Annotated in this window: 71 protein-coding genes (1 of these 71 only partly in view); 41 read left to right on the top strand and 30 right to left on the bottom strand. The window is 44.3% G+C overall.

Annotated elements, in window-relative coordinates; all coding sequences use genetic code 11:
* Positions 1 to 166: 166 nt before the first annotated feature.
* Positions 167 to 574, bottom strand: a complete 408-nt coding sequence (locus A6E01_RS20115; RefSeq protein ID WP_065211280.1) for a hypothetical protein — start codon at positions 572 to 574, stop codon at positions 167 to 169.
* 730 nt (positions 575 to 1,304) lie between these two features.
* On the opposite strand from A6E01_RS20115, the gene A6E01_RS20120 reads away from it, so the two are divergent.
* Positions 1,305 to 1,523 carry a hypothetical protein gene (locus A6E01_RS20120; protein ID WP_102484687.1) on the top strand — a complete coding sequence of 73 codons (219 nt, stop codon included), beginning with the start codon at positions 1,305 to 1,307 and terminating at the stop codon, positions 1,521 to 1,523.
* 47 nt (positions 1,524 to 1,570) lie between these two features.
* Positions 1,571 to 1,969 carry a hypothetical protein gene (locus A6E01_RS20125; protein ID WP_065211282.1) on the top strand — a complete coding sequence of 133 codons (399 nt, stop codon included), beginning with the start codon at positions 1,571 to 1,573 and terminating at the stop codon, positions 1,967 to 1,969.
* A 76-nt stretch (positions 1,970 to 2,045) separates the two neighbouring features.
* Here A6E01_RS20125 and A6E01_RS20130 read toward each other — a convergent pair whose 3' ends face one another.
* Together A6E01_RS20130 and A6E01_RS21200 are read right to left on the bottom strand one after the other, a co-directional pair.
* Positions 2,046 to 2,429: a hypothetical protein gene (locus A6E01_RS20130; protein ID WP_065211283.1), complete on the bottom strand. Its 384-nt coding sequence runs from the start codon at positions 2,427 to 2,429 to the stop codon at positions 2,046 to 2,048.
* A 121-nt stretch (positions 2,430 to 2,550) separates the two neighbouring features.
* The gene (locus tag A6E01_RS21200; protein WP_082961443.1) at positions 2,551 to 3,363 is read right to left on the bottom strand and encodes a superinfection immunity protein; all 813 of its coding nucleotides are present in this window, start codon (positions 3,361 to 3,363) and stop codon (positions 2,551 to 2,553) included.
* Between the two features lie 226 nt (positions 3,364 to 3,589).
* Here A6E01_RS21200 and A6E01_RS20140 point away from each other — a divergent pair, with 226 nt between their 5' ends.
* The 7 genes from A6E01_RS20140 (at position 3,590) to A6E01_RS20170 (ending at position 6,685) form a co-directional block, all read left to right on the top strand.
* On the top strand, positions 3,590 to 3,976 hold the full coding sequence (locus tag A6E01_RS20140; RefSeq protein ID WP_065211284.1) for a hypothetical protein: 387 nt from the start codon (positions 3,590 to 3,592) through the stop codon (positions 3,974 to 3,976).
* A 10-nt stretch (positions 3,977 to 3,986) separates the two neighbouring features.
* Positions 3,987 to 4,382, top strand: coding sequence for a hypothetical protein (locus tag A6E01_RS20145; protein WP_065211285.1), 396 nt, complete (start codon positions 3,987 to 3,989; stop codon positions 4,380 to 4,382).
* Between the two features lie 15 nt (positions 4,383 to 4,397).
* On the top strand, positions 4,398 to 4,967 hold the full coding sequence (locus tag A6E01_RS20150; protein WP_156744661.1) for a hypothetical protein: 570 nt from the start codon (positions 4,398 to 4,400) through the stop codon (positions 4,965 to 4,967).
* Positions 4,968 to 5,100: 133 nt separating this feature from the next.
* Positions 5,101 to 5,481, top strand: coding sequence for a hypothetical protein (locus A6E01_RS20155; protein WP_065211287.1), 381 nt, complete (start codon positions 5,101 to 5,103; stop codon positions 5,479 to 5,481).
* Between the two features lie 11 nt (positions 5,482 to 5,492).
* Complete coding sequence (locus tag A6E01_RS20160) at positions 5,493 to 5,873, top strand: hypothetical protein (protein WP_065211288.1); 381 nt, start codon at positions 5,493 to 5,495, stop codon at positions 5,871 to 5,873.
* Between the two features lie 21 nt (positions 5,874 to 5,894).
* Positions 5,895 to 6,458, top strand: coding sequence for a hypothetical protein (locus A6E01_RS20165; RefSeq protein WP_156744662.1), 564 nt, complete (start codon positions 5,895 to 5,897; stop codon positions 6,456 to 6,458).
* Positions 6,455 to 6,685: a hypothetical protein gene (locus A6E01_RS20170; protein WP_065211290.1), complete on the top strand. Its 231-nt coding sequence runs from the start codon at positions 6,455 to 6,457 to the stop codon at positions 6,683 to 6,685. Before A6E01_RS20165 ends, A6E01_RS20170 begins: the two co-directional genes overlap by 4 nt.
* Positions 6,686 to 6,737: 52 nt before the next feature.
* Here the strand turns inward: A6E01_RS20170 and A6E01_RS20175 are convergent, their stop codons facing one another.
* The 4 genes from A6E01_RS20175 to aguA form a co-directional block, all read right to left on the bottom strand.
* On the bottom strand, positions 6,738 to 7,091 hold the full coding sequence (locus A6E01_RS20175) for a hypothetical protein (protein WP_065211291.1): 354 nt from the start codon (positions 7,089 to 7,091) through the stop codon (positions 6,738 to 6,740).
* A gap of 45 nt (positions 7,092 to 7,136) precedes the next feature.
* Positions 7,137 to 8,039, bottom strand: coding sequence for a hypothetical protein (locus A6E01_RS20180; protein WP_065211292.1), 903 nt, complete (start codon positions 8,037 to 8,039; stop codon positions 7,137 to 7,139).
* 133 nt (positions 8,040 to 8,172) lie between these two features.
* On the bottom strand, positions 8,173 to 9,558 hold the full coding sequence (locus A6E01_RS20185) for an APC family permease (RefSeq protein WP_065211293.1): 1,386 nt from the start codon (positions 9,556 to 9,558) through the stop codon (positions 8,173 to 8,175).
* A gap of 1 nt (position 9,559) precedes the next feature.
* Positions 9,560 to 10,651 (bottom strand): agmatine deiminase, encoded by a 1,092-nt coding sequence (aguA, locus tag A6E01_RS20190; RefSeq protein WP_065211294.1) that lies wholly within the window; start codon positions 10,649 to 10,651, stop codon positions 9,560 to 9,562.
* A 206-nt stretch (positions 10,652 to 10,857) separates the two neighbouring features.
* On the opposite strand from aguA, the gene A6E01_RS20195 reads away from it, so the two are divergent.
* Entirely contained in the window at positions 10,858 to 11,508 is a 651-nt protein-coding gene (locus A6E01_RS20195) for a TetR/AcrR family transcriptional regulator (RefSeq protein WP_156744663.1), read from the top strand.
* Here A6E01_RS20195 and A6E01_RS20200 read toward each other — a convergent pair.
* On the bottom strand, positions 11,505 to 12,338 hold the full coding sequence (locus A6E01_RS20200) for a hypothetical protein (protein WP_065211295.1): 834 nt from the start codon (positions 12,336 to 12,338) through the stop codon (positions 11,505 to 11,507). The genes A6E01_RS20195 and A6E01_RS20200 overlap by 4 nt on opposite strands.
* A 36-nt stretch (positions 12,339 to 12,374) precedes the next feature.
* Entirely contained in the window at positions 12,375 to 13,250 is an 876-nt protein-coding gene (locus A6E01_RS20205) for a hypothetical protein (protein ID WP_065211296.1), read from the bottom strand.
* Between the two features lie 440 nt (positions 13,251 to 13,690).
* Between A6E01_RS20205 and A6E01_RS20210 the strand changes: the two genes are divergently transcribed.
* The 3 genes from A6E01_RS20210 (at position 13,691) to A6E01_RS20220 (ending at position 17,890) form a co-directional block, all read left to right on the top strand.
* Positions 13,691 to 15,253, top strand: coding sequence for a polysaccharide lyase 6 family protein (locus A6E01_RS20210; RefSeq protein WP_065211297.1), 1,563 nt, complete (start codon positions 13,691 to 13,693; stop codon positions 15,251 to 15,253).
* A 54-nt stretch (positions 15,254 to 15,307) separates the two neighbouring features.
* Positions 15,308 to 16,996, top strand: a complete 1,689-nt coding sequence (locus A6E01_RS20215) for a chondroitinase-B domain-containing protein (RefSeq protein WP_065211298.1) — start codon at positions 15,308 to 15,310, stop codon at positions 16,994 to 16,996.
* Positions 16,997 to 17,077: 81 nt separating this feature from the next.
* On the top strand, positions 17,078 to 17,890 hold the full coding sequence (locus tag A6E01_RS20220; RefSeq protein ID WP_065211299.1) for an oligogalacturonate-specific porin KdgM family protein: 813 nt from the start codon (positions 17,078 to 17,080) through the stop codon (positions 17,888 to 17,890).
* A gap of 400 nt (positions 17,891 to 18,290) precedes the next feature.
* On the opposite strand, the gene A6E01_RS20225 is transcribed toward A6E01_RS20220, so the two are convergent.
* Positions 18,291 to 18,608, bottom strand: coding sequence for a hypothetical protein (locus tag A6E01_RS20225; RefSeq protein WP_065211300.1), 318 nt, complete (start codon positions 18,606 to 18,608; stop codon positions 18,291 to 18,293).
* Positions 18,609 to 19,270: 662 nt separating this feature from the next.
* A complete protein-coding gene (locus A6E01_RS20230) occupies positions 19,271 to 19,960 on the bottom strand; it encodes a hypothetical protein (protein WP_065211301.1) in 690 nt (229 codons plus the stop codon).
* A gap of 147 nt (positions 19,961 to 20,107) precedes the next feature.
* Here A6E01_RS20230 and A6E01_RS20235 point away from each other — a divergent pair, with 147 nt between their 5' ends.
* From A6E01_RS20235 to A6E01_RS20255, 5 genes are all read left to right on the top strand, one after another.
* The gene (locus A6E01_RS20235) at positions 20,108 to 20,323 is read left to right on the top strand and encodes a hypothetical protein (protein WP_065211302.1); all 216 of its coding nucleotides are present in this window, start codon (positions 20,108 to 20,110) and stop codon (positions 20,321 to 20,323) included.
* Positions 20,324 to 20,333: 10 nt separating this feature from the next.
* A complete protein-coding gene (locus tag A6E01_RS20240; RefSeq protein ID WP_156744664.1) occupies positions 20,334 to 20,528 on the top strand; it encodes a hypothetical protein in 195 nt (64 codons plus the stop codon).
* A gap of 142 nt (positions 20,529 to 20,670) precedes the next feature.
* Entirely contained in the window at positions 20,671 to 21,351 is a 681-nt protein-coding gene (locus A6E01_RS20245; protein WP_065211304.1) for a hypothetical protein, read from the top strand.
* A gap of 114 nt (positions 21,352 to 21,465) precedes the next feature.
* Complete coding sequence (locus A6E01_RS20250) at positions 21,466 to 21,663, top strand: hypothetical protein (protein WP_065211305.1); 198 nt, start codon at positions 21,466 to 21,468, stop codon at positions 21,661 to 21,663.
* A gap of 162 nt (positions 21,664 to 21,825) precedes the next feature.
* On the top strand, positions 21,826 to 22,710 hold the full coding sequence (locus A6E01_RS20255) for a DNA adenine methylase (protein WP_065211306.1): 885 nt from the start codon (positions 21,826 to 21,828) through the stop codon (positions 22,708 to 22,710).
* 30 nt (positions 22,711 to 22,740) lie between these two features.
* On the opposite strand, the gene A6E01_RS20260 is transcribed toward A6E01_RS20255, so the two are convergent.
* Positions 22,741 to 23,184 carry an NfeD family protein gene (locus A6E01_RS20260; protein WP_065211307.1) on the bottom strand — a complete coding sequence of 148 codons (444 nt, stop codon included), beginning with the start codon at positions 23,182 to 23,184 and terminating at the stop codon, positions 22,741 to 22,743.
* A gap of 1 nt (position 23,185) precedes the next feature.
* The gene (locus tag A6E01_RS20265) at positions 23,186 to 24,097 is read right to left on the bottom strand and encodes an SPFH domain-containing protein (protein ID WP_065211308.1); all 912 of its coding nucleotides are present in this window, start codon (positions 24,095 to 24,097) and stop codon (positions 23,186 to 23,188) included.
* A 217-nt stretch (positions 24,098 to 24,314) separates the two neighbouring features.
* Here A6E01_RS20265 and A6E01_RS20270 point away from each other — a divergent pair, with 217 nt between their 5' ends.
* Positions 24,315 to 24,506 (top strand): hypothetical protein, encoded by a 192-nt coding sequence (locus tag A6E01_RS20270; RefSeq protein ID WP_065211309.1) that lies wholly within the window; start codon positions 24,315 to 24,317, stop codon positions 24,504 to 24,506.
* A 1-nt stretch (position 24,507) separates the two neighbouring features.
* Entirely contained in the window at positions 24,508 to 24,762 is a 255-nt protein-coding gene (locus A6E01_RS20275) for a hypothetical protein (RefSeq protein ID WP_065211310.1), read from the top strand.
* An 84-nt stretch (positions 24,763 to 24,846) separates the two neighbouring features.
* On the opposite strand, the gene A6E01_RS20280 is transcribed toward A6E01_RS20275, so the two are convergent.
* Entirely contained in the window at positions 24,847 to 25,041 is a 195-nt protein-coding gene (locus A6E01_RS20280) for a hypothetical protein (protein ID WP_065211311.1), read from the bottom strand.
* Between the two features lie 187 nt (positions 25,042 to 25,228).
* On the opposite strand from A6E01_RS20280, the gene A6E01_RS20285 reads away from it, so the two are divergent.
* The 5 genes from A6E01_RS20285 to A6E01_RS20310 all read left to right on the top strand — a co-directional run bounded on the left by A6E01_RS20285 (position 25,229) and on the right by A6E01_RS20310 (position 31,814).
* On the top strand, positions 25,229 to 27,589 hold the full coding sequence (locus A6E01_RS20285; protein ID WP_065211312.1) for a DEAD/DEAH box helicase family protein: 2,361 nt from the start codon (positions 25,229 to 25,231) through the stop codon (positions 27,587 to 27,589).
* Between the two features lie 130 nt (positions 27,590 to 27,719).
* The gene (locus A6E01_RS20290) at positions 27,720 to 28,223 is read left to right on the top strand and encodes a ProQ/FINO family protein (RefSeq protein ID WP_065211313.1); all 504 of its coding nucleotides are present in this window, start codon (positions 27,720 to 27,722) and stop codon (positions 28,221 to 28,223) included.
* 166 nt (positions 28,224 to 28,389) lie between these two features.
* Positions 28,390 to 30,306, top strand: a complete 1,917-nt coding sequence (locus A6E01_RS20295) for a DUF6884 domain-containing protein (protein ID WP_065211314.1) — start codon at positions 28,390 to 28,392, stop codon at positions 30,304 to 30,306.
* Between the two features lie 568 nt (positions 30,307 to 30,874).
* On the top strand, positions 30,875 to 31,222 hold the full coding sequence (locus A6E01_RS20305; RefSeq protein WP_065211316.1) for a hypothetical protein: 348 nt from the start codon (positions 30,875 to 30,877) through the stop codon (positions 31,220 to 31,222).
* Between the two features lie 4 nt (positions 31,223 to 31,226).
* A complete protein-coding gene (locus A6E01_RS20310; protein ID WP_133152941.1) occupies positions 31,227 to 31,814 on the top strand; it encodes a hypothetical protein in 588 nt (195 codons plus the stop codon).
* A gap of 27 nt (positions 31,815 to 31,841) precedes the next feature.
* Here the strand turns inward: A6E01_RS20310 and A6E01_RS20315 are convergent, their stop codons facing one another.
* On the bottom strand, positions 31,842 to 32,546 hold the full coding sequence (locus A6E01_RS20315; protein WP_065211318.1) for a hypothetical protein: 705 nt from the start codon (positions 32,544 to 32,546) through the stop codon (positions 31,842 to 31,844).
* Between the two features lie 201 nt (positions 32,547 to 32,747).
* On the opposite strand from A6E01_RS20315, the gene A6E01_RS20320 reads away from it, so the two are divergent.
* The 3 genes from A6E01_RS20320 (at position 32,748) to A6E01_RS20330 (ending at position 34,679) form a co-directional block, all read left to right on the top strand.
* Complete coding sequence (locus tag A6E01_RS20320; protein WP_133152942.1) at positions 32,748 to 33,014, top strand: hypothetical protein; 267 nt, start codon at positions 32,748 to 32,750, stop codon at positions 33,012 to 33,014.
* Between the two features lie 179 nt (positions 33,015 to 33,193).
* Positions 33,194 to 34,228: a P-loop NTPase family protein gene (locus A6E01_RS20325; RefSeq protein WP_065211320.1), complete on the top strand. Its 1,035-nt coding sequence runs from the start codon at positions 33,194 to 33,196 to the stop codon at positions 34,226 to 34,228.
* A gap of 10 nt (positions 34,229 to 34,238) precedes the next feature.
* The gene (locus A6E01_RS20330; RefSeq protein WP_065211321.1) at positions 34,239 to 34,679 is read left to right on the top strand and encodes a hypothetical protein; all 441 of its coding nucleotides are present in this window, start codon (positions 34,239 to 34,241) and stop codon (positions 34,677 to 34,679) included.
* Here A6E01_RS20330 and A6E01_RS20335 read toward each other — a convergent pair.
* Complete coding sequence (locus A6E01_RS20335; protein WP_065211322.1) at positions 34,665 to 35,150, bottom strand: hypothetical protein; 486 nt, start codon at positions 35,148 to 35,150, stop codon at positions 34,665 to 34,667. The two genes, A6E01_RS20330 and A6E01_RS20335, sit on opposite strands and share 15 nt — an antisense overlap.
* A gap of 461 nt (positions 35,151 to 35,611) precedes the next feature.
* Here A6E01_RS20335 and A6E01_RS20340 point away from each other — a divergent pair, with 461 nt between their 5' ends.
* Positions 35,612 to 36,199 (top strand): hypothetical protein, encoded by a 588-nt coding sequence (locus A6E01_RS20340; RefSeq protein ID WP_065211323.1) that lies wholly within the window; start codon positions 35,612 to 35,614, stop codon positions 36,197 to 36,199.
* Positions 36,200 to 36,302: 103 nt separating this feature from the next.
* Here A6E01_RS20340 and A6E01_RS20345 read toward each other — a convergent pair whose 3' ends face one another.
* Positions 36,303 to 36,644 carry a hypothetical protein gene (locus A6E01_RS20345; protein ID WP_065211324.1) on the bottom strand — a complete coding sequence of 114 codons (342 nt, stop codon included), beginning with the start codon at positions 36,642 to 36,644 and terminating at the stop codon, positions 36,303 to 36,305.
* Between the two features lie 178 nt (positions 36,645 to 36,822).
* Here A6E01_RS20345 and A6E01_RS20350 point away from each other — a divergent pair, with 178 nt between their 5' ends.
* A complete protein-coding gene (locus A6E01_RS20350; RefSeq protein ID WP_065211325.1) occupies positions 36,823 to 37,203 on the top strand; it encodes a YfiM family lipoprotein in 381 nt (126 codons plus the stop codon).
* Position 37,204: 1 nt separating this feature from the next.
* Here A6E01_RS20350 and A6E01_RS20355 read toward each other — a convergent pair whose 3' ends face one another.
* Together A6E01_RS20355 and A6E01_RS20360 are read right to left on the bottom strand one after the other, a co-directional pair.
* Positions 37,205 to 37,756, bottom strand: a complete 552-nt coding sequence (locus A6E01_RS20355) for a hypothetical protein (protein WP_065211326.1) — start codon at positions 37,754 to 37,756, stop codon at positions 37,205 to 37,207.
* Positions 37,757 to 37,762: 6 nt separating this feature from the next.
* Positions 37,763 to 38,191: a hypothetical protein gene (locus A6E01_RS20360; protein ID WP_065211327.1), complete on the bottom strand. Its 429-nt coding sequence runs from the start codon at positions 38,189 to 38,191 to the stop codon at positions 37,763 to 37,765.
* 70 nt (positions 38,192 to 38,261) lie between these two features.
* Here A6E01_RS20360 and A6E01_RS21375 point away from each other — a divergent pair, with 70 nt between their 5' ends.
* The gene (locus A6E01_RS21375; RefSeq protein ID WP_156744665.1) at positions 38,262 to 38,420 is read left to right on the top strand and encodes a hypothetical protein; all 159 of its coding nucleotides are present in this window, start codon (positions 38,262 to 38,264) and stop codon (positions 38,418 to 38,420) included.
* Here the strand turns inward: A6E01_RS21375 and A6E01_RS20365 are convergent.
* Entirely contained in the window at positions 38,417 to 39,673 is a 1,257-nt protein-coding gene (locus A6E01_RS20365; RefSeq protein WP_065211328.1) for a tyrosine-type recombinase/integrase, read from the bottom strand. The two genes, A6E01_RS21375 and A6E01_RS20365, sit on opposite strands and share 4 nt — an antisense overlap.
* 122 nt (positions 39,674 to 39,795) lie before the next feature.
* Between A6E01_RS20365 and A6E01_RS20370 the strand changes: the two genes are divergently transcribed.
* Positions 39,796 to 40,053 (top strand): hypothetical protein, encoded by a 258-nt coding sequence (locus A6E01_RS20370; RefSeq protein WP_156744666.1) that lies wholly within the window; start codon positions 39,796 to 39,798, stop codon positions 40,051 to 40,053.
* 141 nt (positions 40,054 to 40,194) lie between these two features.
* Here A6E01_RS20370 and A6E01_RS20375 read toward each other — a convergent pair whose 3' ends face one another.
* Positions 40,195 to 40,491 (bottom strand): hypothetical protein, encoded by a 297-nt coding sequence (locus A6E01_RS20375; RefSeq protein WP_065211330.1) that lies wholly within the window; start codon positions 40,489 to 40,491, stop codon positions 40,195 to 40,197.
* A gap of 239 nt (positions 40,492 to 40,730) precedes the next feature.
* Between A6E01_RS20375 and A6E01_RS20380 the strand changes: the two genes are divergently transcribed.
* Complete coding sequence (locus tag A6E01_RS20380; RefSeq protein WP_065211331.1) at positions 40,731 to 41,723, top strand: nucleoid-associated protein; 993 nt, start codon at positions 40,731 to 40,733, stop codon at positions 41,721 to 41,723.
* 4 nt (positions 41,724 to 41,727) lie between these two features.
* Here A6E01_RS20380 and A6E01_RS20385 read toward each other — a convergent pair whose 3' ends face one another.
* The 4 genes from A6E01_RS20385 to A6E01_RS20400 all read right to left on the bottom strand — a co-directional run bounded on the left by A6E01_RS20385 (position 41,728) and on the right by A6E01_RS20400 (position 44,342).
* Positions 41,728 to 41,940 carry a hypothetical protein gene (locus A6E01_RS20385; protein WP_133152943.1) on the bottom strand — a complete coding sequence of 71 codons (213 nt, stop codon included), beginning with the start codon at positions 41,938 to 41,940 and terminating at the stop codon, positions 41,728 to 41,730.
* A gap of 147 nt (positions 41,941 to 42,087) precedes the next feature.
* Positions 42,088 to 42,396, bottom strand: a complete 309-nt coding sequence (locus A6E01_RS20390) for a hypothetical protein (protein WP_065211333.1) — start codon at positions 42,394 to 42,396, stop codon at positions 42,088 to 42,090.
* Positions 42,397 to 42,549: 153 nt separating this feature from the next.
* Positions 42,550 to 43,311 carry a hypothetical protein gene (locus tag A6E01_RS20395; RefSeq protein WP_065211334.1) on the bottom strand — a complete coding sequence of 254 codons (762 nt, stop codon included), beginning with the start codon at positions 43,309 to 43,311 and terminating at the stop codon, positions 42,550 to 42,552.
* A gap of 65 nt (positions 43,312 to 43,376) precedes the next feature.
* Complete coding sequence (locus A6E01_RS20400; protein WP_065211335.1) at positions 43,377 to 44,342, bottom strand: hypothetical protein; 966 nt, start codon at positions 44,340 to 44,342, stop codon at positions 43,377 to 43,379.
* 167 nt (positions 44,343 to 44,509) lie between these two features.
* On the opposite strand from A6E01_RS20400, the gene A6E01_RS21205 reads away from it, so the two are divergent.
* Positions 44,510 to 44,800 (top strand): hypothetical protein, encoded by a 291-nt coding sequence (locus A6E01_RS21205; RefSeq protein ID WP_082961436.1) that lies wholly within the window; start codon positions 44,510 to 44,512, stop codon positions 44,798 to 44,800.
* Positions 44,801 to 44,871: 71 nt separating this feature from the next.
* Here A6E01_RS21205 and A6E01_RS20405 read toward each other — a convergent pair whose 3' ends face one another.
* From A6E01_RS20405 to A6E01_RS20410, 3 genes are all read right to left on the bottom strand, one after another.
* The gene (locus tag A6E01_RS20405; protein ID WP_065211336.1) at positions 44,872 to 45,450 is read right to left on the bottom strand and encodes a hypothetical protein; all 579 of its coding nucleotides are present in this window, start codon (positions 45,448 to 45,450) and stop codon (positions 44,872 to 44,874) included.
* 122 nt (positions 45,451 to 45,572) lie between these two features.
* On the bottom strand, positions 45,573 to 45,731 hold the full coding sequence (locus tag A6E01_RS21380; protein WP_156744667.1) for a hypothetical protein: 159 nt from the start codon (positions 45,729 to 45,731) through the stop codon (positions 45,573 to 45,575).
* Positions 45,724 to 45,978, bottom strand: a complete 255-nt coding sequence (locus A6E01_RS20410) for a hypothetical protein (protein ID WP_065211337.1) — start codon at positions 45,976 to 45,978, stop codon at positions 45,724 to 45,726. Before A6E01_RS20410 ends, A6E01_RS21380 begins: the two co-directional genes overlap by 8 nt.
* A gap of 867 nt (positions 45,979 to 46,845) precedes the next feature.
* Between A6E01_RS20410 and A6E01_RS20420 the strand changes: the two genes are divergently transcribed.
* The 3 genes from A6E01_RS20420 (at position 46,846) to A6E01_RS20430 (ending at position 49,097) form a co-directional block, all read left to right on the top strand.
* The gene (locus tag A6E01_RS20420) at positions 46,846 to 48,072 is read left to right on the top strand and encodes a peptidoglycan DD-metalloendopeptidase family protein (protein WP_065211339.1); all 1,227 of its coding nucleotides are present in this window, start codon (positions 46,846 to 46,848) and stop codon (positions 48,070 to 48,072) included.
* Positions 48,073 to 48,159: 87 nt separating this feature from the next.
* On the top strand, positions 48,160 to 48,567 hold the full coding sequence (locus A6E01_RS20425; protein WP_065211340.1) for a hypothetical protein: 408 nt from the start codon (positions 48,160 to 48,162) through the stop codon (positions 48,565 to 48,567).
* A gap of 110 nt (positions 48,568 to 48,677) precedes the next feature.
* Positions 48,678 to 49,097, top strand: coding sequence for a hypothetical protein (locus A6E01_RS20430; protein WP_065211341.1), 420 nt, complete (start codon positions 48,678 to 48,680; stop codon positions 49,095 to 49,097).
* Between the two features lie 179 nt (positions 49,098 to 49,276).
* Here A6E01_RS20430 and A6E01_RS20435 read toward each other — a convergent pair whose 3' ends face one another.
* Complete coding sequence (locus tag A6E01_RS20435) at positions 49,277 to 49,885, bottom strand: hypothetical protein (protein WP_065211342.1); 609 nt, start codon at positions 49,883 to 49,885, stop codon at positions 49,277 to 49,279.
* A 202-nt stretch (positions 49,886 to 50,087) separates the two neighbouring features.
* Between A6E01_RS20435 and A6E01_RS20440 the strand changes: the two genes are divergently transcribed.
* The 4 genes from A6E01_RS20440 (at position 50,088) to A6E01_RS20455 (ending at position 52,111) form a co-directional block, all read left to right on the top strand.
* Entirely contained in the window at positions 50,088 to 50,360 is a 273-nt protein-coding gene (locus A6E01_RS20440) for a hypothetical protein (RefSeq protein ID WP_065211343.1), read from the top strand.
* Positions 50,361 to 50,491: 131 nt separating this feature from the next.
* Positions 50,492 to 50,800 carry a hypothetical protein gene (locus A6E01_RS20445; protein WP_065211344.1) on the top strand — a complete coding sequence of 103 codons (309 nt, stop codon included), beginning with the start codon at positions 50,492 to 50,494 and terminating at the stop codon, positions 50,798 to 50,800.
* Between the two features lie 100 nt (positions 50,801 to 50,900).
* On the top strand, positions 50,901 to 51,881 hold the full coding sequence (locus A6E01_RS20450) for a hypothetical protein (RefSeq protein WP_065211345.1): 981 nt from the start codon (positions 50,901 to 50,903) through the stop codon (positions 51,879 to 51,881).
* A complete protein-coding gene (locus A6E01_RS20455) occupies positions 51,878 to 52,111 on the top strand; it encodes a hypothetical protein (RefSeq protein WP_065211346.1) in 234 nt (77 codons plus the stop codon). Before A6E01_RS20450 ends, A6E01_RS20455 begins: the two co-directional genes overlap by 4 nt.
* Before the next feature lie 24 nt (positions 52,112 to 52,135).
* Here A6E01_RS20455 and A6E01_RS20460 read toward each other — a convergent pair whose 3' ends face one another.
* Positions 52,136 to 52,273, bottom strand: the final stretch of a protein-coding gene (locus A6E01_RS20460) for a hypothetical protein (RefSeq protein WP_065211347.1). 417 nt of this gene lie beyond the right edge of the window; only the last 138 of its 555 coding nucleotides appear in the window; its start codon lies off the right edge, out of view — the gene reads right to left on this strand; the stop codon is at positions 52,136 to 52,138.

The raw sequence follows: 52,273 nt of genomic DNA on the forward strand, positions 1-52,273 counted from the left end.
ATTGGACAATCAGTAGGAGTACGTCCGATTGCAGTGATTTGAGCTTGTAGTTGGGATTTTCTTTCGGCTGTGGTTGGACTTTGGGGTAACTCTTTTTAAAGCCATTGGGGGTGGCAATAAAAAAACCCGCTTTTGAAAGCGGGTTTTGTGCCAGTTACACATTAACTTAACTGGTGATGGTGCTCATTGCGGCCTGTGCAACGCACAATTGGAAGTGGTCGTATGCCACTAGCTGTGCATAACGAGAGGCGTTAACCTCTTCTGCACTGCTCATGAAAATGTTCATTTCCGATAAGAGTGTGTCCTCTAGAAGATCTCGAGCTTCGTAATACTCCATCTCTTCGACACGTTTCGTTTGAACTGCTTCGCGGCCATCAAAGTACGAATCGTTGATGTTCACTAAGGCACGCCCACTATCGTCCATTAGCAATGGAAGGTGTTGCGAGCGGCATATGCTATCGAGCACAAATGCCTTGGTTAGCTTGTGAATGTCTGGAGTTGGAAGTGGTTTGTTACGCAAGATTAACTTAGCGAACACTTCAGGCTGAGAGCCAATGATTAAGTTTTGCTGCATAGGGATATTCCTCGGTTTTCGTTTAAGAAAAAATAATGAAGACCTTTTGAGTCATTCGTCGGTAGGTAGTCCTATTTCACGCTGTTTTAGATTTGTGTTGGTACTCATGAGTGGAGCGTCACCGGTGAATGGTTGATCAGCAGTTCTTTGTCGCAGTTGCGTTCCGTGACGCTGTATTGCAGTGGCGGTTCCATTGATATGCATAGCGGTTCACTGGGGGCGAAATCGATGAGTCTCATTTTTAGTTAAGCACTTAACGCTTAACTATTAAATTGCTTATGACACATATTGGTAATTATCGGTCATAGTAAATATTCAATCATGATCACATTATTAGCTGCTTCAGTGGTCTCTGTTCTTGACGTACCCCCAAAACACCCACTCCGTAACGTGACCCTGTAACACGACAAAAACAGAACACAACACCACACCCAGTCGCCACCATAAAACACCACTCACAACTTAACCACCTAACTGAAAGAAAGAGCAGCATATAATCACAAGCGCCCATTATTACTAGGCATGTAGTTAAATCAGTTAAGCATTAAGCGTTAAGCACCTAAATATTGTGTTTTTACTTTTTAAAAAATGGCGATTGATAGGCCTTGTAGGGGTGTCGCGAGCCATGTTTGTTCGTGGATGTGTTGATGTGTTCTTTGTTTGGCGTAGTAAATGCGAAGCCAAATGGCTCCACGAACTTAACTTAATGGTTGTATTTGGAGGTTTAACAATGAAAAACAGTACGTACGGGCGAGTGGGTTGCAAGCCTTTGCCGGAGACCTTTGATGTTGATTTTATAAATTATATTAACAACGTGTATTTAGATCCTGCGATATGGGATCGAGATAAGCAGGATTGGCCGGCGATAGAGAAGGAAGTTCATGCTGATTTTGATGAGAGCATGGGTTCTGTTCGTGTCTCCCGACACCTCGAGGCAGCCAGAGGATAGCTAGCGAAGATTACTGATACTTAACGGTGAATGAAGGAACTTGAAACATGAAAAATAGAGCAGAAGTCTTAGCTGAGTATTTCTCAGATGGTTTGGAAGTTGGGCAGTTTGAGGCGGAGTTGCTGGATACTCAGGGCGTTGGCCATAGAGTCACTATCAATGTTAATCCCCTATCAATTGCGCAAGAGATAGATGCTGAACAGGCTGATATTTATGGTTGCTCGGTTGAGCCAATGATCGAAGCAATGATGGCCGGTGTTCCTATTGAGGTGGATTATCGCAATTCTCGGATCGCGGTTTATCCCCAGATGATGAATGCTGGACCTCTGTATTTAACGCCTGAGCTTATTCGGCAGTTTGAAGCAGAGTTGGAGTTGAGTAAATTCGACGATGATCTGGTTGAATGGTCCTGGGATGAGGTTGAACCTATTATCACGTGCTTGTAGTGATATGAGAAAAGGGCTACCACTATTATTGTGGTAGTCCTTTTGTTTCCTGCGTACCTGTTAACCGACTAAATGCTTAGTAGGATTTACAAGCGTTTCCTTTCCATCGCCAGTTGACGAGTGTGCCGGATTCGTCGACCTCAAAGAAAGTAGTGCAGTTGTGTTGCACTGTGTAACCTCCAACAGAGTTAGTTGTAGAGTTCCCATAAAGGGTGCCCCCAACGGCGTTATAAGTTGTCGTAGTGTAGTTTGTCTGAGGAACATATGTGCTGGCTTGATACCCATAAACATAAACTTTGTTGCCATTTGGCGCGACAAATGAGTTGTCTGGATATCCCCAACTATTGACTAGCTCTTCAATATCGTGCCCCATCCAAGTGTCTAATATTGCGTTGTATCTCTCGGTTGTTGCGCAGCCTGAAAGAATAGTTATCACTACAATCAGTAGAAGCTTTTTCATACCTAATCCATTAAAAAGGTGTTGTTCGATAGGGAGGCAAGACTACATTGGTGGAGCACTTTGTTAATAGATTTAGGTCAAAGAAATTGTGCAGATCACGCAATATTTGGTCTGGGCGCCATCAATAGTTCAGTAAAAAGGTTTTGCGCTTCTGAAACTCTGCTTCGGTTATGGCGCCGGACTTTCGCAATGCATCCAGTTTTTCAATCTCATCCGCAATCTCGCCTCTGTTCATCCCAATATCGCTCGAGTTTCCAAAGAGAGACCATATTAATGCAATAAGCCAGCCAACTCCCCATACCAATGTTCCAAAAACATTTATTAATAAGATGGCCGTTTTGTTGGGGTGGTTCTTCTTTCTGGCAATGATAGTCGGGAGAAAAAACAGATAGATCGCCAGTGCTCCTAATGCGATGGCTGACGTGATCCAAACTAGCTGTGAAAATAGCCCTCCGCTGAGTTCTTCTGGTGCAGTTAAGTAGTCGGTCGTTACTTCTGTATATACAACGGTGGTGTCTATTTGTTGGGTTTTGTTGTGTCTTTGGGTGCAGTTAGGCCAGCTTTGTGGTCCTAGTACTGTTGGGCAGTTTGTGGTCGCGTTTGGTTGGGTATCAAGGTTGGTTATTGCTTTGATATTTCTGTTAACGCAATTACTCCATGATCGAGGGCCAAGTAGTTTGGGGCAGGTTTCCTTGATCCAATCGGATTGCCATTTCTTGAGAGTGTTGAGTTTATCTAACGGAAAATCCTTGGCTTTTAGAGCGGATATATTGCGTTCTGCGCAGTTGCTCCATGATTGCGGGCCCAACAGCTTGGGGCAGCTTTCTTCTATCCATATTTTGTCTTTTAGGGGTAGATTCTCAAGATCTCGAAGAGGATTAGCGTGAGAATTTATCGATGCTAAAGCCAAAAAGGCTAGAAATAATGTGCGCATGGGAACTCCTTGGTGTTTCTGGTTAGTCTACCTCTAACACCTTGTTGCAAAAGTCTTGTATTTCTTCAGCTTGGTTTGTTTTCGAGCTAACTCACACTATAGAAAGCAGTATTAGTCAACTGTGTTCCTATTCTTGTTGCGGCGTTGTTAATGAAGCGCGACAGCCTGTGTTTATTGCCTGGTTTTACCTACTAGAAAGAAACCAAAAAAGTTCTGGAGGTGGGATATGACTTTTATGGCTGAAGGCTTGGTTCTGTTGTTTGTATCGTTTGGTGTCATGGCTGAGAACGAGGACGCAGAAGCTGAGTATGTAATGGTAATTCAGGATGTTGGGGCGCGTTCAAGCTATGAGTTGTTAGAGTCGTCTGATTTGAGTGCTGGTGGGGGTTTAAGCCCTAATTCGGGCAGTGCAGATTCGGCAACTAGTGCACAAACAGCTGCTATTGCGATGAAGGTGGCAACTGCAGAGCGAAATTCAATTATAAGTGCAGCTCGTTCAGGGAAAGTTTCGAGAGCGAGTTACTCAACAAATGCAGGCACTGCAACGCGAGCATCAAATACAGAGCGAAGTTGGATTATTCGTACTGCTCGTAGTGGTTTTATCGTCAGGTAGGGGTGCAAATATGAAGAGTATTTACGGTGTGGCGTTGGTGTCACTTTTGGTGTCACCTTTGGTGATGGCGGTCGATTACGACCTTGAGTATAGCGATGTGATTGCACAGGTTGAGTCGTCAAAAAACTACGACATTGTGCCTGAGGATGAATGGTCGCAGGGTGAGGGTGAGAACTATTACGTAGATGATGTTGATCATGCATCTAGCGTTACCACCGCAGCTCAGGCCTTGAAGGTTAACTCCGCAGAGCGAAATGCCATTATCTCGGATGCGAGGGCAGGGACAGTGAGTTCAGCGTCGTATTCAACAAGTTCGGGTAATGCGACAAGATTATCGACAAGTGAACGTAACTATCTGATTAACCAGGCAGTGATTGAGATCTGTAAAGATTTCTCACATTGCTAGATGAGAGGTGAGACTATGAAAGCAATATTGGGTTTTTTATTGGTATTGTTACTGCCTTTGTGTGTGCATGCACAAGAGGAGTTGAGCTATCAAGACTATATCGATGATGTAAAAGCTGCGGGTCTTTATGATAGTGAGAAACCGCAAGATTTGAGTGCTGGTAGTGGCTTGAATGCAAACTCTGACTCAGCAGATAACGTGTCTACAGCTGACGCTGCTCAAACGGCAAGTAAGGTCGCAACAAGCGAGCGTAATTCTATTATCTCTGATGCGAGATCGGGAACGATAAGTAAAGCGAACTACGCAGATAGTACAGGCACTGCTACTCGTGTCTCTACAACAGAGCGCAATTACATTATGAGTGAAGCGCGAAAGCGTGTTTGTCAAAGTATGCCTACGAGACGCTGGACTACTTCTTCCAATACTTCTTGGGGGTGCCAGATCATGAATAGAACCCAGTACTGGGAGTCAAAATACACATGGTCTGGGGGTGTTTGCAGTCAAAGTCAGTATGAATATCGTACGGCCACAGGATCGCTTGCTGGGGAGAAGTGTGGTAGTGGTGGCGGGGGTGGACGACGTTAATGTTAGGTGGACAAGGGGAGCTTCGGCTCCCTTTTTTTGTTGGGATTTATAAATGATTTTACTCGTTTATTTCTCATTCGCAATTGGTATATGTATGACAAATGGGAATTAAAAATTAGTAAAGGATGCGGTAATGAAAAGACTGAATCTTGTAATGTTGGTAGCGGTAATGAGTGGGTCTAGTGTGGTTTACGCTGGCTCTGAATATTACTCTGGCATTATGCAAAGTGTATCAAGTGGTTCCAACTTCGGTAGTGTGACTCATGATGGTCTTAATACGAGTGGGGGTAACAACCCCACCTTGCCGCCCGTTGAGGCTGCCAAGTCTGCGGGCACTGCGGGGGTAGCGCTGACGGTGGCAACCACTGAACGTAATAGGATTATATCAGAGGCCTTGACTGGTACTCACTCGCGGGTAGGGACGGCTACAACTGCGACTCAGGCAAACGCGGCGTCTACGACAGAGCGTAACTGGATAAATGCTACGGCGCGTAGTCGATTTCGTGTCGAGTAGGGGTGGATGAAATGAAAAATGTTTTGATTGTAGTGGCTAGTGCTTTCTTTTGTGTTTCAGCGATGGCTCATGACTACAACAGTGTTATTGATGGAGTGGCCAGTGGTCACAGGTATGTTGGTGTGGATCAAGGCAGTTGGTCTCAAGGTGGTGGGCTGAACTATAAAACCTTTTCCGATCATGTACCTCGGGTTGATACTGCCAATGTGGCGACTCGAGTCGATACGACTGAGAGGAATGCCATTATTAACTCAATTAGGAATGGCACGATTAGAAATGCAACTTATGCGGTAAATGCTAATACAGCCACACGTTTGTCGAACGCGGCGAGAGAGGCGTATATCGAAGCTGCGCGTAAAGAAATTTGCAAAGGCTACTCGCATTGCAGTTAGGTATTTGGGGTGAAAGAAAAGATGAAAAAAACAATGTTAGTGCTATTTGGATCAGCGGTATTTTCTGCGGGTGCTGTGGCGTTCGATTACGGTTCTGTTATCGATTCGATCTATATAAACGACCGTCATGGTGAGATTCACCAAGATGCGCTCGCTGGTGGTGCGGGTAAAAATGCGCAAGTAGAAGCACCAGAGCATGTAAGCTCAGCTGATGTTGCGGGAACAGCTACAACAGTAGCGACTGCTGAAAGGAGTTCGATCAAATCTACTGCTTTGAATACCTATCAGTTAGCAGGGGCAACGAATGCAGCGACAGCTGGTACCGCGACGCGCGTTTCCGATGCAGAGCGTAACTTGATTATTGCTGAGGCAAGTAGACGTGTGTGTGTTGCAATGCCTAATAGTGGGGCATGGACCACTGTGACTGATGTTTGCGTAGCTGGTGGTAATCGAAATATCACTACGAAAACCTGGCAAAAGCAATATGCTTGGACAGGTTCGGTCTGCAAGGGTACGGACGTGCTTATTCGTTCTCATCTTCAGGTAATCGGTAGAGACTGTACTGGTTCGGGTGGTAATAAGTGAGGTCGCTTGTTAACCTGAGGTCTGCTCTTGTAGCAAAAGGCTTTAGTGAAATTTACGGCATTGGCCTGTACGGCAGAGAGTCTGACGATGTGTTTGTGGATGTTAATACAGGTTTCGCTTATGTTTATCCTTATGTAGATGCTCCGCGAGATATGTTAATAGGGGTTGCTGAGATTGGGGCAGAACTAGAGCCTTTGATTGAAAAGGCGCTGACCACCTATGCGTAGTGCTTTTGAAAAACGTGTGAGCCGGTAGTTATTGTAACTTCCGGCTCTTTTTTTACGGTGTGGCTGTCAGGTTAACTCCCAGCTTCCCTTTAAGTTGTTCGAAGACATCAAGTTTTGATTGGCCCTGAAGTTTCTTTACTGAGTTGTCTTGCTCGTACGAAAGTGAGCTGGATTTTCGTGGTGGTGGCAGTTCTATTGGTTGTCTAGTTTCAGTCTGTTCTATTCGTTTCTGTTGCTTGAGCAGTGAGGTTAAAACTCCTGTCAGGTAGTCCATCGCATCAATGTATTGCTGTGGATTTGGAGCAGTTTTCGTTTTTGGTTTCAGTTTAGCAACCACATTTTTGATTTGGTTAATGGATGGTTGTTCGTTTCTCACCCATTCCTTTGCGCCCGTGAGCTTACACATACATTACCTCATGAGTTTTTGGGCAGGGGAGCCTGCCCGTTGTTTTTATTGAAATTGCGCTACAAGTTTGTCGATTCGGCTTTGAGTATCCTCATGCGACACATCAATAAACTCATAGTCTATGTCACTAAATACAAGATGCTCATTGGTGTGTAGGTTCATACTCTTCGAATAAACGAGCACGCGTTCAGCGGGTTTACTTTCATCTTTTCTGGCTATGATGAGTGATAAGGGCCATCCAGGGAATGTATCTAGAAAAGCCTTGCAGTCTTCATTATCTGAAAACCCTTCACCACTGGTACTGCCTAGCAAGACATCTTTCCTTTGTGACACTGCATCAATAATGTGTTCTCCAAAGTTGCGGCTAATCGACTCCAAATCAAATAGGTTGATGTTGCTCATACTGTCGGCATATGAGGCATCTTTGTGGATGAGTGGCTGAAGCAATACCGTCGAGTCATTGTTCTTCTGTGTTGCTGATTGGCAATCGAAGTGCGCGTTTTCAATAAAGCTCAGTGGGGTCGGGTAAGTGCCAATTGTAGGTCCATTTTCGTGGTGGAATTGTTCGCTATCGTAAAGTGATATGTTTCCTTCGTGCTCACAAACCACAAATGCGCTAGGTTCGCTTCCGGATGCTTGGATTACGATTTCGAAGCGTGTATCGATATCTTGTTCAAGAACGAACAGGAACTCACTTTTGGTACTGAAAACGCCTTCGTGGAATGGTGCTAACGACCATGTCGATGTTGAGTAAATAATCTCAGCCAGGTGTCGCAATGTATCTATCGAAGGTGGATAAAACTCAAGGTTGGATTGGCTTATTCCCGTCGCGGCTTTTCGGATCGCATCAAGATTGGGGGATGGTTTTGTGTTGGCTGTGTTGTGGGGTAATCCCCACTTATCAAGAGAGATTCCTATTGCTGTTAGTTCTGTTGTCAGTTTATTCATGCGCTTCTCCTTTGCTGGTGGAGCCAGAGTAGCACTAAGATAAATTCGCTAAAGTTAAGAGAAAAGCCCGCAACGAATCACCTTTCGGTGACAGTTGCGGGCTTTGTTTTTTCATTTCTGGTGAGTGGTGCTGTTACTCGGCAGTGCTAGCTTTAAGTGCTTTTGCACGGCGCATCATTGCAACTTCACCTACAACAAGAGCAATCAGAACGCCTGAACCCACTTGGATAAGGAATTCGGTGTCTAGGCCTGCAGCTGGCGTCCAGAAGAACGTGATGATACCAAGGATCAGGCATACCATTGGGCTGTAACAAGCTAAACGTAAAATAGTCAAGTTGCCTTTAACTTTGTAAGGGCGCTCTTTGTTGTCTGTCTTGCGCAGTTTAAGGAAAGCGGGGAACATAACGATGTAGCTCATTAGTAGTGTAATGGCACCAAGCGAGAATACATTCCAGAACAGGTCTTCATTGCCACCGGTGGTCGCAATGATAGCGTAAGCAATCATGACGATAGTCGCTACGACACCGTTCATTAGTGCCGCACCTTTCGCTACGCCGTCTTTGGTTTCAGTTTTAAAGATTTTTGGCATGTCGTTATTCAGTGCTGCGTATTTTGCAACATAGTTAACGCCAACTGACCACGAAACGATGTTTGAGATGAGAGTAAATAGGAACATTACTGCAAGAACGTTGACTAGCACGCCCATGGCGCCAGTTAGTCCGAATAGCGCTTCTAGGGATTCGTAAAGACCAGCCGCAGGGTCGATAGCGTCTACTGGGATAACGGTCAGAATGCCGAAGCTACTAAATAAGTAGAAAAACGCAATCAGAATACCGCCAAGGATTGTTGCGCGAGGGATATCTTTTGCAGGGTCTTTAAGTGCGCCAGCTGCACCTCCAACTACCTCAAAACCTACCAGACCAAATAGAGCGATAGGAATTAGCTCTAGGCCAGTATTTAGATCGGGAGTGAAGTCAGCAAGAGACATGCCGTTCGCTGTCGGGTTGCCAAGGGCAATGTGAGAGATACCGGCGATACCGATAGCGCCCATCACGACAACTTTGCAAAGCGCACCAAGGTTAGTAACCCATGCTGCATCAGCAATTGGTTTTAGAGACAAGAACACTGCAACCCAACTCATGGCTATGGAAATGAGCGCTATTTGAATTGCGGAGAATTCGACGTTAATAATTTGACCTAGAACGACAGCGAAAAGGAAATAGACTGCTGGGATCCAGAGTGCGAAGTTAATCCAGTAAATCCAGGCCGTTCTTGCGCCCCATGTTTTACCAAAGGCTTTTGCAACCCAATCATAAATACCGCCATCATCAGGGTATGTTGTTGATAGTTCTGCTGTAATCAATCCGTATGGCAGGAAGAAGCAAGCTAGAAGGAGTAGCCACCAAAAGAAGCCACCAATACCTGCTGATGCAGATGCAGCAACAGTGTCAATTACCAATACTGTACATACTCCAAAGAGTACGGTTTGGGCGAGGCCCATTTTCTTATTCGAATCCATTTTAAACCGCCGGGATTTGCTGTGTGATGCAGTGGATGTTGCCACCACCAAGTAGAATTTCGCGCGCCTCAACACCTGTAATTAGGTGGTCTGGGTACATGCGTTTGAACATCGCTTCCATATCTCCGTCAGTTTTTGGATCAAGGAGTGGGAAGATGATGTGTTTATTTGAAATTAGGTAGTTTGCATAAGATGCGGCAAGGCGCTCACCAGCCTCACGTTCCATCCCGTCCGCAGCATCGATGCCAGAGGCTTCCTCTGCTGTCATGTAGAGTGGACCAGGCATTGGGATCTTAATAACCTCAATAGAGCGGCCTTTTGCGTCAGTTTGAGCTTCAAGAGCGGCTAATGATTCGCGAGACAGTGTGTATTGAGGGTCTGTTTCATCGTCGCACCAAGTAAGGGCGATAGTTGCAGGGCGCACTACGTGAATAAGGTTATCAACGTGACCGTTCGTTTCGTCATTGAAAAGACCGTTAGGGATCCAGATAACTTTTTCTGCACCTAAGTAGTCGCAAAGTAGTTTCTCGATTTCATCTTTTGTTAAGTCTGGATTACGGCTTGGATGAAGTAGGCATTCTTCTGTCGTATAGACAGTGCCTTCGCCATCAATGTGGATAGAGCCACCTTCAAGAATGAGTGGCGCTCGGTAGCTATCGTCGCCTAGGATTTCACAAACTTTTTGAGCGATCTGATCGTCTTTGTCCCAAGGGAAATAGAGTCCATCGACTAAGCCGCCCCAGGCATTAAAGCCCCAATCAACACCGCGTCGATTGCCGTTATCGTCAACAACATAGCTTGGGCCTGTATCACGCATCCATGAGTCATTGGAGCTCATCTCGATAACTTGAATATCGCTAGGAAGTTGTGTGCGAGCGTTATCAAACTGGCTTGCACTGACGACCATTGTTACTGGTGTGCGTTTAGAGATGGCTTTTGCCACTTCAACGAATGTGCGTTGTGCAGGTTTTGCGCCTAAACGCCAGTTGTCACATCGCTCTGGCCACACCATGAAAACGCGCTCATGAGGTTCGTGTTCACCTGGCATGCGATATCCGTCATTTGACGGTTTAGATTGTAATCTTTCGCTCATTTTTATTTACTGCTCTTAGTAAGTTGTATGTCAACACTAACGAGTAGAGAGATTTGGAATTGCTAATAGTGTCATTTATCGAAAGGTAAGGTGGTTGAGGGGCAATTATTCCGAGGTGGTACGCAAATAATCTGAGAAATGCCTGTGATTTGTCGATACTTGGTTCTAATAAGTCTCTATTTTGTGTTGATTAAAGGTATCGGTAGTTGAGTTTAAGTAGGAGTGAGGTTACGCAAGCGCGGTTGGTTCATATCAAAGAAACTGCTCTGGATATGATTGACGCTCGCAGCGTAGATGCCATTACCATGTATGAAGTGGCTAAGGAAGCTCAGGTATCTCCATCAACGATCTATTATCACTACCCGAATATTGAGGCGCTGTTCTGTGATTTGCAGAGGGATATTTTCACTCAATTTAGTAGGGTAATAGACTCTGCTTTATTGGGAATAGACGTCAGGAGTTGGGTGGATCTTAATCGTGCTATTGAGTGTGGTTTTGTAGATTTCTACACTCAGAATAGAGCAGCTTCAAAGCTACTTTTGGGTGTGCATGGGCACAGTCGGTTGGTTCAAGAGAATCTGAGTAATGATGATGGGTTAGGCGAGATGATCCAGCGCTATTACGAGCGCTACTTTCATCTCCCGTTGTTACCTGAGCAATTCAATATCTTTACAGTGTCGGTGCAAATTGCAGATAGGCTTTATTCATTAGCTGTTGAGCGTGAGGGGTCTATTGGTTCGTTGATGGCTAATGAGGCTTTAGTGGCTACAGAAGGTTACTTGTCAGCTTATTTACCTAGGGTGCTCAAGGGAAAGCCGAAAGCTACGTTCGGCGTGTTTCCCAAGATGTTGTCTTAGTGGATGGTGGTATCTTCAGGGGTTTGCTCGTTAGTGATGCTACTATCGGTGATAAATACAGTGTTGGAATGCAGTTTGGTTTTGGTTGCTTCAGGTAAAGCTCCAGAGTTGCAGAGACCAAGGCCTATGGCTTGGATGAGACCGCGTTGTATGTGTTGAATACCAGAATCAAGAGTGTTCTTGTGGTAAGCGAACTGTGCCAGTTGTAGTTCTGCCTTGATGTTATCTTCGATCCGTTGTTTTCTCATAATGTCTTTGAGTTTCGTTTCACTATCGATGAGGTTTTCAATGCTTGTGTTGATTTGCAATTCTATAAAGTGCGGAGCGAATTTTGGGAATGCTGCCTTTATTTTCAGGTTGTCAGACGCTGAGGCGAGATCGTCGATTGCGCTAGCTAAACAGCGAACAGAAATTCTAACCAGTGTTTCCATGCTTGGAAACTCGGCAACGATATTCCTAGGTAGCTTTTCAGCGCTGGTGGTCTTAAGAACGCATGCGACGGATGTACTACCGTCTTTAGAATCATCGATGTTATCACCCGAAATGGCGTCCGTGTAAATGGTAATTTCCCCATTATTAATCTTCGGTAGCTTTCCAGTGTAGGCGATGGCGCAGCCCCCGGCGCAGAAAGGAAATGTATCGAAACCTTCAATGTCTTGGATTGCTTTCTCAATCAATTCGATTGGGTGGGTCTCTTGGTAGGTATGAGATGCCACAAGATAGCCCTCGATAAAGCGTTGCGTGATGACTTTTGGGTCGGTGGTGTTGATGGATGTAACCAGCGTCCCCCACTTTCCGCTGACGGTAATAGTTGTGCTTTCTGTGGTCATGTATTTGTCCTGTGCCGACTGTAAGGCCGATAATGATTAGTGGATAGTGCTGTTGTGTTGGGTAGGTTTAGCTTCTTTCTTGATGCCTAGTAAGTCGTCTTCAATGAGGAGTACCGGTCTACCTTTATTGATGTGCAGGAATGCTGGTGGCTCGCCTGTGTTATAGATGTGCATTCCAACGATTTGTAGCACTGCTGTGTGGGTGAGTTCGAGGGTAAGGTCGAGTTGTTTTCTATCGAGGGCAAGTGAGTGCATTTCACTCGGGGTCAGTATGGTGTCGTTTCTAGCGTGTTTTTCGCAGGTTTGGTCAATTTTCTCTTCGAAGGTTTGGCTTAGAGTTGTTGAGCTATCGATACTGCGTTCAATCCAGATAGGTGCGCAATCGAAGAACTCTTCGGTGACTTTGTTGCCTGCCAGTGCCGCCACGATGTGCATGTCGTTACAAATCTGAGCGAGTGAATGTATCGATGCCGCAATTAGGCTGTTTAATGATTTAGCCTCTGTGCCTATTGATAGTTTAAGTCTCTGTGTATGAGAACTGCGAAGGACTACCAGATGTGGAGGTTGGTTAGGTTCGTTAGTCTCGATGTAATCAGGTTCCGAAATTGCGTCCGTATGAATTACGATTTCTCCGTTCTCAGGTGTGGGCAGGTTTCCTGTATGCGCAATAAAGCATCCTCCCGCCGTTATCAAGAATCGATTAAGGGAAGCGTCGCTACTTCCGTTCGCTTTCATATCGCTGATAGCTCTATCAAAGATCTTACAAGCGTTCATGTTCTTGTATTTAGCCGATGCTGAAAGATACCCTTCGATAAAAAGCTGGCGGATGAACTTGATGTCATCAGTGTGGACTTTCTGAGACGCCTCGCCCCAGCGTCCTGTGATTGTTACTAGTGTTGTTTGTGTTGTCATTATTGCGAAGTCAATTGAGTCATCCTGTGGCAGTAGAGTGTATTTGCGCTTATGTGATAGTGACAGCTACTCTAAAACATTTGCGAGACAACTCGCAAATAACACGGAACGATGAAAGCATCTCGTTATATTAACTCTACATGCATGGTCTACAAGCCAATTTAGACAGTAAAACTAACATTCCAGTAAAATTACAAATACTCAATCAAAAAACCTCCAAAAACCGCATTTAAATAAGACGCATTGGCTTATTTTACTCGTTTTAACTGCTTATATATGAAATAAAGCACCTATAAATAAAAGGCCTTGAAGTCCTTTGTTTGCGTGCCTTGATCAAACTTCCGTCTGTCCGTGCGAGATAGGTCGAAGAATATAATAGCGCCTTATTTTTCTGTTGCTTTGTGTGGAAACATGTATGCATACAAATCGGAGAAATGAAGATGTATAAGAAACTATTAGCAGTCGCAATTGCGGGTTCAGTAATGGCAGGTTGTGCAGCAACAACCAATTCAGTTGATGTTGGTTCGACAGCAGATCTAATTAATACTGAAACGATGTTAAAGGAATATGATAAGCCAGTAATTGCTGCTTCCTCTATTCCTGTTGGTGATGCAGTGGCGCTTAAGGCGCAGCTTCTAAACCTTAAAGACGGTCAAACTCTTGTTCTTCCAGCGGGGAAGTATGCGGATTTGGGTCGCTTCGATCTTAAAACTAATAACATCACCATTAAAGCTGAAAAGGCGGGTACTGCTTGGTTTACTGGTTCAATTCAAATGAACCTAACTGGCGACAATATTACTCTTGATGGTGTTGTGTTCTCTGAGGGTGGTCCGGCAGAGCGAATGGGTGGCATTACCTTTCGCGGTAGTAACAACGTTCTGACTAACTCTACATTCTTCTATTTCAATGATAGCTACGAATACCAACCTGATCAGCGTCGCTCTGAATATCCAAAAACACTTTGGATTTCGATGTATGGCAAGAACAACCAGTTAATCAGTAATACGTTTGAAGGTAAGCACAAGCGCGGTACGTTGATTGGTATTCAGAAGGCGAAAGGCGATACGACTACCGACCGTCACGTTATTCAAGGAAACCTTTTCTACAACCAGAAGCACAACCAATACAACGAGTTCGATATTGCTAATGCGCGTCGTTATAACTCAAACAGTTGGGAAGCGATTCGTGTAGGTGACTCTAAGAGTTCTATCTATCCATCAGAAACAACGATTGAAGGAAACTTGTTCCTTCAGTGTGATGGTGAAACTGAGTTGGTATCTCTGAAGTCTGCTGGCAATACAATCAAAGGCAATACCATTGTAGACAGTGCTTCAATGATTTCAGTTCGTCACGGCATTGATAACACCGTTGAAGACAACGTAATCCTTGGTAACGGCAAGCGCTTTAGTGGCGGTATTCGTCTTTACGATGCGGGCCATGTAATTCGTAATAACTATGTTGAACGTGTAATGGGTACCGGCAATGTTCGTGGTGGTATCGCAATTAATACCGGTATCACTGACGTTGCAAATGGTGAAACGCTTTCTCAAGATACGTACGGTAAAGAGCTCAATAAGCAAGCAACTCCATACAAAGTAACTGTGGAGAACAATACGGTTATCAACTCCCGTCAAAACATCCTGTATTCAGATAAGCGTCACCGCGTGAGTCTGTATGACAACTCTCAGGTAACAACGGTTTTCGCAGGAACTGATATGACGTTCCGCAACAATATCTCCTACGCCAAGATGGCCCGAACTCTTGCTCTTAAAGGCAGTGATTCTACAGCACCACTAGTAAACCCAACTTACGACAACGAGTTATTCGTTGGTCAGGTAGCGGGTTTGGATCTTCCGTGGGAAGGCATTGTTTACCGTGACCCTCGCTTTGAACGTGCCGATAACGGCTTGCTTGAAGCAACCAATTTTAATGGCGGTGCACGCGGTCTGAAAGTTCTGTCTATGAACGAAACGGGCGCTAGCTACCAGATCACAAAAGACTAATCCGATTCCTAATCGGGACTCAGGGCGAGTCCCATTCTAATGAGAAGCAGTAATATGAAACTAAACAAACTATCTGCATTGATGGCAATGGCATTGTCTACGTCTGTACTTGTCGGTTGTAATTTCCATGACAAGCCAGATCTACCTTTTCTTCCAGAAATTCCAGAAGTACCTGAAGTACCTGAAATTGGTGAGTTAGAACCTGATGTGGTTGTGACTGATATTGCCTCTCTACAATCGGCGTTGACTATTGCCGTTGATGAGAATGGCGATGGCAAGGTTGTTGTCGGTCTTGACCCAAAAACTGGTCCGTACACGAATCTGGGTGATCTTGGTATTCCAGCGGGTGTTTACCTGATTGGTGATGATGGTACAAGCACGCTGAATAACATGATTGAGCCTGCAGTTATTGCTGGTGGTGATGCGTGTATTCTTATCACTAACAACAACGTTACCGTTTCTAACATTACGTTTGAAGGTGTTAACGGTGCTTGTGTAGATGATGGCGACAAGGCTGTTGGCTCTCGTGATACTGCTCTATTTATTCTAGGTGCAGGCAGTAAAACAGAGTTCGCTAGTGGTGTTCGCCCTGGTGATACTAAACCTTCTGGTATCACGCTTAGTGATATTACGATCGATGGTGCTGGTCGCGCCGCCTCAACAGAAGCAGCTGCACATGACATTATTGTGCGTGGCCAAGCAAACATTCTGAACAACGCATTTGTGAACAAGCCAGTTGAGGTAGGTACGTTCATTAATGTTCGTAATGATTCAAATGCACACGTCGACACTGTTATCTCTGGTAACTACTTCTACAACTTGAATGATGGCGCTGCGTTTGTTCAAGATGAGATTGACGGTACTACGGATGCGGGTTCTAACTTCAATTCTGTTGATATCTATGCAATCCAAGTTGGTACCAGTTCTTCAAAGCAGAACAACGTTACTAACACTCAAATTACCGACAATCTATTTGAAGCTACTGCAGGCCCTCGTCGCCTACTGCGCGTTCGTGCAAGTGGTAACACTATCTCAGGTAATACGTTCCTAAACACTTATGGTTGGGTTTCAATCGAAGGTGGTGAGAGCAACGTGTTTGATAGCAACGCTGTTCTAACTCGTGGTGTTGCTTCTGCTTATCAAGGTAAGTACGAGACACAGCTTCGCTTCATCGGTAAGGGCGATCAGGTTACAAACAACTACTTCTACCGCACGGTTGCAAACGCAACGGGTAATGAAGCTGGCGCTATCTCTATTTGGGAAGCTCAACTAGAAGAAGCAGGTGATACAACATTGCGTGCTCCAGCAACGGTTGCGAACAATACCGTTGTTAACTCTAAACAAGCGTTCCTGATCGGTAAGGGCGATGCGTCTTGTCAGACAGACATCGATCTTGCTCAGTCAGTAATTCACTTCAAAGACAACCTTGTCGCTAATGGCGTTAAAGGTTCGACTTCTGGCAATAATGCTTACCGTGACGACTGTTTCCTAAACGCAGCTTCTACTTGGGAAGGTGATGTGTATGCAGTAGCGGGTCTTTCTGCAAATGGTCGTATCGATGCAGCTGGCGCAACAGATGCACAGATTATTGCTGATGCAGATGTTGAGAAGGCGTCTGCTGACTACGAATACTTCGAAGCAATGGCTGGTGGCAATGTTGAAGGTAAGGGCGCTATGGGCCTAACCATTCTGACAAGTGCTGATGTTGGTCCTCAGTCTGGCTCAACAGATACTGCGGAATAACTCCTGCTCTGAATAAGCAGGCGCACAGTAAGTGTGTGTCTGCTGTTCCAACTTCATACAAAATATAGAGATTCAAAGAAGATGAAAAAAACACTATTAGCTGCAGCGATCATGACGCTGGCAAGTGGTTCTGCGTTCGCCGCAACAATGACAGTGAAATACGAGCACAAGCTGCTTGATGGCCGTACAGACCGTCCAAAGCTAGAGCTTTCTCACCGCATGGACAATGGTTTGCAATTGGGTTTTGAAAACGCATGGCAGATCGAACGTAGCGAAACTGAACGTGAGCGTAAAGCAGGTTATCAGCCTGATCAGTATGAAATGACATTCAAGACCGATTATCAACACCGTTGGGGTGACCGTCGTGAGTGGCAACTTGGTACTGTTCTTGATTTTCAGTTAAAAGAAGAAGCTAAAAACCTACGCTACGGCGTGTACGCCGGTTACCGTTATACGCGTGACCTACAATCTAAAGTTCGCGTTCGTGTAAGTGAAAACATCGCTCGCATGAAGGACAATAGCTCTTGTAGTGAAGTAAGTGGTGATGGTGTTCGTGGTGGTTGTGACTCGGATACCTACAACAAGGAACTTCGTGTTGACCACTGGTTGACGTATCAATGGTCTGATTTCACGTTTGTTTGGGATTTCATCTACTTAAATAAGTTAGTTGATGAAGATGTATCAGTGTTTGATAACAACAAATCAAGCGCAATCGAGAATGAATTCAGCGCTGAGTACCGTCTGCCAAATGCACGAGCGCACTCGTTCTACGGTAAGTACAAAATTAAGCAAGAGCTTAAGAAGAGCAGCCATAAATCAGAGAATAACGGCGGTTATGACTGGTTTGGTAAGCGCGATAACGCAATCGAAGTTGGTTACAAATACCGCTTCTAGTTAAAATTTCACGTAGCTCAAGGTCGATACTTCTGTATCGGCCTTTTTTGATTCTACTTAGCAGTGGTGGTTTGTTTGTCTGAAGGTTGTGATCGACTTGTGGTAGTGGGTGGTGGTCCAGGTTTGTCCCTTGCAAAAGAAGTAGGCATGAAACGGCGTTCAGTTAATGTTGGTACGGTCGGCCATGTGGACTATGGAAAAGTTTGTGGGGTGATACAAAGCGTTGATCGAGGGAAAAGCCGGAAATCAGATAGGAAGCGAAACAGAAAGAATCGATGGTCCTAGGTTGGAAGAAAGAACAACCTAGGAGTTCTGGCTAGTGGGTTAGTGGATGCGCGCCCCACCAGTATCAGGGCTTATGGGTAGGTTGAGAGTCTCCTAGGAGACTCTCAAGGTGCTATCAGTCTTCGGTGAGTGTGTAACGGAGCCCACCAAAGCCATAATAGTAGAAATCGTCTGATACTTCGGGGGTTTTCATGTAAGTAATATATAATAACTTGCGTCTTGGGGTGGCGGTGTTGAAGAACGTATACTCAAACTTCGTAACACGAGTGTCCCCGTAAATTGGTTTTGGATCTTTGACGACTTTATATGCATTTATTATTTGCCCGTCATGGTGAGAGTATACATCACTAATGTTCCCTTTTATTAGTGTTGCTTTACCATCGGCTGTGGTTTTGATCTGGAAAGTACCAGCTTCAACAGCAGGTTTGTTCATGTATTTACGTTAAACTCGTTTGAAAAAACGCCATCGACGTAGCCGTCCCCTTCGCCACACCCAGAAAGGAGTGTGGTTGCTAGCAGGGATGTTGCAATAAGTGATTTTTTCATTGTGTACTCCGTTACTAATAGACATTCTATTTAAATTACAAAGACCAAGTTTGTGACGTAAGAATATAACTTCTCAATAGAGAACTGGTCTTATTCTGGCCTCTGCCACTATATCCGTAAGGTTCTACAGTAGGATATTCGTTTATAATTTGGAATTAAAAACATGAATTCTTACCTAGAGTTCATTGTTATATCACAGAGTTATACTGGGTGAAAGATTCAGATTAACCACACAAAACCAGCGTTTTATATCAATCTGCTTTGATTGTACTTCTATATTGATGGGAAGTGATTCGTCGACACTAATATTGCGATGTGACCCACGACTCTCAATCCTATATATATATTCCCTTCACCCCGATTGGTTCTCGATGTAATAAGTGAACTGCTCCTTATTGCGGATGTATTAATGCTACCACTAGACAATAGTCGCTAAAGTCTAGTTATCGCAGCAAAGCGTTTATGGATAAGGGGGGTGGGAAATCGGATAGGAAGAATCGATGGTCCTAGGCTGGAGCAAAAAACAACCTAGGACTTCTGGCTAATGTGTTAGTGGATACATGCCCCGCCAGTATCAACGCTTATGAGCAGGTTGGCTTTATCCAAAAACTCATGGAGTTCAATTCTGTTCGACTCTTTATCAATGCACTTCGTCTTTAAGGCTACCCAATAGATAAAAGATGCTAGGTATGTATCGTCAATATTAACTATCTCCATCGGATCGACATCGATAAGTAATGACAGGAGTTTGTTTCTGACGTCTCTTATGATGCAGTGTAAACAATCACCTTCATTTATGGCTTCTTGGAGGGGGTCCCAGTGGTCAATGTGATCGAGTGGACCTGTTTGTAGGTGAATTTGAGTGCTGAAACCAGGCATCGTTATGATAAGTGACTTAGTGGGTTTAGGTTCGGCGTGGAATAGCTTTTTGTTCGCATGGACAAAATCAGGAAAAGCGTATACTCGACCGTCTGCTAACTTCGCATCTGACTCAAGCAGCCATCCAGCGAGTATAGATAGGTTGACCATGACGTCTCCGGGATCTGGTAGATCTCCTGACTGGATTCGACTATCGAATTCCTCGCTTAGTTTCATTAGCGCGGCTGTAGCATAGGCGGGGCAAGGATGGTCAAGGTCGTTATAAAAAATGTGATATGAGTCTTTGCAACCATCTATGATATTTTTGTTTTCTGTATTGAGGGAGAATTCAACTCCGAATGCCTGGATGATTATTTCCATGAAGTACCTTTGAGAGACTGGTGGTTCATGTAAGTCTAGCGGTATCTGCAATTCGCTGAAACTTTGTTGTTTGCAAATTTTGACGGAGTTGCGTTAAAAAATCATCAACACACTTTGAGTTACTGAGGGCTTTGCATAAGGAAAGCGATGGCCAAATGGTTGGCTTTTGATGTTACCTATAGCGAGGTTTTAGGAATGGCAAAGTGTGCAGAATGTGGTCAAGAGATTGATCTTGAGGATTTAGACCGAAATATTAGTGAGCCGTTACATCTATGGTGCACTGAATGGTGGCGTTTAAGTCAGGGCGAGTGGGTCGCTAAAGACCATGGTGCAGGTAATTTTGCGCCGACTGATGCATTTTAGGAGTGATGATTTGAATAAAATTGATACATATTTGACCCGAGTTGATAAGACTGAGTGCCTCTTATATGAGGAATTGGCGTCACAGTTAAGGGTCATTCTAGAAGCGCAAGATAAGCAAGCGCTGCTTCAGATGATTGGGCAGGTATCAGGTAGAAATCTGAGTTTTGAAAAGGTGCTGGTTCAGGTTCGAAACCAAATGCCTTAATGAATTCATCATCTTAGCTATTAAGCGACATATCCATTGGGTATGTCGCTTTTTTTATACCTCTTTCTTGGTGCAACTGCATCTTTACTTGCTGTGTATTTGTCCTAGTAAGGGCAACAGTAGAGCTAAACGGGAAAGGCTAATGAAAAATGCAGTTGTAATTGGGGTCTGTGCTCTGGTTTCATTGGGTGCTTACGCATCGCCAGACTACCTAAATGTTATTGGTGGAGTGAAGGATAATGTCGGGTTCGTACCAGTATCGCCGGAAGATTTAAATACGGATGGTGGGCAAAATTCGACATCCTCGACTCCACAGGAGGAAGGTGGGCGGTTTGAGATTGAGGTGGACTGGAGTCGGTATTCAAATACATGGTTGCGGGTTAGGTATAATGCGGATGAAAAGCCGTCGTGGGTATCGTACGGCCCTTATTATGGTGTGACTAGTATATGGAATCTCAAAGTCAACAACAGTAATGCAACTGTTACTCCCTATATAAATTCTATGTTGAATTCTGTCAATTCATCGACTCCTAATTCTATCGCTCTTAGATATCGATTCAGCCACAATTGGCCGCAATACTACTCAGGGTGTTCTAGTGAGTATCTGAGTGATGAGTATGAGGTTGTTGTATCAAACATGGTTTGGGATTACCAATATGTCACTGAGGAAGGTCCGACAATGGATGTTATGCCTGCCGGATCTGATTTTTTTATTCGGCCTGTAGGTTCTCTATTTGGCAATGAGGATCATCGCTATTTTACTTATAAGTATGTTATTGAGTGGGATAGCTTCGTTCCATCCGAAGAAGATCCGTGTGGTTGATTAACATTCAAATCCAAGTAGCAGATTGGTCAGTATAATAACGCAACATCAGAGATGTTGATTGCACAACTTCAATAACACTGGTGTTTATATTAGATACTGGGGTTTTGAAAAATGAAATTTGTGAATGGTTTGGTGTTGGCGACGGTGTTGGCATCCACAGGTGTTATGGCTGGTGGTTTAGGTAAAACAGGTCAAGATGATCGACAACATATCCGAAGTGAGCGTGTTACGTTAGACGTAGCTGTAACTGCTGATGGTGAAGCGCATAAAATTGGCGATTGGCATAAGACAAACAATCGTAAGCGTTAAGTAGAATTGGAGATGGGTCGCAGAGTTCTTGCTTTGCGACCCATCTCTGTTTTTTCGAGGCTAATAAGACTAGGTCTAAGAGATTGAAGTTAGTCTAGTTTTTGCGGTCGATTGGCGCCCGTATAATGGTTATATATTACTTGGGTTGTGGATTTTAGTATCGTGAAGATAAGGCCGTTTTTGAAATACGTGGGGGGAAAGAGGTGGCTTGCTGATGCTGTGGCTGATGTCTATCGTCATTTACAGTGTGGTCATCTGATAGAGCCGTTTTGTGGTGCTGGTTCTGTCTTCATGGCTGTTCAGCCAGAGCGCGCAACCCTTAACGATAGTAATGTTCATCTGATAAATCTGTATCGACAAATAGGGTTTGCTGACTTCAACCTCGGGCGAATTAATGCCGAGAATTCTGCTCAAGTGTTTCTGTTCAATAGGGCACGATTTAATGAGTTAATCGATAGTGGGGAGTTCGAGTCCCTTGAATCGGCACAATTACTCTACTATCTGAATCGCCATTGCTTTAATGGGCTAATGCGGTTCAATCAGAAGCGAGGCCATTTCAATGTGCCATATGGGAAGTATAAAAAGCCATTTGTACTTTCTGATTTCTCAGCCTATCAAGACCTGTTTAAAAGGTGTGATTTTATTAGTGGTGATTTTCATCATGTCTTTGAGTCGGTGTCGTCTGACTCGCTACTCTTTGTTGATCCGCCATACTACAAGACGTTCACTACATACTCTGGTGTGCCGTTCACGTTTGAAGATCAGTTGCGGCTTCTTTCTATTCTTGAGTCTGTGTCGGTACCCGTTATCGCGACAAACTCCTTTGAAAAAGACTTGGTTGAAGCGTACCAAGGTGCAGGCTTTATCGTATTCAAAATTATGGTATCGAGAATGATCTCGAGTGATGGTAATCGGGATGATGCAGCGGAGATGATAGCTATAAAAGGTATCAGTCCTACAGTGTTTAGGCGGATACTAAAGGCTAGGGGGTTGTCTTTGAGGCAAGCAAGGCCGGTAAAGGAAGCAAAACTCACGCTCGAGGTGTAAGAGGCGAGTTCTGCTTAAATAATTCAAATGCTACTTTGGTTGAACGGTCACGATGATGCCGTCAACGCTAATAACTTCAACAGCTGTACCGGCTTTAATGTCTTGGTGCGTTACTGCGCCATAGCAGCTGTGCCCTAAAGACAGTCTGAACTTTCCAGCCTTGGTGTCAGACTCAACGGTAGCAACCTTACCAATTAGATTGTCGCTTGGGTTGTTGAGATTGTTACCTGCTTCTTCGTTGGTGCCCGCTTGGTTTAGCCAAACACCAACAGCTGAAAGTACGGATAGGCACCCGAAGATAACCCAATGCGCTTGCCAAGGCAGTCCGCCAACAGCAGTTATCCCCGCGACCAAAAGAGCGGAAATACCAAGCCAGAGTAGGTAGCCAAGTGGGGCGATGCACTCTCCAATTAGCATAATTAAGCCAAAAGCGAACCAAAACCAGAGAGACAGTTCTGATAGATACTCAATCATGTTATTGCCCTGATTTTTGACTAAACATTTCTGCGACGCCCGCAATAGAACCCATTAGGCCTGACGCTTCTAGAGGTAGCATGATCATTTTGCTGTTCTCTGCAGTGCCAATTGACTTCAGTGCTTCTGTGTAGCCTTGCGCGATGAAGTAATTCACAGCTTGCATGTCGCCCGCCGAGATGGCGTCTGAGACCATTTGTGTCGCTTTTGCTTCGGCTTCTGCTTGGCGTTCGCGAGCTTCAGATTGCAAAATGGCCGATTGTTTTTCACCTTCTGCTTTTAAGATCTCAGATTGCTTTTGACCTTCTGCGCGAAGGATTTTAGCTTGTCTTACGCCTTCAGCTTCTAAGATTTCACTACGTTTCTGACGCTCAGCTTTCATCTGTGCGTTCATAGCGTCTGTGAGGTCCTTAGGTGGTTGAACATCCTTGATCTCAACGCGACAAATCTTTACGCCCCACTGATTTGTTGCTTCGTCAATTGTGGCCAGTAATTTGGTGTTGATTGTATCCCTTTGCGAGAGCATCGCATCTAACTCCATAGAGCCAAGTACGGTTCTGATCGAAGTCAGGGTTAGGTTTCGTATTGCCTGCTCTAAATCAGTAATCTCATACGCTGCTTTTGCAGCGTCAAATACCTGCACGAAGCACACAGCGTCTATTGAAACGTTAGCGTTGTCTTTTGAGATAACTTCTTGTGCAGGAATATCTAAAACGCGTTCCATGATGTTGATTTTGTTGCCGATTTGATCAATGAAAGGTGTGATGAAATTGAGCCCAGGTCTTAGTGTGTGGGTGTAACGACCGAAGCGCTCGACGGTCCAGTTGCTCCCTTGTGGAACTGTTTTGATGCAAGAAAGAATGATGCAGATACAGAGAAATACAAATATCGCAATGGCGGTTAGCTGTAGCATGTAGGGTTCCAATAGTTAATTAAATGCCACCTCAAATTACATTGTCTCGCCCTTTGTTAGTGTAAAAACGAGGTGCTTTGCGTGATGTCTCTCAAATGAGTGAGATGCGATTCTATGTTGCTGTAACACAGACTGATAATTTGCCTTGTTTGCTTACTAAAGCCGAAGCCAATAATGGTTGGATATACCGACTTTGGTCGGGTTAGGAGGCGTAATTGTGAATAATGTAAGTGGTGTTGTAATGGGCTCTATTGCGATAGCAATTTCGTTGTTGATATTAGGGGTTGGTGTGGAAATTTTGGGATACCAGAGTTTCTTTATTAGCTATGCAGCTGTTGGGGTCGCTATGGGTGGAATAATTGTCCATATAGCAACATCAGTAGAAATGATCTTGAGTGAGGATAAGTAAGTTGAAGGTTAATATTCAGAGATTAAACGATACATTGGTAGTGGTTCTGGGTTATGCCTTTCTGCTTCTGGCTCTATTGCATGCTGGCGTGGCTATCCATCTTGGTGGCTTAGACGGTGTTGGCATGGCAAATCAGCATTCAGCCTACGCAAAACAAATGGTTGTCTGTGCGTTATTGGTAGCAATGGTGGGGGTTTATCGGGAATGTAGACAGGCCCGATTAAATCAAACTCAGAAGTGCTTGCGTATCGACTAGCAAAAAAGCCCTAATGAAATCATAGTGATTAATTGGGGCTTTCTATTTTCTTTTGAAGGTTGCATGAGGTCTCGATGACATTGATTAGTTCTTGTCGCCGAGGTAGTCGACAGTGATTGCGCATGCCATGCTAATGGGAATCCCAATGATTGCTATCCAACCAAGAATATCTGCAACTCTTTCGTTGTAATTTGTAATGTGAATAAAGTATCCAGTAACCGCACATCCAACCATTAGGCTAATTAAGATGGCGAAAAACGTATCTAGTTTTCTGTTCATTTGGAGCTCCAAGTTTTCTAGGTGAAAGGATTACGTCAGGATTACCATCTGTGAGGTTATGTTGCTCTAGCGTAATGTCGGTACATTGAAATGGAATGAGGTGTCGAAGCAAAAAAGAAGCGAAACATAAAAACACAAAAAGTGTCATTTCTATATCACTGCTGGTTCTCCAGTAGAAATACAGAAAATGGATAGTAATTTTTTACATAATCTCACCCTAGAAAATAATCAAAACCCTGAAGTGATTAAGGGTTGCCTTTCCTCTTTGCCTGTTAATCAGAAAGGGGGTGCATTTGAGCATTTTGTGGCGTTAATCTATCAATCAGCTGGTTATTACGTCGATGTAAATGGTGGGCGTGGTGATGCTGGTGCAGATCTGTTGGTTTACTCTTCTAGAACCTCCGAAACCCCTATTAAGATTGTTCAGGTAAAAAACTTTAATAAGCCACTAACTTACGACCAGGTAAGATGTGAATTGATTAAGTTTGAAGAGCAAGGAAGTGTTCGCTACTCATGTAACCAGTTTGAAATTATTTCAATGAACGGGTACGTGAAGTCTGTAAAAGAAGTCCTTAATCCGTTGTCATTGCAACGTTTCAATATAAGTCTCCTTTCTTGGTCTGATTTGCAGGCTTATGTGAGGGACTATAAGTGTGGAAAGCCAAGTAAGGGTACCTTGGATCTCTTCGGTTATAACCGTCAGACGTATAATCAAGTGTTGGCCCTAAGGGAGGCGCATAACCGAATATGTGTTACTCAGGCAACGGGTACTGGCAAGCGTTTTCTAGTTGCACAGTTGATGAATGACAATCCTGATGCGCGCATTCTATTTCTGTCCCCTAGTACCTATATTAATGCGCAGCAACTGAGGATGCTTCATTCTAGTCATGTCGATGCAAGAACCTATCAGTCCATGCCGAGATGGGCGAGTTCAATCGATGAAGATTACTATGACATTATAATTGTTGATGAGTACCACCGTTTAGGTTCGGATGTCTGGGGAGATGCATTTAGGCGTTTGATGCTGAAGCATCAGTCAGTGTTTCTGTTTGGTGTCACAGCTACACCGGTTCGTCACCTTGATGGCGCCAGAGATATGCGAGCGTTGCTCTTTGATGTTGAAGCAACTGAGCTCTCGCTCAGTGATGCGATTGTACGAGGTGTTCTTCCAGAGCCGACTTATATTACCGGTGTTTATGACTTGGATAGCGTCGTCGAAAAATATACCGACAAAATTAATGGTTTAGTGAAGATGTCGGAGGTAGAGAAGAAGAGGCGGTGCAATGAAGCAGGGTTGTTGGTATCTAAGTGGGAGAGGGAGTCGGGTGTAGCTTCTTTGATAGCGAGCGTTGCGAAAGATGTATCAGGCAAGTACGTAGTGTTTTGCGAGGATATTGAGCATCTTGAATCTTCAGTAGAAATGGTTAGGGGTTGGTTTAGGAGAATATCAAGGGAAAGGCATCAGCACCTCGTGATTGATGATTATTCTATGCATACCGGTTTCTCAACTGCAGTCAATCGAAAACAGTATGCTGAGTTTAGTAAGTCATCTTCCTGCAACCAGGTTAAGTTGTTGTTTTCCGTTGGCATGGTGAATGAGGGTGTTCATATCAGTGGTGTAAGTTCAGTGATATTGCTTAGGAGAACTAGGTCTGCAAACTTGTATTTACAGCAGATAGGGCGGTGTTTAAGTGCTGGAACTGAGGTTAGACCGCTGATATTTGACTTTGTGAGTAACATTGAACAGCTAGGTGCTAGGGTCTTTGAGGATTCTTGTCGTCAGTCGGCTTCTGATTGGATGGCGGAGCGTGCACGATATGGTTTATCAGAGACGATCCCTAAGTTGCCAGATTTCGTAACAGGGAATATTGGTTTGAGTGCGTTATTGGAGTCATTGTCTCACTTGTCTGATGGTGCTTATGGCTGGTTGGATTTGGCTCGAAGGTACGTTGCGGAGCATGGTAACAAAAATCTTCGTAGAGACACGAGGTACAAAGGTTTTAGTTTGGGAGCTTGGTTGCAGCGGGTTCGGGGTGGTGAGTCTGTTCCTGATGATGTTCTTTCTGAATTAAGGGGATTGGGTTTAAGGGTAGTAGTAAAGGCCCAGTCACCTTTTCGAGAAGAAGCTCTTAGTGCTATAGAGTCTTATTGCGCAGAGAACGGGACCACTTTGATTGCTCCGGGTACGATGTACAACGACTTTCCATTGTGGGAGTCTGTCAAAACGATCCGCAATTATTGGCTGAGAGGTTTAAGGATTCCGCCAAAAGCCCTGGAGCGACTGGATGCCATTAACTTTGCATTTGATCCAAAGCAGAGGAAGTGGGATGAAATGTACGCATCTCTTGTGAGGTGTGAAGCTGAAGAGCCTAGGTTGACGACTACGTCTAAGACTAGGTATGAGGGACAAGCTATTGGTCGATGGTTGAACTATCAGCATGATCGCTACACATCTAAATCACTCGGCGCTACTTTAGTGGCTAGACTCGAAAAGCTACATGCATGGCGTGCGTTAGTTAGAGCTAGAAAGTTATCCACAGGCAAGTAAAGTAACCTGTATGGATGTTGTGGATTAAATAGTCAGTCCAAATACAAATCACTTCTATGAATCAGTCTTGGATCTCGCGTCATACCTCAATCATTAGATAATATTAGGTATGTAGACCAAGGCTGAAAACATGAAAAAGGCAAACATAAAATTTAGACGAAACAAAGTGCGCCCTGCACGAGAACTCAGAGATTTAGCGTATGAAATTATCCCTGCGCTAGAAGAACGATTGCCGCTTTATAATGGGGTTGGTGATGACATTAAGACTAAATTAGTCTCAAAAGGGTTCTCACAACGTGAGGCAGGCGTTTTTATTGAGCGTCATTTTAATTCTACTCATTACCTAACAAACTTGTTTGAGTTTGACGTGCGATACGACTTAGATGGTGTCGAACACTCACCTATTACTACTGATCAAAGATATTACGTGGCGCAAGTCCATCACGATCGGCTGGTGCGTCTAAAACAAGAGCACTCGGGCGTCTTGCCCTACATGCCAGATGAGGTTCTGTTGAGTTACATTGAGGATACTATTGCTGAGCGAGAGCAGCGACGAAAAGAAAAGAAGCGTCGTGAGCGTAAAGCGTATAGAGAGCGAAAGGCTGCAAAAATCGCGTCTGAAAAAGCAGAATAAGTCCTACAGGCAACAATGGAGCGTCGATGTACACAAAGTGTATGTCGGCGTTTTTATTTACGTCCATAGATGAAAATCCAGGGCGAGTCTTGAGCGTACTCCCCCCAGAAGATGGTGTATTTCGCACCGTTTTAACTGCCCGTTAAAGGGATTATGGAGAGAAATAATGTTTGAGCAAATGTGGTTTGAAGAGTTGGAGTCAGCTTGTGAGGTGTCGATAAAGCCGTACCGAAAGCCAGCGGTATCAGAGCGACCAGTGCTAATAATTGGGTGTTCTGATAGTAAGTGTGAGGGATTTAAGAAGGCATATGACTTGTATATGGGTGATATGTATAAGTTCCTTAAGGCCTCGTATCCGGATGTAACTGAACGTTTTAACGTCTTTATACTAAGCGCGAAATATGGCTTGGTTCATGCGGACGAAGGTATATTTAGTTACAACCTGAAAATGTCTGATGTTGATCAGAGTAAGTTCGTTGCGCAAGCGAGGGAGCATGCTCAAAAGCGACTGAAGGATGTAGTGAAGGATCAGGAAGTGTATGTGCTTATGAGTGCGCTTTATCGTGATACATTCAAGTTGCTTCTCAATGATGCCGAAGGACAGAAGATTAAATGTCTGATGTCCGGTCTCTATATGAGTCACGGTCACCGCGGGAATGGGGTTCTTAAGTCTCGATTTCGTCGAATCTATGATTCAGCCGGAAAAAAGTTGGAGTGCTCTTACTATCGCTCGGGTGTCGCAAGCAATCAAAATGAGTTGCTGGGATATCTTGGTGGTGGCCAAAGTATCTGTACGAGTTTGTATCACATGGACGGTAATCGAGAGATTATCAAAAGTTTGGTGCACGCGGCCTGCAAAGTCCGGGTTCTCGTAGATAATGGTTTCGCGTCAATGATGAAGAATGGCGAGTCGATTGATACTGATAAGATGATGCAGCAGTACCGAGATCTACTTGGTACGATAGTTGAATGTTATTATGAGCTGGCTCGTGATGGTAATTCATCTACTCAGTCAACTCAAGATCGGTTGCTTCGTGGTGATGATGAATCTGATTCTGGTGTCTACGTTGTGGGTCAAGGTTATATGACGACCCCAATGGCTGATGTTTACGATGGTATTGCATTAACTGATGTGATTAGAAATTTCAGTTTTGTTATTCCGGACTCGACGAATCCTACCGAAGCTGTGTCGTTAGTGCGAAAATACTCTAGCATGGTGAAGGATATGGGTGCTATGGGTGTGCAGTGGATACTACCGGTTCATCGAAAAGCTGATCCAACTGATGATATTCAGCAAAGGCTAAAGGTCTGTATGGATTCGTTGCAGGGTCTTGATCTTCGTATCGGCTTACCTACTAGAGACAACTTTAACGTTGACCTTAGTGAGGCTGAGATAGAGTCAATACTGTCTTTGACGGGTGATGATAAGTTACCTGTTGTGACTAAGGTTCACCTGCTGGGCCAGGGCGATACGTGTCCAAAGGCATCATCGAAGGCTCGTTCCTTGTTGGTTAAGATGTATGGCGTTGATGTAACTATGGATGCGATGAGGACTCGTCCGGTTTTTTCCTCGGAGAAGGTGAAATCTGAAATGAGTTGGATAGGTTGGGAGCGAAAGCTTCGAATCGTCGCTGATGAAGTCGCTGAATTGAAGCGAGGAGAAGCCGATTGTCCTTCACTTTACGAGTATTGGAATGATTTGTTTCAGGATGCTCCGCAAGAGTTCGTGCGTCAGTGGAATCTTGGTGTGGAACGTCTGTGTAGTAAACGCAAGACTGGAGCGTACCATTTGATGGTTGATGAGTCTGAGGTCATGGAGCATCATGATTTGGGGTTGTCTATCTATGATGAGTGTTCTTGGCTTGAAGTGGATATGCTATACGTTGATGTTTATGCCGCGGTTAATGTTGACGACCTGTTTAGTGGCTTGGCAAAAGGGGTGGTAGGTTCTCGCTTGAGAATGGCTGTCCTGGAGTATTTTTTTTCACTCAAGGGTGGAAAGCTCGTTAAGTCATCTGATGGCGGTGATGAAAGTTTCGCTGCATGGTCTGAGATACGCAAAGCACAATTAGCTTACTACTAAGCATTGAAGCCCGCATATTTATGTGGGCTTTACTTTTTTCAGCTTCGCCAATCGACAAATAATTCCCCGTTCTCAATGAATGCTGAGCGATCTGTAGGGGTAAAGCGCTCTTGTTGCGGCGCCCAATCTACATACTCGTGGTCTAATGTATGTGAATCATCAAAAGCGGTTCGAGTTGGCTCCCAAATATTGATTACTTGCACGGTGCGTTTGGGGGTATTGAGTGTATTTGCGTGTTCCGCATCGAATGGCAATTGGGTGGATTTGCATCCGGCAATATATATGGGGCTGAAAATTATCACGAAAATACCACTGCGAAAATACGACATACTGCAATTTACTACCTGAACAAACAATCACCACACCAACAAGCTTTTAATCACAAAAGCCAGTTAAATAGGGCGCTCACTATACAGAGTGGTCTACAAGAATTGAACAATCGAATGGATTACCAAATGCCCGACGGCAAAATTTGCGAGACGTCTCCATAAAATTTGAAGTGCATTAGTAATCTCTTATGTGTTGTTACACACTGTCTTGGTTTTAAGTAACCGAAGGAATGAGGTAGATGGTTTACTCGAAGGATCAGTTTCACCTAGTTAACGGTTTAGGCCGTGAAATATCAGGTACTCGAATGGAGTTATCTAGGTTGACTGGTGGTTCGTATTCTGGTGTTTGTGCGCTGTTAACAGGCAGAGTTAAATCTATGAAAGGATGGGTTGTGAAAGGGGTCGTAGAGCGTAGATATTCTACACCGCGTAGCAAGTTAATCCGCTTAAGGCACGAGTCGGGTCGGATTGTTACTGGTACACGCTCTGAGTTGATAGAGGTTATAGGTTGTAGTCAGTCGGCTTTGTCGGCTTTGCTCAATGGTAATAACAAGTCTGCGTATGGTTATACCTTGGTAGGATGCTAGTTTTGTGTTGATAGAGATTTTGGTTTCATCCCTTAGGTTCGCGTTGCGCCGTCAAAGGTTGGGGTTTTTGCAGTGTATTGGTGGTGCGCTTCTTGGTCGACTAGCTTTTGGTGGGGCGCCATCAGGTGCTCTTTACTCTGCGGTGAACCCTTGGGAGCGAAGGCCGCTTCGTTGGGTTGGTGATGCTGAATTGGTTAGCCCACTAATTATCTTAGTTGATGACTTAGACTGTCTGGTTCCGCTTTGTCATGAGTTGGAGAGGGCTTATCCTGGTAGCGGCCACCTATGCGTGTTTCCAGAGGTTGGGTTGCATGGTTATGAACCATTACGCCGCTTTTGGAAAAGTTGTGGTGTTGACGCTGTTAACTTTAACGACAAGTTTTCACTGCACAGACTGTTAGATGAAGGTGGGATCATTGTTGTTCCGACTGTCGATTCTCATGTGGATGTTATTGGTCGGTTAGCTCATGAGTTCTCTCAGAAAGATTTTGTATGCTCTGCACTAAATTCGCACTTCTATCTAAGTGTTTACAATTGCGAGGTTCAAGAAGACTCAATCTCGTTGCGCCCAGCGTTAGTTAAAGGCCATTGATGCGTCGAACATCAATGGCATGATTGTTTATCGGCTAAACGTTAAAGTGCTGAACTTTCGATTCTGTTTGCTGTGGATGTAACTAGGATCATCGCCATATTCGATTGCTTTACAATTTAAGTGCGCCGCAATGATTTCGTTATCAACGATGCCTTTGTATGAGCAAGTCATACTTTTAGGGTTGAAGTAGATCATTTGCCCAAGTTCGTATTCACTAAACTTAATGGCTTCTTTTTCAAGCACGGTCTCCCCGTAGAGCTCTCCAACGTAACCTATGATGGTTGTGTTCTCGTCAAGATCACTAGGGTCAAATACTTCCAACTTTGCATCATCAGCTTTTAGTAACGTGTAATCTCGTTCAAACTCAGCTAGGTGGTACGATAAGGTTCCTTGAATCGGAAGAGAGCCCTGACCAATATAGTCAAACAAAGGGTTATCACCCACCTCTCCGCACATGATTACCTCTGCTGTGAAATTCCTGACGGGGATCTGAAATGACTCCGTTCGATTTTTCATATAAGTGAAGTGCTCTGTTGTTACGGCCGACTCGATGTTTCCAGTAATAACTTCCGTATGTTTAATGCAGAAAGGAAGATTGTCAGCTTGCACGTACCGTGTAAGTGGTGTGTGTACGTCGCTGATGTTGGTGGCGCTTACGTGTGTTGTGTTCTCCACCGATACACAACCGGCTAAACCAAACGCAAGTCCAGTAATCGCTATTCTCTTTATCATTTTTTACTATCCAATTTATTATTGAGTTCTCTGAATAGTTGCAGCCGTGTCGAGCGTGACTTTAAGTTGGTTTTTATTCTTGTGGCTAATGACGTTGATGTTTTTCGTTGATCAATCAAAAGATTAGTTTCGCAACATGCTGGTGGTATCAGTAGGTCTTGCATAGCTAGGTGACATTAAAGAAGAAGGGTGTCACAGCTTATGATTTCTAATAAAGACATTCATGATTACTGCCTGGAGCGTGATCTAAGTGTGCTTACTGCTGATGGTTTTGAGGGGGCGATACTAGGGATCTCCGATTGCATTGCGCATGGTTACGATCCGCGTGTGGTTTATTCAATTGAGCGTTGTATCGATATATTGGTTAAGGATGGTATGAGTCATGAGGAGGCCATCGAATACTTCTATTACAACTGCAACTCAGCATTTGTAGAAGGTGCCCCAGTGTTTATTCATACGGAGTTCTGAGTTCTAGCTCCGGCATTTCATTTAGTTTTTCAGCGAGTTTGGCAATTAAGGTTGTCTTACTCGCTGTTTTTGTTCGTGAAAAAATAATTTCAAAAAAACCCGAATTACCCCTCCAAATACGCTTTTGCGAATGAACCTGTCTGATAGCTTGTAAATAGGAAACAGACAGGAGTAGCGATATGCAAAGTGCCACATTAAAGAAAAACACTCACCAGCAAGAGGCTGCATTGGCTTCCTTGAGAAAGAAATATGGTTCTAGTCTGGTGGTTAAAACGTCTTCTGATTATGAAGTGATTCCAACAGGTTTTCCGAGTTTAGATCATGAGTTACTCGGTGGATGGGTCAAAGGTAAGTTTCACGAGCTTTTTGGTCCTCCGCAATCAGGTAAAACGGTGCTGGCTTATAGTTCGATCTCTCATGCTCAAAAATCAGGTTTGATTTGTGTCTATATCGATGCGGATGGAAAGTATTCCCCAGAGGTCGCCGCGGCAAATGGTGTTGATATTGATTCACTGGAGGTTTTTGCCCCGTCCACTGCAGAAGAGGCCTTTAACATCACTCTTCATGCCGTTCAGTCAGGTGTTGGCTTTGTCGTTATAGACAGTGTTGCTTCCTTGGTACCGAAAAAGATTTATGCCGATGCTTCCATCGGTGCATTCGGAGATTTGGATCTTGACCAGAATGACATGGAGCTTGCGCGAGTGTCTTCGTTGGCTTTGCGATTCATTCGTCCCTTACTGCAGGCTAAGGAGGCTACTGTTCTTCTTTGTAATCAGTCTCGTAGTCGAGTGGTTGATGTATTTGGTGGTGCTCAAAACAAAGATGGTGGCGCCTCTGTGATAGATAGAATCATGACCACCGCAACGCCAGGTGGTGAGTACATCAAATCAGTGTCGTCGTCTCGTGTTGAGTTGAAGTTAGCTTCATCACCTCAGGTCAAGCATATTTCGGCCCAAAGTCATGTGTCTGTAGTTCAGTCGCAACTTACTCGCCCAGGGGCGGTCGATTCGGTGCTTTTGCCTATGCGGTTATCGCGTTTATTGGTTGAGGTGGATGTATTGACGTTGGCTGTACGAACTGGGGTGGTCGAGGTTGATAAGGGTTCGTATCGATTCGCAGATAAAGTGTTGGGTGGTAATTACAACGCTGCGCTAAAAACACTAACCGTTAATGCGTCGGTTCTTGAGCAGATGCTTTGTGAAGTAAAAAAGTAGGAGTGGACTTATGAGTAATGAAATGAAAGATCGTCATGCGCTGGTTCAGTACCTTGTGCAAATGGATAATCCCCACGTCCAATCTCACCGTTTGCTAGGTGAGCTCGATGGAGTTTCGGTAACGATGGTGTACTTGAAAGCAGGTACCAAAGTTGCTGTTAAAGCTAAAGCTGTTGGCCGAAATATGGTGATTAACTATGGCACTAACTTTGATGCGGAGGTGCTAGCGGGATTGATTCGCCATGCAGTGTCTCGTGCAAAGCGAGCGTCCATGACTCCTGCGCCAGACGGTGCATTAGTCTCTGAAGCATTAGTGTTCTTTCGCCGCCAGGCTCACAAGAACATTTCTGCAGAGGTGGCAATTAAGCGAGCTCGCGAGGTTGGTGTGCCTCATGTTGAAAGTTGGACACCTGAACGCGTCCAATTAGCTTTCAGTTTAGTTGGTGCTTAGGTGACTGGCGTCTAAATAAGCACGCAAAAATACGGGCTCTAAGTAAATTGAAGATCCGTGTAGGTATGCGTTATTCATGCTTATTTCTGAGTAGAGCTTCTCGCTCAATGCTTTTACGCTGGCGCGTTCTTTGAGGTATGCAATAGATCTAGGTGTCACTTCAATGTCACCCATGTTGCCTGAGAATGTTAGTAGTACCGCTGCGGCTGTTGATTCCGCAGAGAATTGAGGTTTTAGATTTGTTTTGCCAATAGATAGAGCAATGATGTTCTCGGATTCGTCGCTTGCGAGTAATAGTCCGTAAAGCGTTAAGTCGTTGCTTATAGGTGTGAGTTCAACAATAGATGTTGCTGATAGAGCAATGCCTTCGGGTAGTTTTTGAAAGACAGTGGTTGGTTTTAGTTGATAGCTGATGATTAAGATGGCAAATGCCGAAATAAACAAAATGTACGTTTTATAAGCCTTCTTCATACCGTAGCCCCTTTGGTTGCTGGTGGTGTTTGTTCTACCTCATGTAAGTAGTGGGAAGGGTTTGTATGGGCTCTCATTGGGCATAAAAAGAGCATAACTGCATAGCTCAGTGGTGAGATCATTCATATCAAGAAGTGAATCACAAATAGAGTGACCCTCTTATGGGGGGATACGAAAGTATCGATAAAGGACTTATACATTCTAGAGAAGCGCTATCTGGGTTTGTGGTGGTATCACTCACAGTTGTTGCGGCAGGTAATCTGTTGCTTCATTCGATCCTTTTTCTGCACCACGTGCAGCTACAGACTTTATGATTTCAGTGAGTTTGACTGTGCTTCGGCACAGTCGGGCTCAAGTTTCTTCGTATGATTCAAAGATAATGGCCCCTTGGGTCATTGCGCACTCTTAGGCGTGTTTTTAAGAGCTAATGCAGTAGTGCATTTGAAGGATATAACGGAGATATGAAGATGATTTATCAGGTTTATAAGGAAGAATTTCGTTTTGAATCTGGCGACCCTTTCCTGTGTTATGGTGAGTTGTATACAGAAGCTGGTTTTTTTACTTGGCTTCATCAACAAGCTTGTTACATGAATTTTGTGGGTGTCTTGTATTTGCCTTTTCATGAGTGGGATGCTGTTTTTGAACAGTATCTAAGTTATGCGTTGGTTGAGTATGCGAAGACGTATCCCGATGGATACTTTGAGTGTATTTCAGCTGATGGTAAAAAGGCTTGTGCTTTAGTTCCAAGTGCGAATATTAATGAGGGCGTGTATATGATTTCATTTATATGCTCGCAGTTTGGGCCTGATGATCACCTCTTTTTTGATTCTCGACTGGAGGCATTGAAGGTGCTGGCGAAGGGTGGTTGGACACCGTCGCCCGGTGCGTACGATGCAATTACAGAAAGCGATAACTTTGAACAGGCGACACAACTGCGGTTGTGGGGCATGGAAGGCTTAATGCCAATCGAGGGGATCGTAAGGGATATCAATAAGAGTAGTGTCCGAAAGTTATTTCCAGACACAGTTAAGCGCATTGAAACGGCTTAACGCTCAAAGCCTGTGGCCATTTGGTCGCAGGTTTTTTCTTTTACAGAAAGCAAGAACGACGCATAGCGCCGTTCTCTGTGTTCATTGTGTTTTTGTTGGGTGATCAGTAATCTTCGTCGTAGTCGTTTTCGTCATTTTCGCTGAAGTCGAGAGGTTCTTCGCCTTCAAAGTCGTCCATTTCACCGGGAAATGCGAGCTCCTGCTTATCTGAAACCTCACCTGCTGTTTCATAGAATCGTTTCTCTAGTTCAATCACTAGCATTGTTGAGTGGCCTAGGACGTCCCAAGCTTTCTCAATCTTTTCATCGCTTGTCATCTCATCGAGCTTGGGCATGAACTTACCCTTCGGGAACAAATTCGCAAAAATATGCCAAAACGCATCGATATCTTCGTTGTTGATCAAGTCATAAAGTTGATCGATATGACTCATGTTCTCGAGTTTCATAGTGTATAGCCTCTTTCAAATCTTGCTGTTTGATATGAGCTAATGAGTGGGATAGATATATCGTCGTGTTATAAATTTGGGCTCTGATTGCGAAGTGGGCGATAGTAGGGCGTTTTATTTCTGGTTGGACAGTATCGCTGACTAAGGGGTGAGTCTCTACACACTGAGAGAGGTGTGTATGAGAGTTCTATGTTTGCTACTGATGTTGTTCGTTCTTCCTGTTCATGCAGAGAGTTTTAAATTTGAGAAAGATAAAGCCCTGCATTTAGGGTTTTCGACCGTTATAGGAGTTGGAGCTTCATACATCGCTGCTGATATGGGTGTTAATAGCCGAGGTGTAGATTACTCGGTGTGTATGGCTTTTGGTTTTGCGAAGGAAGCAATTGATGAGCGTCGCTATGGCGGTTGGTCAAACTATGATTTAGCCTACGATGCCCTGGGTTGTGTTATAGGGATAGAGTCATCGCGGCTCTTTCAGTCATATATACCGAAGGAAACTACGGTGATGATCTATCCCTCAAGTGATGGATTTGGTGCAGATTTCAGTTATCGCTTCTGACTTAATCACAGCTGGCTACGTTAATTTTCGCTGCCATTTTATTGATGATCTGAAGTACATCATTTGAGATGCGGCCGTAGTCGTCGTATGTACGAATTATAACGGCCTCAATAAAGCTTTGTTCGCCAGTGGTCAGTTCGTCACTGAACTGGAATTTAAGTTCTTCATCCTCAGTGTAAGCCACCAGCGCACGATTGTAGATGAGGACGTTTTTAGATGCTTTCCCAGGAAACACTAGGTGGCACGACAGTAGTTGTGAGATCAGTTCACCGGGATGAGCATACTTTACTGTTGCTTGAAAGTGGCTAGTGCGTTCATGGGCAATGAAATGGCCTCTAGATAAGCGAAGGTCAAAGATGTCGGCTTGCAGACCGTTGCGGGTCCATTTGTGTACCTCAATGCGCAGTTTAATTTTATCGCCGTTCTCTTGGTATAGCCGCGTCAATTGCTCATAGCGACGAATGTGGGTTTCAGAGATGGATTCCATCAGCATGATGCAATGTTGATCGCAGAGTTTGATTAGGCGTTGAATATTCTCAGGTTGGATGCTCATAGATGTTTAGTCCTTATTGATTGCGAAGGCAGCGTTGTCGTGAAAGATGACCTTGGAGGCGTTGCCGTTCCATGGCTTATTGTTTGTTTTGAATTTGAACCCTTCATCGATGAAAGGATTGTATGTAAGTCGAGTTTCTACGTTTGGTTGTTCCTTGATTGTGATGCTGGTAATTCTGCCTGTGATACCTAGGTGAACATTGCGAACGCCTTGAAGTTTGCAGCGAGCTTGGCTTGCTTTTGATAGTTTGATCATGCTCTCTAGGTTATCGCAAGGTTCCAGTTGTAGTGACTGGAAGTGGCCGATCACTAGATTTTTGAATTGTCCTTCAAGGGATTTCACGCTGAACATATTGGCTTTATTAAGATTTCTATAGACAAGGACTTTAGTGCCTTGTTCTACAAATCTATCTTTGAGGCCGCTGGAGAATTGCATGTTTGTTTCCTTGGAAGCGTTGACATGTAACTACGTTATCACTGAGTTGTAATCGCTAAAGGGGTCTAATGTGGCTGTTGAGAAAATAGATTTTGAGACTAAATTTGAAGAGGCTATGTACGTGGTTGCGTGGTATGCATTTAATGATGAGGGTAAGTGTCCAGAGAGTGATATGAGCTTAGATGAGGCGAACACCTTTCTGTTTCCAGGTGGTCGCCCTGAGGTTTAGAGCTCAAGCATTTGAAGTCTTCGTGAGTTACCGGTTTCTTTTTCTCTTGCGTTACGGGTGTAGATCATAACCATTCGCAGAGTGGTCCAATCGCCCATGGCCATAAGATCGGCATCGGTTAATCCGAGTTTGCGTCTGTTTTCATATGCGTCAACCACGGAGCCGACGCGTGCGCTGTGCGCTGTCCAGATGTTGAGGTTTGGGGCATAGAGTGCTTTGGGTGCTTCTTTGCCTAGCTGAGTAGAAAGCACTTCCTTTCGTTTCTTTAGTGTGGGGTTAAGATTTAGGTAGGCTCGCTCAAAGATCCGGCTTAATGATTTGGTTGATATAGGGCTCTCGTTTTTTATTATTTTTGATTTGCTTTTGGAGAGTGGGCCGAATAGATAGTTTTCGGTGGACTCAAATTCAGCCATTTCGAAATAGTGTGTTATGTGTTTGGCGTAGCTGTGTGGTATTTCACGGCCGCGCAGGTTTCCCTTCTTGTTTTTTGCTTTGAATCTTTCTAGAGACAATGATTGGTCGTCATTGTAGGTCAGGTGTTTCACTTTTATTCGAGCGAGTTCTTCGCTTCGTAGTGATGTTGCGTATGCGGTGCATAGAAAGGCAAGGTCGCGCGCGTGCTCTAGGGTGTCTCTGTCTTCGTAAAGTTCTTTTACCAGCTTAAGGTGCTCATGGCGAAATGGTGAAGCCTGTTTACTTTCGGCTCTTGGGTCTTCACTTTCAAACATCGCTTCAGTGATAAGTTCTACATGGCTTGACACAATTTCAGAGTGGCATGGGTTTGCTAGGTTGAGTGTCTTATGTAGTTTTGATATTTGGCTAACATGCGCTTTTATCGTTGCGAGTTTTGCCCCGCCTGCTTCTAGTCGCTGCAGGTAGGTGGCGAGTACAGTTGGGTTTCCAGGGAAGGGGAAGTTCCCTATTGAGCAGTTGAATTCAATCCATTGCTTTGAAACCTGCATTAAAGACTTAAGCGAGTTAGCGCTTGAGTTTGAGCGCATGGCATTGTATTGGGCGTAGAGTTCAAGGGCTTGCTTTGAGTCGGGGCGACTTGGGTCAACGAAGGGGGCGATGTCTATAAAGTCGATAGAGAACTTTTTAATCTGGGATCTAAAGTTTTCTGCAATGGCGATGTCTTGCTCAAACGCATTGATGATTTCTGCGTTGGAGAGTGAGCGCAGTTCCCCTTGGTGGGAGATAGAGAGTTCTTTCGCCATAGGTGCTTGGGGTCTTCCGAGGGTGACAAAATCCATATTTTGGGTGTCCTTTAATACTAACGTAACTGATAAATTTTATCAGTAGAGATAGTTCGCTAAAGGCGAGGCGGTTCTTGGAATGTTAGTGTTATCATATCCATGTGTGGAAATTAATGTTGATGGGTGAACTCTTGAGTGATATTGGTAAAATTAACGTAGAAATCTTCGAGACTGATGCAGGGAGTGTTGAGGTAAAGGTTCATAATGACAGCGTTTGGCTTACTCAGGGTCAGATGGCAGAGTTGTTTGATACGACACCTGAAAACATAGTAATGCACTTAAAAAACATCTTTAACGAAGGTGAGTTAGATGAAATTTCAACTCATAAGCATTTCTTAGTAGTTCGATTGATCATGAATATGCTAGCACCTATTTAGTCAAAACAGATAGGCAGGGATATTTATCGCACTCGATGGTGCATTGCTTGAATATCCACTGCGAGAGAAAAAATATCCAGAAAGTTAAAAAATCCTCGGTGTCATATAAATCAAAGTTGCATAAGCATCCACCAGCATACTTTAAAGTAGGTTGGCGTGATGGGTTTTCATTGCGTTAAACAGTGAAGCGGTTTTGTTGGGGAAGCAAATTTCCATGTAGGTTTGGCCGTCATTGGTGCCAACTGTGTTTGATAATATCCAGCAAAGTTCTCTGGTGAATCCTGTTGTCGGTTCTTGAGATGTGATGGGGTTTGCTCTTAGTTCCCTTATGGCTGCATAGGCGTCGAGAATGGTGTTCTTGCTGTTGGGGAAGACAGCAGTTAAGTCACTTTCAAGTAAGAGGGCATGGTCTTCGTTTTGTCGACATATCGCATGCATCAAGAATCTGTATGTCTCTATGCTTAGTGATTTTAAAGTCTCGGGGATATTGATGTTATTCATGGTGCTTATTGGTTAGGTGGTTTGGTCAGCAATGTAAGTGGTTGCCTGAGTTTGGGCACTCTAAGTGGTTGCTTTTTCGAGACGTCTCTAAAAAATGGGCGATTTAGCTTACAAGTTATCGCTGTGGTTCTACTCTCGGACGTAGTTTAGTTATTGCGAGAAAGGAAAGGACTGACGTGACCTCAGTAAAAGTAACAGGAATTATTGCGCATCAGCTCAGTAAAGATGAATACAGCGGTGAGTTGGCGATGAGGGTGCGTGAAGAGGCTCTTGATGAGTGGTGCCCGAAGACCGTTGATCTAGTTGTTCGTTTACACCGAACCTTCAACACTAAGCCATCAAAATTTGGTGAATTTAAGTCTGATAGTGAGTTTAAGGAATTGCTGACTCGAGTTCGAGCAGGCGAGAGTGGCTTTCCTGCGTTTAGTGTCGATGTATCGAGGAGGTTAGTTTCAGAGTTGTCGAAATATGCTTTTGCTGATGCAGGCGTGCTTGTCTTTGCGCAGTACCGTTTCCTGGCTACTGAATATCTCATGATTGCCCTGATCCCACAGAGTGACAGCTTAAAGATGGGAGAGGACTTAGGTATACAGTCAACCGATTACTTGGATATGGAGCGCATTACGGTGGCTACTTGCATTGATTTGTCGATGCTGGAGTCTACGGGTTCTCATCCTCGAGGCGTTCGTTATACAAAGGGTCGTTCGGGTCGTGCTGTAAGTGACTTCTTCCTAGATACGTTGGGGGCTTATCCTGGCTTAAATGTTCAGAATCAGAATTTAATGCTCGTACAGGCTGTGTCAGATTTTGTTGCTGAAGGATCTCTGGATGAGGCGGAGAGTAATGAGGTGTATCGAGATGTGCATCGGTACTGTAAAGAGATGGCGGGTGAGCAGGGTGATGTCTCTTTAAGTGGATTGAATGATGCAGCGGAAGGTTTGGGTCAGTACATTCAGGCTAATGGCTATGATATTGAGCCAGAGTTTCCGGTCGACGCAAACGTTATGCGCAAACTGACGCAGTTTAAAGGTAAAGTTCGAGGAATGAGCATTGTCTTTAATAAAGAATTGCTAAATGAGCGAGTTTTTTATGATGTAGAGACTGATACTCTTTCCATTAAGGGTGTGCCGCCATCGTTGCGAAATGAATTGGTCAGGGAGATCGGTTAGGTTATCAGGCGTGGCGCTTCCAAATCTCATCGATAGCCGAGGTCTCTAGAAATTTCAGGGCTTGGGCAATCGTGGTGCCTTCTTCTTCCAGTAAATCAAAGCGATTGGAGGAAAGGATTACGTAAAGGCGTTGGCCTGTTGAAAGTACGTCATATTTGTCGAAGTTATTGTCTTTCACTTCACGAATTACTTGATCCAGATAATCGTAGTTCATCATGTTCTTGGCTCGCCAGTCAATTTCGGTTTGTTCTGAAAGTATAAGAGAGAGGGCGCCAAATCTCGAAAAGACTTCGGGATTTGGTGCTTTTGCATTTTGATTAGAAGCGATAGTCGGCCGTTATGCAGTTCTGCCAAGCAAAACTGCTTAATGATCGGTAGGCGCTTTAGGAATGAAGCTAACGCCGCTTTTGATGGCGCGACCAATCAGCCCGATATCGTTAGTTCCGGTAATAGCAGCGAGTAGAATGCTGTGTTTCTTCAATTGGATCTTGAGTGATAGAACGTTAAATGCCGGTGTAGGATCAAGCACGTTTGATACGTCGATGATGATAGGGGCATTGTGACGGATCTTCTGGTCTTTATGGGCAACCAAGATGTTTGTCAAAATATTATCTACATTAAAGTCGTTGATGTAGAAGGTATCTAACTCGAATAAAGATTTGTCTCTTTTCAATTAACTGGCCTCGCGAATAAACTTAGGTTTTCATAAGGTGATTTGCGGGTGTCTGTTGTGAGGTTGCGTACCAAAAGCGGAGTGACAGATGAGGTCGAAGGATGGTTGAGCAATAGCGACCTTGCTAGGTGTCCTGCAAGGCCGCTGGGCGGATTACTTGAAGCTATCTAGGTCATCATATAGATACTCTGGCTCGGTTTCGTACTTAATGGAGTCAGCAAGGCTATCAAAGTAAGGTTGTAGGTCTAATTGAAATCCAACGTATGTGATGTCGTTCGCTGTTTCGTCTAGGCATCCGGTATCAACAAAATTGCCATTGGTAGTGACGTAAGAGCAGTCCCATTGTTGCGTGTTCTCGTTCCACAGTTTTGTTTTTGTTACGGTACCGATAACGGCTTCAGTTCTTTGTTCGCCTTTAGCGTCAAAATTATCCTCAGCGGTTACGATCATGCTTGGGAGTTCATTATTCCATACGCGCTTAGAGATGCGGGCGCTTGAATCAAACTCAACGTCTCGTTCTGAATACTCCATATCCGCAACACCAGTCGCTTCGATTCGAGTTGCTAGGATATTCACTAGATTGTTCTTATTGAAGAACTCAATAGTTTTAACGCCATCCACTTCAACTGCATTGCCATATTCAAACCACTCAAAGAGGGTGGAGGCTGAGGATTCAGAAATCTTGGCTGCTGAACATTCAGAGTGGTTTGCGAGTTGACCTTGATGTGAGTAGCCGACTTCGATAAGGCTGCCCCCAAGACCGTAGATGCTTACAGTGCGAAAACCATTCTCGCCGTCGATGTAGCGATTTTCCGCCTGTTTACAGATGTAGTCTGATTTCTCTTCTTCGACTTCACAGCCCGTAAGAAGAAAAGCAAGCAGTGCGAGTAGTGTGGTGTGTAGGGTATTTTGCATAATATATCTCGTTCCATTGGGGTAGATGCAATAACGATACACTGCGAACTCATTCGCAAAAGCGCTTAAGCGGACTTGTTTTGGAGTTTCCTTTTAGAATAGAAGTGGTAACCCTCCACCAGCCGTTCCAGTTTAATTTTCTGAGCGTATTCCCTTTCTATTTCTTCAACTTCTTCGATTTCTAGTTTTCTAAGTGCGTTGTACTTGATGCGTTCTGTGTTGCTCGATAGAACAATAAGGGGGGAGTGCGCTTTGCCATTCCGGCGAACAGTGCCGTTCTCTGTTTTAAAACAAACGCTGAATTCAGGATGTATTCTTGCTGTACCAGTAACAAAGACGGCGTCTGCATCCCTAACTGTGGCGATTTTCTTCTGAATTTGAGTTTCGCTGGACTGCCCAGGATGTTTGGTTATGTAGTCGATAGCTTCTTCTGGAGGGATAGCGTTGGTCACCAGTTGCTTTCGCTTCCAGGTAAAGCTCAGTCGTAATGTATCTGGTGGGCAAAGAGGGATTTTACGGATAAAGGTTTGGTAAAGGTGGTTGCCAATAAACTCCTTTGTGAATGTTGCTCTGTCCCTGACGCCGGGCATGTATTGAGGTAGTCGGTGTTTGAGCCGGAGTTTTGCTTCCCAGTTCTGTTCGGCGAGCTCTCTGATTTTCTTTTCAAGAATAGGACTGTCACAGTACAGATGTATGAAACCAATGTTCTTTTCGGGAATATTGAACTCTTCATTCCCTTGAGTTTCTTGTGGCTGGGTTGCGAGCTCAATGAGTGTTCTTTTTGAGCTTTTCACTCTTGATAAGTCTGGCGCAAAGAGTTTATCCGCTTCACCCGCGTTTCTACGCTTCTTCTTTTCAAGTGAGTAATGGTCTTTATCAAGTGCGCTCAATGAATGTAAAAGTGAGCCTATTTCGGTATTTGTATCGGTAATGAATGACTTGTAGAACTTAAGCTCATCAAGTGTAACTTTCTTTTTATTCACGTCCTCAAAGGTCATATCTAGAAGGGGTAAAAGTGAGCTGTCGTACATTGGCATCATTCCTTGTTATACCTGTCACCCTCAAATAATAGTATAAAAAACATACATCTACGACATTGGTGTTCACAAAAAGTACGGTGACGAAAAAAACTGAACATTTTAATGGAGAGGGAAGTGGTGGTCGTACTAAGGGGAGATGTAAGAAGGGAGTATTTTGAATGAGAAAATTAAAATCACAGTTTCAACGCAGACGTATTGTGCTGTCCCGAAGAGGTTTACGAGTTAAGTTCCCCGACCTTAGAAGTGTGGTTCATAAGCAATTTAGTAACCGCCAAGAGCGCTCTAGGTACTGTCTAGACCTTGTGGAGTACGGTGATTATCCGTTGAAGTTACGTGTGGCGCGAGGCTCTCGATTGCCCGACCCGAGAGATGACTACCCATCGCTAGTGATGGACTCCTTTAAATCATGGAAGCATCATAGTAAGCGACGTAAGCAATATGTAGCGTGATTGGCTTGCTGCCAATTCCTTGAAACTAAAAAGCGTATACAAGGTGTGTACGCTTTTTGGATCTTAAAGACCTATCGGTAAATCGAAAAGACCACTTCATCACCCTCTGAGCTGTGCTTATCAATAATTTCAAGGCCGATATCGTCGTAGTAGTATGATTTGAGCTTTAGGTCTGTAGATGGAATGTCGAGTGTTACCTCTGAGCGGTTTGAATAGCCAATAAAGTCTTTCTTGAATGCAGAGTTGTTATCAATGGCTTCAAATGACAGGAGGCGTCGCAAGTTTGGCGTTATGTGGCTGCGATAGTCCTGAAATACCGTAATGCTTTTCATGTTCGCGTTGCCAGGTTCCCAGACCAAATACAGTGCGGAGTGACCGTGGTTTCCGTCTTTATCTGGTGTGTATACCCAGATTCTTGATGGATTTGCAGTGTCTTTAATTCCGACTAGGGAATCATTCTGGTCCAGAGTGTCCCACGCCTGTTGATGTGTCATACCAAGTTTAAGTCCCGCGATGGTGTAGTCACTTGAGTTTGTTCCAGTCAGCGTGCTTGGGTTGTCCTTAGTGAGCTCAAGGGCGAAAGTTGGTCCTGAAAAGGTTATCGCTATCGCCAGTAGGGTTAGAGCTTTAAGGTAAATCCTGCGTGTCATGTTTGTCCTTGAGTGTCGTCTCGTCTTGTAATGCGAAATTTGTTTCTGGGTTCTATTGTACTCGATTTTGTTTCAACCTGAAAAAAAGCAAGATAACCGAAGTTATCTTGCTCTATGGTGACCTAGTAGTCGTATGCGACTTCAAGGCGTTCAATACGATCACTTAGGTGACTTAGTTTGCGAGCTAGCTGGCTGCGTTCCTCTTTGCTGAGAGAATCATCAGTACGGATAGCTTTAGAAACCGTTTCGTATTGGTCTTTGAGGAGGTCCAGTTCACACATAGAAAGTCTCCTCTTGTGGGGTCAATTGCACTTCACGCTTATATGCCTGAAAAAGTTGTACCGCTTCCTCGTTATCAGCTAGAAAGTGGCTTCCTGTATCACCAGCAAACCCACCGACGAATACATCACCATTGTAATAATGGAGTGATTCATCACAGTCTTGGGCCTCAAATCCCTCTGCGTTTTCCAAGCACCAATCAAAGAACCTTGGCAGGTCTTGCGTTGGGTAAAGTTGCATTAAAAACATGTTTCCTCCTAATAGCCTTAACGACTGATTGTTTAATAAATCACTTTAGGTAGGTGAAATGGGTGATGGTAGATTGAGGTGTTGGGGCGGTAATGAAGCGCAGATGCAACTGGCCGCTGCAAGGAGGAGCTGCGGCCAATTGCGTCATTTGCTTGCTTTAGGTAACGCACAAAACCTAAAAGCAAACTCGCACACCAATGAGGAAAAGGTAGCGAGGTGGAGCAGTGTTAATCTACTAAAAAGTCAGGAGAACCGTCAGGAGAACCGTCTGTAGAAAAACACATTAGTTAACGATGAAGATTGCTCACCAGTTATGTCAGTCTAGGAGCGGGGGAGATATTACCAATTTTGTAATGGGTTGAAATGCTTGTGCTCAAGAAATGCGAGACGTCTCGAAAAGCTTGGTTCAGGTGCTAATCGAAAAAAAGTGCAAGTTTTGTAGTGGTTTGCACAGACGCAATAAAGCCGCTGCACCTGGGGATGCAACGGCTTTATGCTTCTTACAACAAACAGAGTCGGCCCCCCGGCCATCAATGCCTGCACTCAGTCATGTCATCTGGGTGCGAAATGGATATTAGCAGTAAATTTTTAAATTCAAATCTGTGTGATTGTTAATTGCGAGATATCTCGAAGAACATGCGTTGTTCATTCGGGCGTTTAGTGTCCTTCTATAGAATCGCGCCATTAATATGTTTGTGCATAAAAGAAATGGTAGAGGTGGTCTTGCTAAAGCGAACTGAAACTAACGAGGTTATGGGTAAGCAATCTTTCATTTTTGATAGTTAGAGAGTCGGTTTGTTTGGATCTAGAAGTTTGTTAAGGGGTTTTATAAAGGCTCGTGCCTCTATATTAATATTGGGTGTCCTCATGATTGCGGGGGGCGTTTGTGCACCCTATGTTGTCAGTGGTGATAAAGAAGCTCGCATGACGCGTAGTTACGATCTGTCTGCCGATATGTTTCGTCAAGTCCCATCACAAGAACCGCCACCAGCGTATCGATATACAATACAGCCGGGTGATAATCTAACGAAGATTTTCAATCAGTTAAATATCCCTTCTACTTATCTGACTAAGGTGATGGAAGAGGATGTAAACCACTTGTCGTTAGATACCTTACGCCCAGGAAATGAGCTTATTTTCTTCGTGGATGATGGTTCACGACAGCTGAATAAAATGGAGTTGGTCTTTAGTGTGGCCAACAAGGTTCAGTACACTCTTAATGATGATGGTGCCTACAGTTATGAGGACGTTTCGATTGAGGGTGAGTGGTCTCTTGACGTTAAGGTTGGAGAGATACACGGTAGTTTCTTTAAGTCGGCTACGGAAAAGGGTCTATCGGGTCGTAATGTGGAGACGATTTCTGGTCTATTAAGGGATAAGTTAAATTTCTCTAAAGATTTGAGAGCGGGGGATACGTTTTCGGTTGTTCGAAAGGTACAAACGATTGATGGTGTGCCAACGGGCGCTTCTGAAGTTCAGTCTGTTGTAATTGCATCGCGCGGGCGCACGATAGATGCTTACCTTCACAGTGATGGGCAGTTCTATGACGGTAGTGGGGCCAGTTTGGAGCGTGCGTTTATGCGTAGGCCTTTGGAAGTTAAAAGCCGAATATCCAGTCGATTCAATCCAAGACGCCGACATCCGGTGACTCGCCGTATATCACCGCATAATGGTGTGGATTTTGCGATACCAACTGGCACGCCGGTACTGGCTGCGGCTGATGGTAAGGTGATCATGGTTCGTAATCATCCTTATGCGGGTAAGTATTTGGTGATAGAGCATGGTTCTATCTATAAGACTCGTTATCTGCACATGAGTAGAATACAGGTGAAACGTGGTCAGATGGTAAAACGTGGCCAGCGTATTGGATTGTCTGGCGCGACAGGGCGAGTAACCGGTCCGCATCTTCACTATGAGTTGTTGATTCGAAATCGCGCGGTGGATCCGATGACGGCTAATATCCCGATGGCGAAGTCGGTACCAGATAGTGAGATGGCTGAGTTCGTCTATAACCGAGAGCGATTAGATGCTGAGGTGAAAGATTATCGCGTACAAATAGCTGAGAGCGGAACGATTAAGCCTGACGCAGTTTAGATTTAGCGTGGAAAAACCGTAACTAACTTGATGCCTTCTGGGAGTGTGCTTACTTCCAGAAGGCATTTTTGGTTTATTGAGGTTGATATGTTTCGAGCTAGCCACGCGGTGCAGGAAATCGTTGATGATTTGCTAATTAGTTACCAAGGCGACCCTAACGAGGCCATGGTTATTCTAGATTATGCAGATGATTATCACGCACTTTTAAAGGAGATTGTGAATTCTGCTCAGCGAGTGCGATTGTTGGATCGGTCGCTGCAATACAATCCTGATCCTAACCGAGTCATCGAGCTTTTACAGCAAGAGCAGGCTAAGGTCTGTATTAATGTGCATCATGCTATTTCGTTGCGAGGTTTTATGCATGAAGCGCGAACTCCAAACGAACAACACATTTACTGTGCGATGCACAAGGTTGGTGCGCTTTATCTTACGGATATTATGCAATTCAGTAGGTTGTTTCATAAGAGACTCAGCACAACACTCTCGATCGTATAATAGCTAGAGTGCAAACTAATTTTCCATTGATCAGCTTTACTCAGCTCCTTATATTATTTATGAAATAAGGGGTGGATTAATTATATGGGGCGCGTGTTTGGAGGTGTGTTGTGAGTGAAGATGTAATGAGGCGTGCTACTGCAGGAGATGCGTCAGCGAGCTGGGAAGTCTTTAATCGATACGAGAAAGATGCGAATCAGTTTGGTTTGACTGCCATGGAGGCGTACCCATTTTTGAAGTACGCAGCTCAGCAGGGGCATCTTTCGGCCATGCGTCGATTGGGTGTGATATTGACGGGTAATGATTTTGGTGAGCCTGACTATTGTGCAAGTATTGAGTACCTGGAGTCGTTTATAAAGCGAACTACAGGTATGCCTGAGTATGAAGAGCAAATAAAAAGTGCGCTGTATTTTCTCTGCGCTGCGTATGAAGGTTACGGTGATGTTCGGTGTGCGTCCAATTACTACGGCCGATTTAAAGCATTGGTCGAGGGTGATGACCGTTATGATCATATGGTGCTGGAGGTTTGAGCTTGACGCTCGGAATGATAAGACATTGAAAGCGGGTTACATATATCAAGTATGTAGCTCGTTTTTTTTGCCTGTAATCTCTGTTGGAAGTGACTATGGAAGAAAAAGAAGTATTGATTTAAAGGGAGTTCGGATTAAGTGCCGTAATTTGCGCACTAAAATCCGAATTCCCTTTTGTCTTACGTTAGTTCGATGAGTGTGCCTTCTGATTCTCGCAATTCTGTTTGAATTGCATGCAGTGCGACTGTCTCGTTTTCAGTTAACGTATCACTGATGTCAGTCAGTGCCCAGGCTATAGATTTAGCCTTAGCAAGAGCAACGCGACCAGAAGCTTTCTGGTGCTTAGTGAACAGGTCAAACGCACGTTGCTTTGATTTGGCAAGTTGCGTCAGTCCTTCCTCTGCTGTCATGAAATTATGTTTAGTTAAGTCCTGAAATACGATTGTGCGCTTGTGTTGCTCAGTCCCGTATTTATTCAAGAAAGCACTGGCAGGTAACTTTGCAATAGCGTGGGTATTTCCATGCTGCGTATAGTTGACCTCGATTTGCCAGTCATTTTTGATTTTGACTTTGTAAACCACTCCGTGACGATCTTCGCTCGTATGTAACCTAACTTGGTTGGCATTGGCGGCGATAAATCTAACAGCGAGGTCTTCGACTTTCATGTCATTGACTGCGGTTCGATACAAACTTTCACACAAATGTTCGGCAGGGTCGCAATGAGCGAGTGCGTACATTGTGTGTAGGGAGTTGTTAACCCCTTCAATCTCATAAATGAATAGTCCCATAGTGTCTCCTAATGCGCGGTAATGCGCGTTGTGTATAGGCGAAATTGCCCAGTCGAGAGAGGTATGGCTTTTTATGTCTTATGAGGCTCAGCTTGCGTTATATAAGAGGTGCGAGATGTCTCGAAAAGTCGGGAGTCAGCTGCTTTTGCGAATTGGGTGTTCGATTACTATATTTACTTCTGAAAATGCAAATGGAGGGAGTATGTATCTAACCCTGATACAGATAACGGATGGCACGGAAGATCTGTCACGAGTTGAAGGTATGGTTAATTTGACTCAAGGCAGGCACTACGAATTGGTGGGTGGGTGTATACATGATGATTTTGGCGTTAAGCAGCCTTTATTGGTTTCTCCGAGGCCTGGTGAGTCTGTATGTGATTACCGATTGTCTATCAATGGTCTACAGAAGTGCTCGGCCTACTTTGTTATGAGAGGCTTGTCCACATCGCCTCAAATAATCCCTCTGCATTCTTAAGTCGCGAACCCTCGTTGCTGTTTCTAGCAATGTAATTTGAGTAATGGCTTCCAGAAATCAGTGACTCTTCCAAATACATCCTGAAACTCGTGCGAAATAGGCGGTTGCTTTGGTTCTTAAGGTGATCGTCAATGGATGTAAATCAGCAAGTTATTGAGTTTCTCGAACAGTACGGGGGTGTGACTGATGTGCGCACAGCTCGCTTTCTACGTGCCGGTTCGCCTGTGCTTCTTTATCGATACGCCAAATGGAGTTGGAGTTTGTCTCCTCAATTAATGAAGCGTGGGAGTATGGTGGCCAGAACTCAATCATGGAGTGATGTTAATTGTTTAACCGCTTTGCTTGAGTACCAGAAAGGCTTTGGTGAATGCTCTTTGTTTGAAAAAGAGAAAGAGGTTAGGTCGCGTTCAACTCCTTGTTCTTGCCCTTTCTGTCGTTAATGCCTGTGTTTTGCGAGACGTTGCCCAAAAAACCAGACATTGGGATAGTGAGTGTTAGTGCCGTGTTATTTTTCCCCCTCAAAAGTAGGGAGTGAAAAATATGCAATTGGGCATTAATGCGTTAGATCGACTGCATCTGTTGTTGGGTTCTTACGAGAAGACTGCAGAGGTATTGACGGAGAAAAGCGGGGCTTTAGTGAGTCCTGGTTTAGTGGATGGCGAGCTACGAAAGGTTCAGTCAATTTTTTGCGATACAGCAGAGCGGGTTTTTAAGGATTGTCCTCGCCCATCTTGTGAATACACGAGATCTACAGTCAAGGACGCTCAATTATTCCCTGTCTATTGTCCTGTCTCGATTGATGATGAGTCAAATCATGAACTCTATTCGCCATATCTAAGACTGTCAGTTTCTACTGGTGAAGTTAGCATGCAGTTGGGTGAGAGTGTTTACTCCCCGTTAGGTGCTACCCCCATCTTGGGTCAAGACAGTATTAGTTTTCTTATACCACCCGAGGCTACCCCTTTATTGGTACTCCATAACTTTGAAGAGGCCTTTCGCTACTGGCAGTGGGTGTGGTTGTGCTTGGAGGTGAATGAAGACTCCTTAGAGGTGCGCGTTAAGCCTGGTCTTAATGGTGAGCGAATATTTGCGGCTATCAACTATTTCGGGATGCTGGTTTTCGATTGGTTTACAGAGCATGCTCCTCAAGTGCAGCCGACGTTCCTTGCATGGGCTGAGCTGATGCATTGTGAGTTTATGGGCAAGGGAGAGACGTTTCAAGATTATGTGATTCGCCTGTCTGTTATGAATGGTCTGTATGATATTTATATGCCTCCCCATATTGTTCATCCGATAGAAATTGCGTCAGCTGCAGAAGCGATGTGGCAGAAAATGGTTGATGATGGCGTTAGCGTTCCTGAGCATGAGCTCTCAATGTTGATGATGTCGTCGGGCGGTATGGATCTGTTTAGTGAGTACAAATTGCCTAAGCTCAAGATGCGAAAGGTGACTATAGCGAAAAGAGTGATTAGTAAGGTCGGTCAGGTGCTTACTTTGATGAGTGAGAGACCATCAAGATGATGAACCAGAAAATTACTTTCCCTTTTGTGAAAAAGCAGATAGACAGGGGATTGCGTTTGGGTCATTCATCTCCTGCAAAGATGGCTTACTACTTAAATCAGCAGCGCGTTCCATGCCAATACGAGCATTATTGGTCGGGAAGCGCCGTGAAGTCTTTGATGGTTTACATTAAGGATGCGGAACATCGAGAGGCATTATTGGCTCCACCAGCATCACAGTTATTGACTTGATATCCTTGCTATGCCATGGCAAATCTAGCGTTGAGATTCTGGCTTTAACTGCAGATATTGCTTTAGCGTGCCAACGAAAATAAGAAGGATGATCGCGCTATGTGGCACGGCACTGATATTGCCGATGTAGAGTTGATAAGGCAGCGCCAACAAGTTACATGC

It is taken from the genome of Vibrio breoganii, from assembly GCF_001677275.1.
GTDB classification, from domain to species: Bacteria; Pseudomonadota; Gammaproteobacteria; order Enterobacterales; family Vibrionaceae; genus Vibrio; species Vibrio breoganii.

Bases quoted from the DNA above. Each gene is read 5' to 3' on its own strand.
- A6E01_RS20365 (WP_065211328.1), bottom strand. From the start codon at position 39,673: ATGGATTTTGTCACCCTCGGAAGACCCCAAGCACCTATGGCGAAAGAA.
- A6E01_RS20330 (WP_065211321.1), top strand. From the start codon at position 34,239: ATGAGTAATGAAATGAAAGATCGTCATGCGCTGGTTCAGTACCTTGTG.
- A6E01_RS20425 (WP_065211340.1), top strand. From the start codon at position 48,160: ATGTTTCGAGCTAGCCACGCGGTGCAGGAAATCGTTGATGATTTGCTA.
- A6E01_RS20295 (WP_065211314.1), top strand. From the start codon at position 28,390: ATGTTTGAGCAAATGTGGTTTGAAGAGTTGGAGTCAGCTTGTGAGGTG.
- A6E01_RS20160 (WP_065211288.1), top strand. From the start codon at position 5,493: ATGAAAAATGTTTTGATTGTAGTGGCTAGTGCTTTCTTTTGTGTTTCA.
- A6E01_RS20360 (WP_065211327.1), bottom strand. From the start codon at position 38,191: ATGCAATTCTCCAGCGGCCTCAAAGATAGATTTGTAGAACAAGGCACT.
- A6E01_RS20445 (WP_065211344.1), top strand. From the start codon at position 50,492: ATGGATGTAAATCAGCAAGTTATTGAGTTTCTCGAACAGTACGGGGGT.
- A6E01_RS20210 (WP_065211297.1), top strand. From the start codon at position 13,691: ATGTATAAGAAACTATTAGCAGTCGCAATTGCGGGTTCAGTAATGGCA.
- A6E01_RS20130 (WP_065211283.1), bottom strand. From the start codon at position 2,429: ATGAAAAAGCTTCTACTGATTGTAGTGATAACTATTCTTTCAGGCTGC.
- A6E01_RS20175 (WP_065211291.1), bottom strand. From the start codon at position 7,091: ATGTGTAAGCTCACGGGCGCAAAGGAATGGGTGAGAAACGAACAACCA.
- A6E01_RS20320 (WP_133152942.1), top strand. From the start codon at position 32,748: ATGATTTCTAATAAAGACATTCATGATTACTGCCTGGAGCGTGATCTA.
- A6E01_RS20290 (WP_065211313.1), top strand. From the start codon at position 27,720: ATGAAAAAGGCAAACATAAAATTTAGACGAAACAAAGTGCGCCCTGCA.
- A6E01_RS20355 (WP_065211326.1), bottom strand. From the start codon at position 37,756: ATGAGCATCCAACCTGAGAATATTCAACGCCTAATCAAACTCTGCGAT.
- A6E01_RS20340 (WP_065211323.1), top strand. From the start codon at position 35,612: ATGAAGATGATTTATCAGGTTTATAAGGAAGAATTTCGTTTTGAATCT.
- A6E01_RS20125 (WP_065211282.1), top strand. From the start codon at position 1,571: ATGAAAAATAGAGCAGAAGTCTTAGCTGAGTATTTCTCAGATGGTTTG.
- A6E01_RS21200 (WP_082961443.1), bottom strand. From the start codon at position 3,363: ATGCGCACATTATTTCTAGCCTTTTTGGCTTTAGCATCGATAAATTCT.
- A6E01_RS21205 (WP_082961436.1), top strand. From the start codon at position 44,510: ATGAGAAAATTAAAATCACAGTTTCAACGCAGACGTATTGTGCTGTCC.
- A6E01_RS20450 (WP_065211345.1), top strand. From the start codon at position 50,901: ATGCAATTGGGCATTAATGCGTTAGATCGACTGCATCTGTTGTTGGGT.
- A6E01_RS20375 (WP_065211330.1), bottom strand. From the start codon at position 40,491: ATGCATGCGATATGTCGACAAAACGAAGACCATGCCCTCTTACTTGAA.
- A6E01_RS20260 (WP_065211307.1), bottom strand. From the start codon at position 23,184: ATGATTGAGTATCTATCAGAACTGTCTCTCTGGTTTTGGTTCGCTTTT.
- A6E01_RS20420 (WP_065211339.1), top strand. From the start codon at position 46,846: ATGATTGCGGGGGGCGTTTGTGCACCCTATGTTGTCAGTGGTGATAAA.
- A6E01_RS20215 (WP_065211298.1), top strand. From the start codon at position 15,308: ATGAAACTAAACAAACTATCTGCATTGATGGCAATGGCATTGTCTACG.
- A6E01_RS20325 (WP_065211320.1), top strand. From the start codon at position 33,194: ATGCAAAGTGCCACATTAAAGAAAAACACTCACCAGCAAGAGGCTGCA.
- A6E01_RS20225 (WP_065211300.1), bottom strand. From the start codon at position 18,608: ATGAACAAACCTGCTGTTGAAGCTGGTACTTTCCAGATCAAAACCACA.
- A6E01_RS20155 (WP_065211287.1), top strand. From the start codon at position 5,101: ATGAAAAGACTGAATCTTGTAATGTTGGTAGCGGTAATGAGTGGGTCT.
- A6E01_RS20200 (WP_065211295.1), bottom strand. From the start codon at position 12,338: ATGACCACAGAAAGCACAACTATTACCGTCAGCGGAAAGTGGGGGACG.
- A6E01_RS20285 (WP_065211312.1), top strand. From the start codon at position 25,229: ATGGATAGTAATTTTTTACATAATCTCACCCTAGAAAATAATCAAAAC.
- A6E01_RS20145 (WP_065211285.1), top strand. From the start codon at position 3,987: ATGAAGAGTATTTACGGTGTGGCGTTGGTGTCACTTTTGGTGTCACCT.
- A6E01_RS20370 (WP_156744666.1), top strand. From the start codon at position 39,796: ATGGGTGAACTCTTGAGTGATATTGGTAAAATTAACGTAGAAATCTTC.
- A6E01_RS21380 (WP_156744667.1), bottom strand. From the start codon at position 45,731: ATGTGTGAACTGGACCTCCTCAAAGACCAATACGAAACGGTTTCTAAA.
- A6E01_RS20305 (WP_065211316.1), top strand. From the start codon at position 30,875: ATGGTTTACTCGAAGGATCAGTTTCACCTAGTTAACGGTTTAGGCCGT.
- A6E01_RS20385 (WP_133152943.1), bottom strand. From the start codon at position 41,940: ATGATGAACTACGATTATCTGGATCAAGTAATTCGTGAAGTGAAAGAC.
- A6E01_RS20440 (WP_065211343.1), top strand. From the start codon at position 50,088: ATGTATCTAACCCTGATACAGATAACGGATGGCACGGAAGATCTGTCA.
- A6E01_RS20235 (WP_065211302.1), top strand. From the start codon at position 20,108: ATGGCCAAATGGTTGGCTTTTGATGTTACCTATAGCGAGGTTTTAGGA.
- A6E01_RS20115 (WP_065211280.1), bottom strand. From the start codon at position 574: ATGCAGCAAAACTTAATCATTGGCTCTCAGCCTGAAGTGTTCGCTAAG.
- A6E01_RS20435 (WP_065211342.1), bottom strand. From the start codon at position 49,885: ATGGGACTATTCATTTATGAGATTGAAGGGGTTAACAACTCCCTACAC.
- A6E01_RS20395 (WP_065211334.1), bottom strand. From the start codon at position 43,311: ATGCAAAATACCCTACACACCACACTACTCGCACTGCTTGCTTTTCTT.
- A6E01_RS20120 (WP_102484687.1), top strand. From the start codon at position 1,305: ATGAAAAACAGTACGTACGGGCGAGTGGGTTGCAAGCCTTTGCCGGAG.
- A6E01_RS20455 (WP_065211346.1), top strand. From the start codon at position 51,878: ATGATGAACCAGAAAATTACTTTCCCTTTTGTGAAAAAGCAGATAGAC.
- A6E01_RS20315 (WP_065211318.1), bottom strand. From the start codon at position 32,546: ATGATAAAGAGAATAGCGATTACTGGACTTGCGTTTGGTTTAGCCGGT.
- A6E01_RS20245 (WP_065211304.1), top strand. From the start codon at position 20,671: ATGAAAAATGCAGTTGTAATTGGGGTCTGTGCTCTGGTTTCATTGGGT.
- A6E01_RS20140 (WP_065211284.1), top strand. From the start codon at position 3,590: ATGACTTTTATGGCTGAAGGCTTGGTTCTGTTGTTTGTATCGTTTGGT.
- A6E01_RS20250 (WP_065211305.1), top strand. From the start codon at position 21,466: ATGAAATTTGTGAATGGTTTGGTGTTGGCGACGGTGTTGGCATCCACA.
- A6E01_RS20410 (WP_065211337.1), bottom strand. From the start codon at position 45,978: ATGTTTTTAATGCAACTTTACCCAACGCAAGACCTGCCAAGGTTCTTT.
- A6E01_RS20400 (WP_065211335.1), bottom strand. From the start codon at position 44,342: ATGTACGACAGCTCACTTTTACCCCTTCTAGATATGACCTTTGAGGAC.
- A6E01_RS20205 (WP_065211296.1), bottom strand. From the start codon at position 13,250: ATGACAACACAAACAACACTAGTAACAATCACAGGACGCTGGGGCGAG.
- A6E01_RS20280 (WP_065211311.1), bottom strand. From the start codon at position 25,041: ATGAACAGAAAACTAGATACGTTTTTCGCCATCTTAATTAGCCTAATG.
- A6E01_RS20185 (WP_065211293.1), bottom strand. From the start codon at position 9,558: ATGGATTCGAATAAGAAAATGGGCCTCGCCCAAACCGTACTCTTTGGA.
- A6E01_RS20220 (WP_065211299.1), top strand. From the start codon at position 17,078: ATGAAAAAAACACTATTAGCTGCAGCGATCATGACGCTGGCAAGTGGT.
- A6E01_RS20180 (WP_065211292.1), bottom strand. From the start codon at position 8,039: ATGAATAAACTGACAACAGAACTAACAGCAATAGGAATCTCTCTTGAT.
- A6E01_RS20350 (WP_065211325.1), top strand. From the start codon at position 36,823: ATGAGAGTTCTATGTTTGCTACTGATGTTGTTCGTTCTTCCTGTTCAT.
- A6E01_RS20150 (WP_156744661.1), top strand. From the start codon at position 4,398: ATGAAAGCAATATTGGGTTTTTTATTGGTATTGTTACTGCCTTTGTGT.
- A6E01_RS20265 (WP_065211308.1), bottom strand. From the start codon at position 24,097: ATGCTACAGCTAACCGCCATTGCGATATTTGTATTTCTCTGTATCTGC.
- A6E01_RS20345 (WP_065211324.1), bottom strand. From the start codon at position 36,644: ATGAAACTCGAGAACATGAGTCATATCGATCAACTTTATGACTTGATC.
- A6E01_RS20230 (WP_065211301.1), bottom strand. From the start codon at position 19,960: ATGGAAATAATCATCCAGGCATTCGGAGTTGAATTCTCCCTCAATACA.
- aguA (WP_065211294.1), bottom strand. From the start codon at position 10,651: ATGAGCGAAAGATTACAATCTAAACCGTCAAATGACGGATATCGCATG.
- A6E01_RS20335 (WP_065211322.1), bottom strand. From the start codon at position 35,150: ATGAAGAAGGCTTATAAAACGTACATTTTGTTTATTTCGGCATTTGCC.
- A6E01_RS20405 (WP_065211336.1), bottom strand. From the start codon at position 45,450: ATGACACGCAGGATTTACCTTAAAGCTCTAACCCTACTGGCGATAGCG.
- A6E01_RS20165 (WP_156744662.1), top strand. From the start codon at position 5,895: ATGAAAAAAACAATGTTAGTGCTATTTGGATCAGCGGTATTTTCTGCG.